Origin of the sequence: Nonlabens dokdonensis DSW-6, from assembly GCF_000332115.1 — a bacterium.
Classification (GTDB): domain Bacteria; phylum Bacteroidota; class Bacteroidia; order Flavobacteriales; family Flavobacteriaceae; genus Nonlabens; species Nonlabens dokdonensis.
The window spans coordinates 2,912,573-2,970,243 of sequence record NC_020156.1; the positions used below are offsets into that span (position 1 = coordinate 2,912,573).

A 57,671-nucleotide genomic window follows, 5' to 3' on the forward strand; every position below is an offset into this window, starting at 1 on the left:
GGCGTAGATTATGATCCTACTTCAGGGATTTTTAATCCTGCAACGATCAATCCTAAAATGGACAATCAGTTGCAAGTAAATTATGTCAATTATTTAGGCGACGTAAATTATGGTACAGCAAGTTATGCTTACACTTGGGATAGACATGTGCAAACTTTTCACGCTGGTGTGACCTACCTCAATTATGGAACTTTTGATGGGTTTGATGAGCAAGGAAATTCTACAGGAGAATTTGGTGGTAATGAGGTTGCCGTTTCTATGGGTTATGCCTACAATATACCATGGTCAGATTTTTATGTAGGAGCAAACTTGAAATTGATATCTTCTAAGCTGGATATTTATACTTCTTTTGGTGGTGCGGTAGATTTAGGAGTTTTGTATTACAATGAAGATAAAGCAATACGAGCAGCATTGGTGGTGCGTAATTTAGGAACTCAATTCACGCCTTATAATGAGATTTATGAAGATTTGCCTTTAGAAATTTCGGCAGGATTTTCTAATACTATGAAAAACTTACCTTTAAGACTTCATGTGACTTTAGAAAACCTGCAGCAATGGGATCTGGCTTTTACAAATGAAGCTAATGCGCAAACTGATCTGGACGGAAATGTGATCGAGGACAAGCCTAGCTTTTTTAATAATGCTTTGAGACACACGGTTTTTGGACTGGAAATTTTCCCAGAGCAAGTTTTTGAAGTGCGATTGGGTTATAGTTTTAGAAGAGCTGAGGAATTGCGCATCGATAATACCAGAGCTTTTTCTGGAGTAAGCGCAGGATTCTCTCTTAAGATGAATAAATTAAGATTTAGTTATACGCATGCTCGATATACGCTAGCATCGCACACAAGTCTTTTTGGCGTAAATATAAATTTACAGTAAATGAGTAAAAAAATTACTATTGCAATAGACGGTCATTCCAGCACCGGTAAAAGTACCGCTGCTAAGCAACTTGCGGTAAAATTACATTATGTATATGTAGATACTGGAGCGATGTATCGTGCTGTTTCTTTTTTCGCTTTAAGCGAAAATCTAATAGAATCAGGCCAATTAGATCGTGAAAAGCTGGTAGAACGTTTGCCAGAAATTAAGATCAGTTTTGTTTACAACAAAGAAACAGACCGAGCAGATGTTTACCTCAACGGTAAGAACATAGAAAAGGAAATACGCACGCTGGAAGTAAGTAGCATTGTTAGTAAGGTTGCTGAAATTTCTGAAGTACGTGCCAAACTTGTCGAGCAACAACAAGCCATGGGAACAGAAAAAGGCATCGTTATGGATGGTCGTGATATAGGGAGCGTTGTTTTTCCAGATGCAGAATTAAAAGTTTTCATGACCGCAGCTCCAGAAGTACGTGCAGAAAGACGTTATGTAGAACTCGTAGAACGTGGCGATGATGTCACTCTTGATGAGGTGCTTAAAAACGTTATAGAAAGAGATCATATAGATTCCAATCGAGAAGACAGTCCTTTGATTCAATTACCAGAAGCAAAATTACTGGACACTTCAAATATGACAAGAGAAGAGCAATTTGAATTGTTAGTGTCTTGGGCTGAGGCGGCGATTGAGAATAGTTAATATTTTGTCATTCCGCACTTGATGCGGAATCTGCTGGAAGCTATTCTAGATATTTATTCAAATTCCCGATCCTCAACCAAACATGCCAAGAGAAAAACTTTACATGTTGAGTGTAAAAATCGGTACTGATCATAGTTGAACTGCTTAATAGATTTCAGCACAAGTTTCGTAGAAAACGATTATGTATCGAGATATTTCAAATAGGTCTCGACTCTCGCTCGACCAAGCATCAGGAAGAAATCAAGCTATTGAGATTTGACATGCCAACTATTCTTGTTGGCATTGTCTAAATCAGATCGGGATATTAACTACTCTTTATTATAAACATGTATCCTTCCAGAATCAAGATGTAGTAAACTAATCGTACCATTCTCTCCATCATTAAGAATTTCATAGGAAAGCGTGTCTTCATCAATAGAACGAGTCAAATTCAAGAATTTTCCAGGATTCACATCTGTATCCGCCTTTTTATGTTGATCCATTATTTTATAAGAATACCAATCATGGTCATATGATCCTTCTGTATTTTTTGTGAACATAGAAATCCTATACAAGGTGATTTGTAACCCTGCAGAAGCATCTTTCTCATGAATCCAGGTGCCAATAGGCAACTTTAATTCTTTAAGATTAGAATTTGGTTTTCCGTATAGCTCGTCGGCTTCCTCCTTTGTAATTATTTGTTCCGTAGTTTCACCAGCACCATCCCGAACTATCAGTTTATATTCTTTTTTTGATTCCTTATCTCTTTCAAGGTTTTGATTGATTTCAATGCAAGAAGTTAAAATTAGTAACAACAGTAGAGTGATTAGCATTTTCATATTTAATTTCTTTATTTCATTTTCACAAAAAATCCAGTCAGGTTAATTTTATTACGATTCTCCCCATTTTTAAACCATAAAGTATCTTCATTACATTTGACTATTTCATAATACTTATACTTGAAATAATCTGTTCTATAATTTTTTAAGGGAGATAGAGAATCAGTTTTAACATCTGTGTTGGTAACTATAAAGGAATTATTTGGTAAACGTTCAATTTTTGAACTATGATAAAAACCGTACTTATTGAAAAGTGAATCATTATCAATTTGGAACATAAAAAACGGCTCGTTTTTAAATTCTTCATCATAGATCGTAGTGTACATTCCATCGGAGATAATACAGTCCACTGAAACTATATTTTTAGGTTCTACGTGACTTAAGCCTGAGAAAATGTACAATAGTAAAAATAGTACTAAATATTTCATGGATTACTTCTTTATATTCGCCTCATAAATCTCAATCCATTCTTGAGCTGTCATTTTACCGCACAATTCACCGATTAATTCTAATGGAATCGCATCTACTTTTTTAAATCGCACACAGCTTTTTCCCATGTCTAGTTTGTATTTAGAATGTTTAGGAAATTCTTGCTGAAACCATTCTAGCATTTTTGGATCGGCATAAATACCTGAATGGTACAATGCGATAAAATTCTTTTGCGATGCGATATTTATAAATGGCAACGGCGTCCATTCTTTCCCAACGTGGTAACCAGGCTTGTAATTTTTTTTAGGAACGTAAAAACCTATCATTCCATATAACATTCCTTCTTCAAAACCATCAGGTAAATTTTGCAGAATCACTTTTCTTAAGTCTTCCATAGGCTGTTTACGGTCTTCAGGAATGCTCTTTAGGTATTTTTCTACGGTAGTTGCGTTGGATGTCATGGTCAAATTTTATTATTTAAAAATAACACTTTTGTTAGACAAAGTTGAGAAAGGTTGAGGTCTAAATAACTCGAGGACTTTATGACTTCTTGTATTTGGGTATTAATACTCATGTATACTAATTATTTAAATCATAAATTTGATTAAAGTGATGACTGATTAATTTATTCGTCATTTGATACTAACCAATCAATTTATGGAAACTACCTCAACTCCAGCAAGCGCGGTACCTAAGGAAAAAGACGCTCAACCAAAAACGCCTCCTAAGACGAGTGAATCATCTAAATCTTTGGAGACTGTAAATGCAGAAAATGCCTTTAAAAGTGTTTCTCCACAATTAAAAGAATCGCTTACTCACGAGGTGAATCAAATGATGGCTTTTGCAGTTTATAACGGAAAAACCGTCAATACCGATGTCATACCATTAATCCAAAATGATAGTGTAGACGATTTGATTCACGCACACAATTTACTGTGTGCGAATGTAGCTCCAGCCACGCCAAAATCTATTGCTTATACTTTTCAATTGCGAGAGAAAAATAAAGATAAATCGCTACTTACTAAATTACCTTTAGTACGTAATTTGATTATAATGGCGATTATTTTCTTAATCACTTTTATCCTAACAGGACAATCGCCGTTAGTAAATGATGCTTCTCTTGATCTTGGAGTCATGAATAATCACGGTATTGATTTATTATTTAACCTAGGTTATCTGGTATCTATTTCTGGAATAGGAGTCATCTTTTATCTCTTGAAAAATGTAACAACAGCAGTTAAAAACAGCACTTTAATACCAGAAGATTCTATTTATTATGTTGCCTTAGTTGTTCTAGGTCTCATATCTGGATTAGTGATATCAGAAATTTTAGGTTTTTACGTCAAAGACCCAAATAATATTAATCTTTTTAATAAAAGTGTATTAGCCTTAATAGGAGGCTTTTCAACAGATGCTATTTTTTCTGTTCTTCAAGGAATTATAGATAAATTAAAAGCACTTTTTACAACTTCTAAATAACATATTATGAGAAATGTATACCAAAAAATTAGCGTTTTAAGTATAGTGCTCGTGCTACTAGTTTCCTGTGCATCCATTCCAGCTTCCACGTCAACATTAAGCAAAGAAGTGATTAAAGAAGCAAACGGAATGCACGAATTGAACCTAGCGCTTATCGATCAGTTATATGCAGAGCGTAGCCAGCGCATCAATGATTTTATTACCTACCGTTACACGCCAGCTTTGCTTTCCAATTATGAAAAGCTTCTACCTGATTCTGTAGACTATAAAGAAGAGTTACCTAACATTTTACAAAGTATCATTCCGGTAATCAATAAGAAAAGAGACTCCATGCAGAGCGTTTTAAATGTAGAAAAGCAAGGCCTAGTCAAGCAGCTCAACGCAAATTTTTCTACCTATACTAATTCTACCGCTGCTTTACAAGGCTTGATTGATAGTGCGGTTAAATTAAAAGAATCTGAGAGCAACGCCCTTACCGCTTTGGAAAGTCTTACAGGAGTATCGCCAGGTACAGTGACTAACATAGACGCCAGACTAGAAAAATTATTATCGCAATCGGGCAATACCATTGATCAACTTCTTCAACTCACTAACAGGTTAAAAAATTAATATCATGAGCATAGATTGGGACGCAATAGCACAACAGGCAGGACAGCAAACAGATCAACAATTTCACGAAGAAATCGCAAAATTGACCAGCATGAACATGACTGAGATCGATAAGTTTATTACTGCAAGCGAAATAAGCAATGAAAACGCAGTAAAAGTCATCAAAGAAATCAACGATGCCACTCGGTCTAACAACGATAAAGCAAATGCAATTGCAAATATCGATAAAGGAGTAGGTTTTCTTGTGAGCTTAGTAAGTAAAGTGGTGTAGTAGAATTGTTTTTAAATTGATCTCGCTTTCGCGAAAGCGGAAACCAAATCCAATATCTTATCTACTAGATTTTCCTGTTTCTTAAGGCAATTAAACCAAGAACAGGTCCTATAGCCAGTATAGCGTAAACGTAATATGATGGAGTGACATTTAATAGTATACCAATGATTTGAATGCTTATAATGGTAATACTAAAACCTATACCGTTGACTATTGTTAATGCTGTTCCTTTAATTTCTGAAGGTGCATTTTGAGCTACTAGAGTAGAAAGTAAAGGTGAGTCTGCGATGACCATCATGCCCCAAAAAAGCATGAACATTACAAATAGAATAGGAAGGTTCATTTGAATTAAAAAGGGTAATGCAACGCAACATAAACCAGATAATGCTAGTGCAATAAAAGCAGTTTTCTTAACTCCTTTATGTTGCGAAATATAACCACCTAAAACGCAGGCAAGTCCTCCTATTGCTATAACTAGAAACGATAGGCTTGGAATATCAAAGTTGGCTTGAGGATGCAATTGATCATAGCTTTTAAGAATAAAAGGTACAAATGCCCAGAAGGTGTACAATTCCCACATATGCCCGAAGTACCCAAAAGCCGCTGCACGAAAATTCTTTTTCTTAAATACTTTTAAAAATGCGTTGAATTGAATGCCTTGACTCGCTTTACGATAAGGACCATCTTTTACAACTAGGTTCATGAGCAAACCACCTAAAAAGGCAAGTATGGAAGTAGCTATAATAACTAATTCCCATTGATCTCGTGAAATGATATCTTTTAATAAATGCGGGAAAGCAGTTCCCAATACTAGTGCACCGACTAGAAAACCTAAGGATTTACCTAAACCTTTGTCAAAATAGTCTGCAGCGATTTTCATTCCTACAGGATAAATACCAGCGAGAAAAAAGCCCGTTAAAAATCGAAATGATAGTATACTCGTAAAATTATTGCCCGTATATAAAACCGCAAGGTTAAAAATGGCGGCAAACATTGCGCTGATAAAAAAGACTTTAGATGGAGAAAAACGGTCAACTATGGAGAGCAGGGCAAAAACAAAAGTTCCTATAATAAAACCAAATTGTACAGCTGCGGTCACATGTGGTAGAGCGTCTTCACTTAATTGGAATGCAATAATTAAATCATCGATCACACCATTTCCTGCAAACCATAAGGATGTACAACAAAATTGGGCTACTACAATTATAAGAAGAATGAATTGGTTAGATTTCAATTGATGAGTATTTAATCTATTTATAGGTATAACAAAGACTTAAGAAATCATCTTAATACCATTTTTTTCTAATGCCTATAAATATAAATACCATTAAGGTGTACCCAAGAAAGAATGGTAAAATATATTCTTTCCATCCTAAAATGAGCATCACTGCAATAATTAATAACTGGAACCCTAAACCAAAAGTCGAAATACTGGTCATTAACCATTTCGGAAAAATTTTACCTATTCCTGCTTTTGTGTCGAGATAATAAATGGTTTTATCAAATGTACCGTAGAGTAAACTATACAGCTTGAAAAGGATATTTACATTTTTTTGATTTTCGCCTTTCAGCGCAACTGGAGTATCTGTTTCAAAAACTCTACTCGTGGTATCTCCATCAAATTTATTGCGCAGTATTACATAATAGTAATTATAAAGAGTTCCTTGCAATTGTAAACCCAAGAAAGCCGCGGCACAAATCCATAAACTAGTATCTGTAATAAACCAGATGGCTAGAAAGAACAGCGCATTTAAAATGATATCTGCTACAGAATCTAAAAAGCGTCCAGTGTATGATGGTGTATTTTTAATACGAGCCAGTTCACCATCTGCAGCATCGAGAATGGATTTAAAAATCAGGAAAAAAGCTGCTAGCCAGAAATGACCTTCTAGAATACAATAAATAGCAGCGCATCCAGAAATGATAAAACCTATAGTAACATGAATAGGAGTAAAGGATGTAGTTGATAAGGATTGGGCAATAACTTTGGCAACAGGCCTACCATAATCAGATAGGTCAATAAATTTATGCTCTGGTGGAAGTTTGGACATGTAATCTCATAGAAGTCGTCTTGCAGGAATATACCAAAAATAAAAATGCAAAGATAGGTAACTATACTATGATGAATTAGTTATTTTATTGTTTACACTTTTATGAAAGGAAATAGATAAACCTCAATTTTTTGGTCGTTATTAAAATTCCATCCTTGTAATCAAACTTTTGAGATGTTTTCTACTTCTCCACAGCTTTCACATCTTCTGCAGTAACCATTTCTCCTTTATTCCACGCTTGAATTGTGTAATTCATAACATCTGCCACTTCTTGATCGTCAAGACCTAATGGTAACATGACATTATTATAAGTTTGCCCGTTTACTACTATTTCTCCTTTAAGACCATATTTCACCGCGTGAATACTTTCTGTAGGTTTTTCGGTCAACCAGTCCGATGGATTTAATGGAGGAAAAGCTCCTGGTACTCCTTTACCGTTGGGCATATGACAAGTCACACAAAGCTCGCCATAGATTTCTTTACCACGAGCAACACTTTGCTCTAATGGTGTTTTTTGTACTGCATTTGCTGCATAATTTCCAGTTACAGATTCTTTTTTATCGTCTCCGCAGCTTATTAACAAAAGAGCTGCGGTAAAAATTAGGACGTATTTCATAGGACAATTATTGAGAATCTAAAAATACAAAGCAATAACCAAAGCCTTATTAAAAATCCCTTATAAATGTATTTAATTATTTATAGCTCATCTCTCCATACTACAAGGCCAAAACTTTAAATCAAGAGACACCTAAAGTTTTTTTTCATACCCTTGTAACAATTAAAAAGCAGTGTCGTCATAAGTGTATAACCAGCAAAATGAACCAAAAAACATTTATCAAAACCTTTAAAGACGTACAGCAAAAAATGTACTTTCTTTCAAAGCGATTGCTCACCTCGCATGAGGAGGCTGCAGACGCGGTTCAGGAAGTGATGGTGCGTTTATGGGAAAAGAGATTTCAGCTTGAAGAAATAAGAAATAAGGAAGCCTATGCCATGCAAATGGTTAAAAACTATTCTCTGGATCGTTTAAAAAGCAAACAAGCGAGTCATTTAAAAATAGTTCATACTAATTATGATAGCGAGGAGCGAAACATTGAGGACGAGTTAGAAAGACAAGGAAAAGTAAAACTGGTACAGAACATGATTAATGAGTTACCAGAGAAGTATAGAATGATTATCCAGCTTAGAGATATACAGCGTTATGATTTTGAAGCCATCGAGAAAATTCTAGATATGAAGGCTACAGCCGTAAGAGTAGGGTTGAGCAGAGCAAGAAAATTGCTAAAGGAAAAAATAGAAGAACAGTATAAAACAGAAATCGCATGAACGATTTATTAGAAAAATATTGGAACGGTAACACCACATTGTCAGACGAGCAAGTGCTCAGAGACTATTTCAGTTCTGAGAATGTTACACCAGAGCATGAAGTTTACCGCAGTTTGTTTCAGACTTTTGAGCTGGAACAATTGGAAGAAGAAGGTAGTTTTGACGCTTTCGCGAAAGTGAAACACAAAGAAACTTTAGAAAACCGAGCTAACAGAAGAACCTGGAAAGGTCTTGCCATAGCAGCTGGTTTTGCATTACTAATGACAGTAGGAGGCAACTACTACAATCAGCAAACGCAACCAGATTTAGGTACGTATGAAACTCCTGAAGAAGCTCGTGCAGCTGCCATGGATATGCTAGAATTAGTAAGCTCAAAATTTAACAAAGGACGCCAGAACATGGCTCCTATAAATACCCTAGATAATAAAACTGCAGCAGTTTTTAATCTTAAATAATAATAAATCTCAATCACAATTAAATAAAAGTCAACATGAAAAAGTTAATCCTCACCCTAGTACTTGCAGTAATGGCAACGCCCTTATTTGCTCAAGATGCCTTTGAAAAGATGGGCAACCTTAAAAACACCTCAGAAACAGTAGTTACCAAAGATGCCTTTGAACTTCTTGCCGAAATAGACATGGACTTTGAAGACGACGGCGTGAAAGCTGGAAAAGGTCTTCTAGATAGTCTTAAAGATGCAAGATTCTATTCTACATCAAATTCTGATAGTGCAAAGAAAATGATCGCAATGGCTAACGCTTATATTAAAAGCAATGGACTAGTAAAGTTAATGCACGTTAAAGAAGATGATCAAGCCTTTTCTTTTCACGTAGAGCGCGGTTCTAATTCTAAGAAAGTACGTACGCTAGTTATGATCATAGACGAAACGATGAATAAAGAAAATCCTGAGGCACTGGTTATGAAAATCTCTGGAGATATAGACTTAGGTCAAATCTCAAAGATTACTAAAATGATCAATGTACCTGGACAAGAGCAAATAGAAAAAGCTACCAAGGAAGAAAAGTAATTCTATCTTATATCAATCACCAACACTTAAAAAACACTAACTATGAACAAGATAATTTTAAAAGCCATAGTAGTAAGCATTGCCATCGCTGCATCACTTACTTCTTGTGACACAGACCCAACATTGCAAAGTTATATCGTAGACAGCGATAATAAAGAAGGATTTACTAAGGCAACTATACCTGTTTCGATTTTAGGAATAGATGAAAGCAAACTTTCTGAAGAGTCACAAATAGCTTATAACTCGATCGATAAAGTAAGCATGCTTATGTATCCTAAGACAGCTGATAATGATGCCTCTTTTGAGACTGAAAAACAACAACTGTCTGATATTCTTAAAAACGATAAATACACAGCTTTAATGACCCATAATCAAGATGGCATGACTGCAAAGTTCTTATATCAAGGTGATAAAGATTCTATAGACGAGATTATAGTATTTGGTACGATGGATAAATCAGGAATGGGTGTTGCTCGCATTCTAGGAGACGATATGAACATTTCTAGCATCATGAAAATGATGAATGAATTAAAAAATTCGGATATTGATACTAATGGAATAAAAGACATGTTAAAAGGATTGAGCATGGACTTAGGGATGGATAACGATAAAGATGGAAAAATAGATCAACAAACTACTGATGCTATTCATGAAGCCATAGGACTTGAAGATGTAGAATAATCATTAATTTTCTGTTTTAACAAGTAAAAAACCTGCAACAAATCGGTGCAGGTTTTTTATGTTTCCTGTTCATAAAATATTATAAATTGTTTAGGGATAACTTATCTTTGCACGCTTTCGCACTGAACTAAATTCAGTATAAACTTCTATTTTCCTATAGAAAATAGAAAGCGTAACTATTTAAATAAACATCACATGAAAGCTGGAATCGTAGGACTACCTAACGTAGGTAAATCAACACTTTTTAACTGTTTGTCAAATGCAAAAGCACAAAGCGCCAACTTTCCGTTTTGTACTATAGAACCTAATGTAGGCGTGGTAAATGTACCAGATCCTAGACTTGAAAAATTAGAAGAGCTGGTAAATCCAGAGAAGGTGATTCCTGCAACCGTGGAGATAGTAGATATTGCTGGTCTTGTTAAAGGTGCAAGTAAAGGTGAAGGGTTAGGAAATCAGTTTTTAGGAAACATACGCGAGACAGACGCGATTATTCACGTATTGCGTTGTTTTAATAATGATAATATCGTCCACGTAGATGGTAGTGTAGATCCTATCCGTGATAAAGAAACAATCGATATTGAATTACAGCTTAAAGATCTAGAAACAGTCGATAAAAAGCTAGAGAAAGTAAAACGTGCAGCGAGAACTGGTAATAAAGAAGCGGTCAAAGAAGAAGAGGCTTTGTTGAAAGTCAAGGACGCGCTAGAATCTGGAGTTTCAGTACGAGCAGTAGAATTAAGCGATGAAGTACGAGCAGATTTTATCAAACCATTACAATTTATTACAGATAAACCAGTATTATATCTTTGTAACGTAGATGACGATGCAGCAGTAACTGGTAATGCTTATGTAGATCAAGTTAAAGAGGCTGTAAAAGATGAAAATGCAGAAGTTCTTGTTCTTGCGGTAGGAACTGAGGCAGATATCACGGAGCTTGATGATTATGAAGAGCGTAAAGAATTCTTATCGGACATGGGTCTTGAAGAACCAGGAAGTGCTAAGTTGATACGTAGTGCTTATAAATTACTGAATCAGCAAACCTACTTTACCGCTGGTGTTAAAGAAGTACGAGCATGGACTATAAACATAGGCTCTACAGCGCCACAGGCAGCTGGAGTAATCCATACTGATTTTGAAAAAGGATTTATACGTGCTGAGGTAATTAAATATGATACCTACGTAGAATATGGCTCTGAAGCAAAAGTAAAAGAAGCTGGAAAACTAAAAGTTGAAGGAAAGGAATACATCGTTCAAGATGGTGATGTGATGCATTTCTTGTTTAACGTATAGATTTTTGGGTATAAGATATTAGGTATTAGGTGCTGGGCATGTGGGATGAGGTTTTTGGCTCACTCGTTTTGCTCAATTGAGGTTGAAAAAAGCTCCTTTTTCATTTTGAAAAAGGAGCTTTTATGTTTCCTAAAAGGTAGAATTAATTCTACCTTTTGGGAAACGAAGTTATTTAAAAAAGATGTTAAACCAAATCAATCAATTTCAAATGAGTATTTTGTTTCAGTTTTTTAAAATATTAAAAATTAACTTCTACTATTTTTTATCTGGATTCCTAGAGGTATTAAATACTGCGTAAATAATTATTTTAGTCTCTTCTATTGTATAAATAACTAAAAATGGAAAACGTTTTAAGTAGGCTTCTCTATAAGGTTTTCTTTTTTCAGGAAAATGTTCTGGATTTTCTATTATTCTTTTAAAATAGTTCTCAAGATGATTTAAAAATAAGTCTCCTAAACCTAAACGTTTACTTTCATAATAATGAAAAACATCGGTAATTTGTAATCGAGCCTCTTCCTTTATTTCTAAAGAATACATGATTAGCTACTAGAGTTATTTATAGAAGTTTTTATTTCTTGCCAGCTGTAGGATTTACTTTTTCCACTTTCATGTAATGTTCTTCTTTGATCTAGTATTTCATATTGCTTTTTTGACAAAGTAAAATCCTCTTCACTCTGGTATGTCTCCGCTATTGCTTTTATCATTTTTAAAAGACGATCATCAGCATTATTGACATATTCTAATACAGAGTTTTTTAAATCTAGAGTTGTCATAAAGAAATAATTTAAAGTAAAAGTAAGGTTTTAAATCTTAAAGTTAATAATAATATGCCTTTAGTTTAGCGCTTGATTATCTTTTAGTGTTTGTAAATCAGTGGATTGAGATTGTAATTTTGGTATTAATTATTTTAGTAAGTAGCGGTTCTTTTCTGTAGTTACGAGAGCTGTTTTCATTTTTTTTAATTATGTATGTCTAAAACATATACTTTTAGTTATCATATCTCTGTCATTTTATAATTATCATTTGTAGCTTGAAGTCTTTTTAATTCAATTACATTTTCTTTTTTATTTACAATAATAAAAGGTACAAAATCTTCGATAAATAGTATTTGAAATCCATTATGCTGTATTAAATCCCACCCATGATTAAAAGTCTTATTTCCGTAGTCAAGGTTTACTCCAACATTTTTGAAATGTAAGGTGTCTGTGACTTTGTTGTTACTGAATAAAAACTTTTTACCAGCTAGATTAATTTTTTGATTATTTTTTAATGAGTCATCTATTCTACGAAAAGTTTCATAATTGTTTTCATTAAAAACATTACTTTTTACTTGTAATGAATCTCCGTTGATACTTATCACTTGGTACTTATTATAATTGTTAGATTTGATGACGCCGAACATGTTCAAAACGAATCCTATTCTTTTTGAACTCATGATATTTGGATTGTCTAAACTTGAAGTACCATAATAAGAAGGAAATTCTTCGAAACAAGAAAAATAGCCTAAAGTCATTACACTTTCATGTGCTAGATACAAATCCATGTCTGGGTGGACTTCATATTCACCTATCCACGTACCTTTTAATTCTTGATTAGTAAAACCTATTGATAGAATAAATATCAATAAAATACTTACAACTGTGATGAAAAGGTATTTGATATACTTTAAAAATTTTTTCAAATTGTTTTAACTTTAAATTGATAATATAAAAATACCAGCGTTCAAAACCGAGTAATTATTGTTCGAATATAACTTCCTCTTCCTCAAAAACATTATATTTTTTGCTATCACTTAAGGGTACTATTAATTCTACCCTTAAGGAAATAAAGAAAATTACAACTAATAATATACTTGAAGAGATTTTTTTAAAAGGTAATTTTAACAAATGAATTACTCACTAGCTTAAATAAAAATTCATATTGTAATCTTTCCGAATCATCATCAAGAGGTTGATTTTCCTTAAAACGAGATTTGTAAGGAATCATTTTCTCTGATGTAATTTTTTGATCGTCTGAACAATTGAAATTATAATAAAAAATTGGAGATTCTTTACTCGTTTCTATACAGGTAAGTGAACTAAAATCTTGCATCGATTCGACATTTATAGAGTCATTAAAGAGCCACAATAATTTTCTATTGTCGTAATCAGTTTCGATCCAAGTTTCTGAGCTTATGCCAATATAAGTTTCTTCATTAATTGAAAACCTAGATATAGCGATAGCTCTTTTTCCAATGGTTTGATTTAAAGCAGTAACAATTTTATTTATCTCTTTATTAGATTTAATATCAGAAATACTACTCTGTGAAAAAGACACCTGAAAAGCAATCAAAATTATAACTAGAGTAGTCGATTTCATATAGTTAAGCTTGATACTTCCTCTTTCTCAACCACATAAAAACAAAACCAAATCCTGCAACTATCAAAAGCGGTAATACGGTATTGATAAACTGCCATTTAAACTTTTCATCAATCACCTTTTTAGAATCTAAAAAAGGAACTTGAATGTCCTTATTTCGTAATTTGATCAAACCAGTATCGTCTAGAAGATAGTTGATCGTATTCATGAGAAACTCTTTGTTACCGTAGAGTTGTCCTGTCCTGATGTCAAAACCTAATTCTTGTGGTTCACCTCTCAGTACCTGGTTTTTCAACACATCACCATCGGCTATAAGGACAATTGCAGCTTCTTTTCCTTCATCAGTAGGATTATTTAAATCAACTGGTTTTACACGATTTTTGTAGGCGCTGGTAAAAGAACCTTCTGCAAGTACCGCAAGTGGTAAGTTGGATTTGTTATAAGACTCTATCACAACTTCTTTCCCTATCTCATTAAGAGAAACAACAGTAGGTAAAGTCAATTCTTTTGCTTTATCAGATGTGCTCAGTAATATCGTTTTACGGATTCCATTTTTCAATGTATCGATGCTACCAGTATATTCAAATTTTACATCTTCTAAGTTCTTTGTTATAAATTGAGCTGTAGCGCTGGTATCTTTTGAAGTTTTAGAAATAGGGTAGTAAGGCCATGCGTAAGCCTCGTATTGGGTGTTTCTTCCTTGTCCAGTGGCAAGAGCTAGTGGTGCATGTTTCAAATCTTTTACCAGACCATTGTTCAACCTCAAACCATATCTGAAAAGCATATCGTCCAGATTCAATTTTCTAGGCAGCGGATAAGCTTTTCGTTGTTCATTTGAAAGACTATCATTTTCCATCACAATAGGGTCAACAGCTAGCAACATTTTACCACCTTGCATAAGGTATTGATCCAGCAAATATTTTTTAGTTTCCGAATAAGGTGCTGTTGGTTTAGGGTCAATGATGAGGTCAAATTTATTCATCACCTCAAGAACCTGTTGCGGTGCTATCGTATCGTTAGTTGTCAAAAACTCGATTCCAAAAGGTCGCGTGTTGTAGTATTCGTTCACGCTACCTATAAAATCACCGATGCGCACATCTGATAATTCATCGCTATCTCTTAAGAAAGCAACCGTTTTATCTTTTTCTAGTGAAGCTTTACGTAGTCCATCGGCAAATTGATATTCTAATTGCTGGATGCTGGAATTAACGCGTTCTTCTGCTGTGGCGCGTGCTACGGTTTTCAATAATGGTACGGCAGTTGTTTTACCGTCATAAAGGATCAGTGCATATGGAAAAACAGTGACATTGGTGCTTTTTCCTCCTTCTTGAATAGTGGCAACAGCACCTTTCACTCCATTACTTAAAAGCTGAGCGGTAATTTGTTCTGTTTCGGCTGGAGTTGCATCCTCGATAGGGTTGAGAAAATCGTATTTTAAATTAGGATGCAAGGCAGCAAGTTCTTCAAGAAATTGTCCTGTTTCCAATTTTAATTTTCTGAATTCGCTAGGTAACTCACCATCTAGAAATACATCAATTACGATAGGTTTGTAGGCTTGTTTTAGAATCTTTTCAGTGTCTGCGCTTACAGTATATCGATTATCTTTAGTAAGGTCAAAACGTTTGTAAATAGATCGCGCGGCAATATTTACGATTATGAGAACGATGAGTACTAAGATAAAACTGGTATATGTTTTTTTCATAGTTATCGTTTTGATAAGATGGTTTTTAGTGAAATTTCGCTTAAAGCGAAAAATAAAACAGCAACACTTAAGAAGTAGATCACGTCACGAGTATCAAGAACTCCTCTGGCCATACTTTCATAGTGGTATTTGAGACCGAGAGAGGCCAGAAAATCATTGTCGGCTAGGTAATTGTTTAAGCCATCAAAGCCAAAATAAAATATAAAGCATAGGACAGCTGCAAGTAAAAACGCCACAATCTGATTAGAAGTTACCGTAGAGCTAAAAACTCCTATGGATGTGTAACTCATAGCCAGTAAAATAGCACCTAGATAACTACCGAATGTGCTGCCGTAGTCTAGATTATTTGGCGTTTCTCCTAGCTGACCTAAACTGTACACATAAATCAACGTAGGAATCAAAGCAATGATAATAAGTACTAACGCCGCCAGATACTTACCTCCGATCAATTTCTTAGTTGATATAGGTCTTGTGCTTAACATTTCTAGTGTTCCTAGATTACGTTCTACGGTAAAACTGCGCATAGTTACTGCTGGAATTAAAAACATAAACAACCATGGAATAATTAAAAAGAAGGGAGCAAGATCTGCAAAACCATAATCCAGAATGTTATACTCACCTTTAAAAATAAAAATAAAGAGACTGGTGATGATGAGAAATATTCCTATCACTAGATAACCAGTAAGACTGGAAAAGAAACCGTTTAGTTCTTTGATAAAAATGGCTTTCATAAAAGGCTGTGGATTTTTACTACAGAATTTGCTTGTGGTTTTTCATCAAACATAGCTTTAGTTTGTGGCCATACTTCTTGAAATAACGCACTTTTTCTATAATTATTTAATGCTTCTTCATCTTTCCAGTAGCTATAAGTATAGAATCGCTGTTCATCTTCCATATCTTGATACAATTCTAGAAAACTACATCCAGGTTGATTTCTTATTTGTTCTTTATAAGCATCAAACATATTTTGAAATTTACCGACAGCGGTTTCTTTAAAATGCATATTTACTATACGTACAATCATGATTCTACAAAAGTTATTATTACAGGAGCATTTATTTGAAGACCAAACAAGGTGCTCGCACTACCCACCGTAAGCGGATTTGATTTATATGTGGCCAGTTCTAAATGATCTGAACTATTGAATAAAACAAGACCTTTTCCATCTACATCTCGTTTATTTTCTTTATCGTTAAAATTAATTAAGTCACTGTAACGATGAAATATTTTATTAAACCTTTCATTACGCGCCGAAATCTCAAATTTGCGTCCTTTTCCTATTTCGTCAAAGATTTCCTTAGTAATATTAGTAACCGAATTACCGTAATTATCAATGTAAATCACTTGACCGTGAATAACGTTTTTACTGTCTGCTATTTTTGGAATGACGCCGTGAATGGCTCTTATGCGATTAATAGGTTTGCCTACTACTTCAAGAGTACCTCCACGAGCTATGTGGCAGGCAGTTTGTACAAAGGCATCTAGAGTGGTAAAGTTAGAAGAAATCCTATCGTGAATATTGATTTCGACTAATTTTTCAGGTCTTAATTTACTCATTATCAATGCAAGAACGCCATTGTCAGCACATATAAAATAATGCGAATTCAGAAGTACTGCGACATGTTTATTTTCTGGAGTATGCTCTGCATCTACACCTATAATGTGAATCGTGCCATCAGGAAAAGAATGATAGGCATTTTTAATAATATAAGCAGCTTCAGCAATATTAAAAGGCGCTACCTCGTGAGAGATGTCCACAATAGTAATTCCCTCTAATTCTTTATAAATAGCACCTTTAACCGCTCCCACGTATGGATCTTTCCATCCAAAATCAGTAGTAAGAGTAATTATAGGCATAAGGAAATTTAAATTGTTAATTAAATGATCGTTAAATTATAGCTATCGCCTTTTATTCAATAATCATTTTTCACTACTTTCAAGCAGTTAAAATACTAGAAACAAAATTATAAAATTAAACCTTCAATCACTTACTTAATTTACCGCTTTTGAACGAACTTATCATTGACCTATCAGAAACTAATCCAAGGGAATTTTTTGGAGTAAAGAATACAAATCTTGCTTTTCTAAAATCTCATTTTCCTAAACTCAAAATTGTTGCTCGAGGCAGCAAAATAAAAGTCTACGGTGATGAAGAGCAACTAGGTGAATTTGATAAACGCATCCAGTTGATGTTAAACCATTTTGGTAAATACAATAAGATCGACGTAAACGTCATGGAGCGACTGCTCACTACAGATAGTGATCATCATGAAATAGTTAAAGGAAATGATGACGTGCTGGTTCACGGTAATTCCGGAATGTTGATACGTCCTAAAACACCTAACCAGCGCAAGTTGATCGAGCTTACTAAGAAAAACGATATGGTTTTTGCGGTAGGTCCTGCTGGAACTGGTAAAACCTATATAGGCGTGGCGCTTGCAGTAAAAGCCTTAAAAGAGAAACGCATCAAAAGAATAATCATCACGCGACCTGCGGTTGAAGCTGGTGAGAATTTAGGATTTTTACCTGGCGATCTTAAAGAAAAGCTAGATCCTTATATGCAGCCTATTTATGATGCATTGCGTGATATGATTCCTGCAGAGCGACTTGCTACTTACATAGAAAAAGGAATTATTCAAATTGCACCATTAGCATTTATGCGCGGTAGAACTCTAGATCAGGCTTATGTCATACTTGATGAGTCTCAAAATACCACTCATGCACAAATGAAAATGTTTTTAACTCGTATGGGAAAAGACGCTAAGTTTTTTATCACCGGCGATCCAGGACAGATCGATTTACCTCGACGCGTTATTTCTGGATTAAAGGAAGCATTGTTAATTCTTAAAAATGTAGACGGAGTAGGAATGATGTACCTCGATGATAGCGATGTAGTACGACATAGACTCGTCAAAAAAGTAGTTGCCGCTTACAAAGAAATAGAGAATAGGAATTAAGAAATTCATTTCATTTGAACTTAATAAAATCCTCATTTAATTATTTTAAATGAGGATTGTTTTTGTTCCGCTTTCGCGAAAGCGGAATAATTACCAGCCATTTTAAATTTACCAGATTCATTTTCATAGACTTGCTACTACTTTCTTGTGTTAATGTTAATACAAATAGGAATCGCATGTTTAATGTTTTGATATTTTTGTTAAACAAACTATCAATCCAATATTATGAAAACCATCTTTTTTGTACTTAGTGTAGTAGCTTCATTTTTAATCCTTCCTGTCGACGAGGCATCTGCTGATTTTAAAGGTCAAGCCGTTTATATTTCAAAAACCAAAATGGATTTAGGATCTTGGGGAGCTAGAATGAGTGAGGCGCAAAAAAAGCAAGCAGCTGCAAGATTGAAAAATCGTTTAGAAAAAACTTACACGCTCAATTTTACAAAAACAGAATCTACTTTTGAAGAAGAAGACAAGCTAGACGCTATGTCTGGAGCAACAGACTCTTGGGGAAATAACTTTACACCTGGCGATCAGTATAAAAACATTAAAGAAAAGTCTTTATTACAAAGTCAAGAATTTTACGGTAAAAAATTCTTAGTTAAAGATGAGTTGTTGAACATAGACTGGAAAATGGGTTCTGAAACAAAACAGATAGGAAAGTACAATTGCTTTAAAGCTATGGCAACTATTCCTACAGCAGACTTGTCATGGTATGATTTTTCTTGGGCAGAATTGAGAAAAAAAGAAAGTGAAGATGGAGAAGAAGCAGCAGAAGACATGACTCTAGTAGAAGCCTGGTACACATTAGAAGTTCCAGTAAGTCATGGACCAGCTGAGTATTGGGGACTTCCGGGATTAATCCTAGAAGTTAGTTCTGGTAATACTACTATGTTATGTACAAAAATCGTGATCAACCCTAAGGAGGAAATTAGTATAGAAGCTCCAGATAACGGAAAAGAAATTACTAAGAAAGATTACAAGGCAACAATCGTAAGAAAGATGACAGAAATGATGAATAATAGAGGAAGAAGACGCGGTTAATTCATTCTTCATTTAAACTCTTCAATTCATTTCAATTCTACATCCTGAAAAATACAATATGCTTTATCCTACTTCTTGTAGGTAGTTATTCCCTTGCTCAAATCAAATTTCAAGGTGTAGTACGAGATAGTTCAAAGCAAGTTTTAGAACTTGCTACAGTAGTAGCTTTTGATAAAGCTACTAACGCTTTGGAATCCTACAAATCTACAGACGAGTTAGGAAAATTCCTCTTAACTCTTAAAAAGAACACAGCTTATAAAATCCAAATAAGCTACGTAGGAATGCAAACCTTAGAAGACTCCATTTTTACTAAAGAAGCTGATATTGTTAAGGATTATGTACTTCAATCAGAAAGTACTCTGGATGCCGTAGAAATAGTTTATGAAATGCCAGTAACCATAAAAGGAGATACGGTTACCTATAACGCCGATTCCTTTAAAAACGGTTCTGAAAGAAAACTAGAAGATGTTTTAGAAAATTTACCAGGAGTAGAAATCAATGAAGACGGACAGATTGAAGTAGAAGGTAAGGTAGTCAATAAACTCATGGTAAACGGAAAGGATTTCTTTGATGGAGATACTAAACTTGCCTCAAAAAACATTCCTTCTAAAGCGGTAGATAAAATCCAAGTATTACGCAACTATTCTGAAGTTGGTCAATTGCGCGGAGTTACTAATAATCAAGATAATATTGCATTAAACATTAAATTAAAAGAAGGGAAAGAAAATTTTTGGTTTGGAGACGTTACCGTAGGTGGAGGAAGTTCGCCTGATGAAGGACTTTATCTCATACAACCCAAGCTTTTTTACTACAACCCAAAGTACAGTGTTAATTTTATTGGAGATTTAAACAATATAGGAGAGGTAGCCCTAAACAGAAGAGATATTAGAAATCTATCCGGAGGTTTCAGAGCACCTAGTCGCAGCAGTGGAACTGATATCAATCTAGGCGATAACAGCTTAAATTTCTTAACAAATCAAAATAACGCCATCGAGATTGACACTAGACTTGCGACGGCAAACTTTAGTTATGCTCCTAATCCAGCACTAGATTTAAGCGGTTTTGCCATTTTTAATAGTAGTAAAATACGTTCAAGAGAGACCAGTTTTGTGCAATACACAAATCTTACTTTAGGTATTCCAGATGAAGCAACTGAGCAAACCAGTGAAGAACGATCTAATCAAGGTATTGTTAAATTAAGTGCTTCCTATCAGCCAAATTTTAGTAATCAAATGGATTACGATATCATCGGTCGTATTTCTAATGATGAGCAAAATCGGCGCTTATTTTCATCGGTCTTAGGCGATACAAGACAAAGAGAAGAAGTATCTCCTTACAGCATTAATCAAAACTTAAATTATTACTACACTCTAGATGAGAATAATATCTTCTCATTAGAGGCGCAACATGTTTTGAAAAATGAAGATCCTTTTTACAATGCGATTTTAGAAAACGATCCCGATCCAGATGCAGATCCCAATTTTCCAGACGATGATGAATATGATGCCACAGCAGCAGGATTAGGTCTCGATCAATCTTTAGATAATTATAATCTAGGTCAAAATAGGCGCATAGAATCAAATCAACTAGACGCTAAAATCGACTGGTTTAACATCTTAAATACAAAAAGTAATATCAACGTTACTTTAGGAACTATTATTAGTCGTCAACAGTTCAACTCTTCTTTATTTCAATTTCTTGATGATGGTTCTCAATTTGATCCTACACCTACAATTAACGATGGACTTGACGTTAACGATACCGAGTATAATTTTAGTGATATTTATTTAGGAGCTCGTTACCGAGTTAAAACCGGAAAATTTACCATCACACCAGGAGTTTCGGTACACGCGTACGGGAATAAGAATACGCAACAAGGTCAGACGTTTGAAGAAAACTTCTTTAGAGTTTTACCGGAGTTTGAAACAAGAATTCAATTCAAAAAAAGTGAAGCACTTACTTTAAGATATGATATGCGCAATCAGTTTACTGATGTAACACGACTGGCAAGAGGAATCGTTTTAAATAATTTCAATAATATCCAATTTGGAGAGCCAGATTTACAAAATGCCTTATCACACAATGTAAATCTTATTTATACGAGTTTTAACCTCTTCAACTATACTAACGTTTTTGCAAGAGCTTCTTATTCAAGTAATATCGATCAAATTAGAAATCTAACCGATTTTGAAAGTGTTATTCGTACCAATACATTTTTCAACTCTAACTTTGCAGATGAGAGCGTAAATGTATCAGGTCGTGTGCAACGTACTTTTGGGAAAATTAGAGCAAGTTTAAGAGCTGGATTTAATTATAGTAAAATCAACCAATTCATTCAAGGGCAGCGATCGCTTAATGAAGGTTTTACACAATCTTATACACCTAGTATAAGAACAAATTTTAAAGTAGCACCTAATGTTACTTTAAGTTATCGTTACAGTGTTGTCGATAACAATCAAGGTGGTAGAGAGACTCAATTTATAACTCAATCTCCATCCATAGATGTAGATGCCTACATTTGGAAAGCAGTTACCTTTAGAACTAATTATTCTTATACAAATCAAAACTTAGGAAATGGGCAGTCTCAATCATTTCAAAATTGGGATGCAAGTCTTGCATATAGGAAAGATCGCGACGCAAAATTTGAATATGAAGTTAAAGCTACTAACTTACTCGATATAGATTCACAGGTAAGAAACAGCGCAAATAACTTTTCTGTTTTTACTTCTGAGACTTTTATCCTTCCTCGTTTTGTGACCTTTAGAGTGGTTTATAGTTTATAATTTCATTTAAAACGTATAATTGAAATAATCAATATCCTTTTTACATTTTTGTGCAATTAACTGTTGAGATTTTGCAGTATAAAAAAGTCTTTTATCCTTTACTGCAGTGGTGTTAAGCACAGGAATCTCATGTAACTCTAGATTAAATTGATCAAAAACTTTTTTAAGGCTGGACTCTATCTCTTCATATTTAAAAATATGAAAAGGTACATTTTCTCCATCCTGAGAAGAAAAATAATCTAAAGCGTTGTAATGAAAATAGTTGGTTCGGTCTTTTAAAATTAGGTCTTTTTCTATAAAATTTTCAAATCTCAACTGCTCTTTTGATAACTCTAAAGGATTATTTTGATGTAACAACAAATACCATGATAGCAATCGATCCCACGGATTTCTTGTAAAACCAAAAACATAATATCCTGAAAGTTTTTTAAAATAATCCACTCCTAAATCACATACATTAGAATGTTGGTCAATTTCTTCATTGTTCTTTCCAAACTGATCTCTCAGGAGATTAGAAATAGAACTTCCTCCAGTTCTATGGACATGTATAAAAATCAATTTGTACTGATGCGATATGATCATAGAAACATAGGATTGGCGCCCTGACTTTTATAATTAATGAAGATCTAAATGAGGCCAGTTACCATTAGTATATATTAGAACTATGAGCTTAAGTTCATCTAATGAAATAATTCTTCGACTTTTTTAATATCGGCTTCTTGAACATATAAATCTACGCTTCCGCCGGAAGTGCCAAATCCGGCAAGCCTACCAGATTCATGAGCGTTTTTTATGAGATTAGGAATCTTATTTTCTTCCAGAATTGCAATCCATCTATTGATTTCAATAGAACTACCAGATTTTACTTTTACGTATGTAGACATTACATGTTAATTAGACTTGAAATATAATAAATTTAATTAGCTATGCAACTCATCACCACCAGGCCATATTTCCCTTTTTGGATTGGTATGTTTGGAGATAATACGACGAGATTCCTTTTTATTTTTAAGGTCTTTTTGAATTCCATAAAGAATGTCTTGAGCCCGCTTTCGCGAAAGCGAGTTCTCTACCAGCCGCTCTGGATAATCTTCACCTAATTTAAAATCTAAGAATTGCTCATCTAGAGCTGTCATTTTCCAAGGCTCATGGATAAATCGCAAGGGTAAATGTGCTAACTCAGGAACCCATTTTTTAATAAATAAGCCTTCGGGATCATGTTCTAAGCTGTTCTTTAATGGATTATAAACACGTACAATATTGATTCCTGTCTCGCCAGCCTGCATTTGCAATTGCGGATAATGAATTCCAGGTTCAAAGTCTAAAAATTGTTGCGCTAGATGATTGCTCGCATCCTGCCACGGTTGCCACAAATGATGCGTAAAAAAACCGGTCAACATCGCACGCAATCTAAAATTTATAAAGCCAGTAGTATTGAGACATCGCATGGCAGCATCTACTAGAGGATAACCAGTTTTACCTTCACGCCACGCCTGCTGAAATTTAAGATTCACAGGTTTATCGAGAGTTCTATATGCTTTATGAACACTGCGCCATTCAAGTTCATGTTCCATCTCAAATTTTTCAATGAAATGCGCTTGCCATCGCAAACGAGACATAAAGCTGTGAAGATGACGCTTGTTTTTGAAATCGTTTTTACAACTAGCCGCTTTTTTTGCCACCATACGCATGCTCACATTTCCCCAAGCAATGTAGGGTGATAGCCTACTGCTGTGCTTTCTGCTGGTAAGAGGTTTTGAGTAATAGGTGTTGTAACCGTTAATACGGTCAGTTAAAAAGCTTTCAAAATAGCGTAAAGCCGTGGTCGTACCACCTTTTTGAAAAATAGAATTCTTAGGCGTTTCTAGAGAAACCGTTTTAAATTCAGAAGCAATTAGATTAATACGAGTACTACTGAACAAGGTACTATTATCAAAATCCGGATGATCAAAATCTTGATTCATGAACTCGATCCAGTGCTCTTTCCATTGCGTACGGTTTTTTAATCCTCTTACAACACCGTTAGAAATACTTTCAGTCCACGGAATAGCATTTTTTTTAAACCATTTAGCTAGTTCTATATCTCTTTTGTAGGTGATGTACAATCCAGTTTCCTGATAGGAATAGATATTTACAATTTTAAAAAGACTCTGCAATTTTTGAAAAGCTTTTAAGGCATTACTTTCTACAACAAGAAGTGAACTGCCTACCGCATTCAGCTTCTCGTTCATATTCTCTAACGACTGCTTTATAAAATTAAAATGACGCTTACTGTAATGAGCATCATTTAAAATCATAGGTTCAAAAATGTAGAGTAGGATGGTTGGGATTTCTGAGTCAAGAGAACGCATAAGTGGTTCGTGATCTAATAATCTAAGATCTCTTTTGAACCATACGATATGAACTTTTTGCATAAATCCTAACTTAATTCAGAACGTGGATTTCCTACTATAAAACTTCTAGGAAACTGCTTCTTTATAGGTTTTTAAACAACGTTCTCTTGCTTCTTTATGGTCTACCATCATCTCAGGATAATCATCTGTTCCAAATTCTGGTACAAATTCTTTAATGTACTTTCTATCCTTATCAAATTTATCCTTTTGTGTGATAGGATTAAAAATTCTGAAGTATGGAGCCGCATCAACACCGCTACCAGCAGCCCATTGCCAGTTACCTACATTACTAGACATCTCGTAATCCAGCAATTTTTCTGCAAAATAAGTTTCTCCCCATCGCCAGTCTATTAGTAAATGCTTTACTAAAAAGCTTGCTACTAGCATACGTACTCTATTGTGCATGTAACCTGTGGAGTTTAATTCTCGCATTCCTGCGTCCACTAGAGCATAACCTGTAGTTCCAGTTTTCCATTTTTCAAACTGATCCTCGTCATTGCGCCATTCTATACGATCGTATTTTGATTTGAAAGCTTTGTCCTTAGTATGTGGAAAATGATAGAGAATTTGCATAAAAAACTCTCGCCAGATCAGCTCGCTTAAAAATGTTTTATTAGAAGCATGATCTGCTTTGCGCACCATTTTACGTACACTTACTACACCAAATCTTAAGTAAACTCCTAATCTTGAAGTTCCGTCTTCTATAGCTGGAAAGTTTCTGGTATTTTCATACTCTTCAATAAGTGTAGGCGTTACTTTATATTCAGGTATTTCAATAGAAGACTTTTTAAATCCCATATCGCTCAAAGTCAAGTTGGGTAGTCTACTATTTTTAATGCAGTTATCTATAACGTCATTTGTGTAATAAAACTTTTGATCTTCTCCTGCACCGAAATCTTTTCTAAAGTGCTCTAACCATTTGTTCTTGTAAGGCGTGTAAACTACATATGGATCTCCATCATTTTTTACTACTTCATCCTTTTCATAGATAACTTGGTCTTTAAAAGTTTTAAAATCTATGTTATGTTCGGCGAGAAGTTGATCGATTTCTTCATCACGTTCTTTTGCATAAGGCTCATAATCACGATTTGTAAAAACCGTATCAACATCATAAGAACTGATTATTTCTTTCCAAATTTCTTGAGGCTTACCGTAATACATGGCTAGCGAACTGTCTTGATCTTGTTGCAACTGAGAACGCATGCGCTGCAATTCTTCATAGATAAAGGAAACTCGAGCATCATCTTCAGGAAGCTTGTCTAGAATCTCTTTGTCAAATATAAAGATGGGCAATACAGGAAGGTCGCTTTTAAGCGCTTCATAAAATCCTACATTATCATCCAGTCGCAAATCCCTACGAAACCAAAATACATTTACCTTTTTACTCATAAATTATCCTAAGCTTAAACTTCCTTTTCCTCCATTGACACCTATCACTTGACCAGTAATCCAGCCTTGGTTTTGATCTAATAAAAAGGCAGCAACGCCAGCAATATCTTCAGGAGTACCAACACGCTTTAACGGATGCATTTCTCCCATTTTCTCTTTTTTAGAATCGTTATTTAATAAACGACCAGCAAGCGGCGTATCCACTAGTGATGGAGCAATAACATTCACTCTTACTGTAGGAGCATATTCGGCAGCGAGTGCTCTGGCATAGCCTTCTATAGCGCCTTTTGCAGCGGCAACGCTCGTGTGAAATGGCATTCCTGTCCCTACAGCAACAGTTGAGAAATACACGACGCTGCTGGTTCCTTCTTTAGTAAGTAAAGGTAAAACGGTTCTTGTAGCTTTTATTAAAGAGAAAAAATTAATCTCCATGTCTTCCTCGAAATGCGATTGCTTCAACATTTTGAAAGGTTTTAAATTAATGCTTCCAGGACAATAAACAAAACCGTCTAATGATTCTGGTAAAGCGCTTGTGTCTAATTCTTCAGTGAGTGCATCAAATTTGATGTGTGTAACGCCTTCTGGTAAATTTTCATTTTCTCGAGACGCAACAAACACATTGTTTCCTTCATGAATGTGGTGTACGATTGCATTTCCTATTCCGTGGCTTCCGCCTATTAATAATATATTCTTTGACATTTTAGTTAAGTATTTCGTGTTTTTGTGTTGCGTTTTTTTCTTGATTTGTTTTATTTACTTCTTCAAAAGCACCGAAGTGTTTGATGAGTGCGCTTTCGCGAAAGCGGAATATTTCTTCCAACTTTTTCTTCACAAATGGCGCTCCCAATTTACCTAATGCGCCAAATGGCAAACGATAGTGAATTAAATCTTCCATTAAAGTACCACCTTCAATTTCTGAAATAAAATGCTTGTGGTGCCATGTTGCATAAGGTCCATACATCTGTTCATCTACAAAAAATTTCTTTTCCTCTACTTGTGTGATATGAGTTACCCAATTGGTCTTGTAAAAGGGTAATGGTGTAACGCTGTACTCAATAAGCTGACCAGGATACATGCCTCGCTCTGTACCATATTGAACTGTCATGTCTAGTTCTGGCGGTGTGAGTAGCTTTAAATTATTAGCATCTGTAAGGAATTCCCATGCTTGATCTAAGGCAATAGGAAGCTTTTGCTGTGATGAAAATTGATATAGTTTCAAATCATTTTGTTTAAAGTATAAAGGTAACTGTTCAACAAAACTAAAAGAATAAAGACTTGTTAAATCTTGTACGGAGAAACCAAAAAAACATCCATAACTTTACAAAAAAGTAAGTTATGCCAGTACAAATTGAACCTAGTTGGAGAGAAGTTTTGCGAGAAGAATTTAGCACATCCTATTTTGAAAACCTGATAGAATTTGTAAAACACGAGTATAAGGAACATACATGTTATCCACCTGGTAATAAAATATTTGCGGCCTTTGATCGTACACCATTTGAACAGGTAAAAGTTGTGATTATAGGTCAAGATCCTTATCACGGCGCAGGACAAGCAAATGGACTTTGTTTCTCCGTTGCAGATGGTGTGAAACATCCTCCTAGTTTGATCAATATTTTTAAAGAAATATCTAAAGATTTACAACAACCTTATCCAGAATCTGGTAATCTAGAACGTTGGGCAGATCAAGGTGTCTTGCTTCTTAATACCGTTCTTACTGTAAGAGAAGGAGCTGCTGGAAGTCACCAAAAGAAAGGCTGGGAACAGTTTACAGACGCTGTAATTAAAAAGATATCTGAAGAGCGTAAAAATATAGTCTTTTTACTTTGGGGTGGTTATGCAAAGGGTAAAGCAAAGTTTATTGATAAAAAAGCGCATTTCATTTTAGAAAGTGGACATCCATCACCACTAAGCGCAAACCGTGGTTACTGGTTTGGGAATCAACATTTTTCTAGAGCAAATCGATATATGCAAGAAAGAGGAATGACTCCGGTGGAGTGGTAGGTTATCTCTTCCTTTGTTCTTCTTCTGTTCTTGTAGCATACCAATATATGACATAGAAAATATTTAGAAATCCAGCAAGTATTGCCCAGATTATACTTCTATTTCTGGTCCATGAGCAGACGACTGCAATCGAGGAAAACACCGCAGTTCCTGCAGATATTCCTGTGCTATAATTTACTGTTTGATTTATTAAAATTATTAATTGCATTATGCTTTAAGATTTGAATTAGATCTAGCCAAAATATATATTTTAATAAAATCAATCAATTTTGAACGGGATTAATCTTGAATTACAATTTCCATATCTATATAAATGATTTTGTACAAATCATTTACATCACTATTAGTCATAGAAATACAGCCCCAAGTCCAGTTAATTTTATTCTCGATTAATGATTCCTTATTGGGCGGCGTACCATGAATACCTATTTCTCCACCGATGGTAGCGTCAGCTGGAATCGATCCGTTTTGTTTGGCATTTTCATGATTTTTATATGATTCTTCCGTTGGGTAATCGATCCAGATAAATTTAGACCAGTTTTTATGCGGATAGAAGTCACGTACTTTGAAATGACCTTCTGGTGTACGACGATCTCCTTCCATAAGTTTATCATCTACCGGATTAGTACCTAAAACAACTGGATAGGTTTTAATAATTTGATCATTATGCAAGACCGACAGTTCATAATCTGATTTATCTATTAAAATATGAAGGTCTTTACTTTTATATTCTAGGTTATTGAGTACTTCCATCAAAGAAATATCAGGTGCTTTTTTCTCTAGATTATGATCATTTTTGCAACTGAGAATGAGAAGTAGACTAAAAATAAAAAGCAAGTACAAATTGTAACGCATGGAGTAATCTTTCTTTTTTACTTCCATAAATATACTCTATTGTGGAGTGTCTATTTGAAATTCGCTTTCGCGAAAGCGAAATAATAATATCTTTAATCTTAAAACTAATTCAAAAAAAAGAGCGGCAACAGCCGCTCTTTTACTAATTCAATTCATTGCTATTATTCCTTAATAACTTTACGATTTGTAATGCCACCATCAACATCAATTATTTTCATAATGTAAATTCCATCTGTAAGCGAGCTAATTTCAAAAGTACTACGATCTGTAGTGAAAACGGTTTTACCTAAAACGTCAATCATTAGTATTTGCTCAATTTTTGTATTCGTAGCTTCTATAGTAATTCGATTTTGAGTAGGATTAGGGTAAACTTTAAAAGATGCCTTTTCAATTAAATCCTCATCTACACTTAGAGTACTGTTATAGTTGTAAGTCGTTCTACTGGATAAATTGTAAGCCATCGTATTAGAATCGTAATCTGAGTAGGTTTGGGTTAATACTTTGTTGATATGAGGCTCGTTACTAAAAGTGAAATCTATACCTGTTTTATCTTTAAAAGGATGACCCAGTGTGGACATTAATATAGATGTATCATAGGTATAATCGTATTTTTCATTAGGTGTGGTGGCAGGGTTATATGAAGATATTTCTGTAACGACATTATTGTTAGAATCAAAAGAATAATCAGATCTTTCATCTACCACAAAATTTGTCCCGTCAAATAGTTCAAAGTCTGATCTGGTGATCAATCCTGCTGTCGTTAAGTTGTTAACTTCACGACCATAAACCTCAAACATTCCATTGACGATCTCCTCATAGGTAAAAATGCTTAAGAAACCGTTTGAATTATAAGTGGCGTCACCTCTTTCTTCTTGCACCCATTGAGAACCATTCCATTCTTCTGCTAGATAGGAGTCAACTCTACCATTTGCATATGAAAAAGTAAGCCTGTAGTCATTTACATATTGTCCATTTACATAATCTTCATCAAAAAATACAAGTATATCACCGACAGAGTTATAAATGTAGTTGGTGCGATAACCTATACCGAATATACCGTTATTAGTAAATTCGTAAACTTCGGTTGCTACTTTATTATTTGCATTATAGGTATAAGTAGTACGATCACCTAGAACCCAGCTGTTATTAACAGAATCCCATAAATAATAAGTTTCAGAAGTTAGGTTGTTATTTGCGTCATATGTATAATCATAGCCAAAACTGTTTTCATAACTACCAGTAGAAGAGTCAAAACTTTCTGTAAGTGCAGACAGCAACTGATTTTGAGCTAGTAAGATGGTACTAGAGAATAAAAATAAGATAATAGTAATTTTTTTCATGATTTGAAATATTTGGTTCTTTCAAATCTATAAGTAATTCTCTTGCAATAACATACCCTTTAGTGGGTAGTTTTATACTATAATTTACTGTAATCGGTTATCAATTTTTTATACCATTTGCCTAAATCTTTGGGAATCACTTTATAATTTTTAACGAGTTCTGTGGCTAGTCTAGTGAGAGATCGTTCTTTAAGCGATGTGTTTGCGGTGAGATACCCTAGAAATTTACCTTTATCATCTAAAATTTTAGGAGGAGTATTTGTTATCTCATTCCATGGAGATAGTTTTTTATTAGGATCTCCGTAGTTGTTATAGTCATTCCATATAGAAGTATTGCTAAAGCTACTCCCATAATCTCCAAAGGCATTCCAAATCGATTTACTATCAAATCGAGAACAATCTAGGCAGCCTAAATATTCGGTATAATCTGCACCACCGTATAAATGTAAGTTTTGAGCTGTCGCATTATAAGCGGTGGATAATAGAAGTATGAGAAGGATTTTTTTCATTAAAAAGGTTTTATACAAATATCTGTTATTCATTTTTAACAGAGGTAAAGGATTTATTGATAACCTGCTGCTTGTAGATTAAACAACTTCTCGTACAATTGAGGTTTAGCCATTAACTCTTCGTGTGTTCCTATTTCAGCAATAGTGCCATTTTCTAGAACAAGAATACGATCTGCCATGCGTACGGTAGAGAATCTATGAGAAATAATGATACTTGTTTTGCCTTTGGTTAGTCCTATAAATCTTTCAAATACATCATACTCTGCTTGTGCATCTAGTGCGCTGGTAGGTTCATCAAGTACGATAACATCTGCATCTTTCATGTAGGCACGAGCAAGAGCTACTTTTTGCCATTGTCCACCACTTAATTCTTGTCCTTGAGCAAATCTTCTACCTAGTTGTTGATCAAGTCCACCTTTCATGACTTCGATAACCTGGTCTGCAAGACTGCGCTGTGCGGCATCTTCAATTTTAGGATCGTTGCTTATTTCTTCAATATTACCAACAGCAATATTTTCTCTTAATTTGAATTCATATTTAAAGAAATCTTGAAATATCACACCAAATCGCTTGCGGTATTCTTGCTTATTGAATTTTGATATATTGATTCCGTCTAGAAGGATTTCTCCTTGAGTAGGTTCATAAAATCTTAAGATCAATTTGATAAGCGTTGTTTTTCCAGCGCCATTTTGCCCCACAAAAGCTATTTTCTCGCCAGCTTTAATGGTAAAATTGACGCCTTTAAGAACTTCTACATCGCTTCCAGCATAACCGAAGTGTACATTCTTCAATTCAAATCCGGTTTTAATGACTTCTGGAATAGGAGTGTAGTGCGCAGCGTTTTCTTTAATCTCGATATCTAGAAAATCAAAATAATCTCTCAAGTACAAAGAGCTTTCTGAAATGGCTGTAAACCTAGAAAAGAAACCTTGTAAACTATTGCGCAGCCTATTAAATGATCCAGAAAGAAAAGTTAGCTCACCGATGGATAATGTTCCAGAGATCACTTTAAAAATGATAAATATATAAGCTCCGTAGTAAGATAGTATCCCTAGAATATTAAAAAGAGATCCAAAAAGACTTTGCTTTAAAGAAAGCTTTTTATTGATCTCGTAATAGTCTCCAGATAACTTTTTAAAGCGACCAGCGATGTAATCTGTCAGGCCAAAAAGTTTCACCTCTTTTGCTGTTTGATTATTAGCTCCTATAAATCGCAAATAATCCAGTTCTCGACGCTCTGCTGTCCAACTTCTCGCAACCGAGTAGCGATGTGAGCTGTATTTTGCCTCGTTAATAAAAGATGGTATGATACTTAAAACCAATAAAATGATCAATAAGGGCTCAAAGTAAATCAATCCAGCGATGAGAGAACCTATAGAAATAATGCTTTGTATTTGGCTTAAAGACGCACTCATTAATCCTACACGACCACTAGTTTGCTGTCTTGCTCTTTCTAGTTTATCATAAAAATCTGGATCTTCCAGTTGTTCTAAAGTGAGCTCATTTGTTTTTCTAATAATTTTCTCAGACGAGGCGTTAGAATATAGATCGCCTATTAACCCATCAGTGAGGTTAATTAATCTATTGAGCAAGTCTGCAAGAACCGCGACGCTTAATTCTATGGCTACATAAGTCCATAATTGAGATAAATCTTGCACGTCTAGCGAGATTTGAAAAATCACTTCGTCTATAATTAATTTTCCTACCCAAAGTAAAACTACTGGACTTACTGCTGTTAGTAGTCTAGCTAAGAAATTTGTCAGAAATAATTTAGGACTTACACGCCATATTTCTTTGAAAAATCTAGGCAACGTTTTCAATGCGCTAAAGGAGAACGTTTTGCCTTTTTTACTTTGTTCTTTTATAGATGCTGGAACTCTTCTTGCCACGTTTCTTGATTAAAAGACAAAGGTACGATCTAAGGATTTAGTTTGCTGGGTTCTCGCTTTCGCGAAAGCGGAATTATAATTAGTTATTGAATTCGGTATCAGTAAAATATACCTAGTAATGGGTATTTCATATATCATACTTTTTTTTAAATTTGTATATTAACATGTTGATATTAAGACAGTAGGAATTTTAATATCAGTAAAACCAAACTAATACCTAAACCAATTTAATTATGTTTAAAGTTACCCAAATGCTTTTTAAAAGAGGAGCACTTTTACTTCTAGTCGTCATGTCGCTAGTTGCTTGTAGTAAAAAAATCATGGATCCTTTGTACGAGCGATTGCCAGCTATTCCTGCGGTTCCAGATTATGAATTGCTAGATCCATTAAATGTTCCAAGTGATAAACAACTGCAGCTTAATATTAATTTGTACGAAGAGAGTTTACCAGATGAAGGGAATTATGTGAATAGTCCTGGAGCTACCTCAATCAACGGTGCACGACCATCGGTAATTATTGCTGTTCCTGCTGAGGAGTCTGGTAAGCAAAGAAAATTTGAAGAAGGTGATGATGAAGAAAGCATCTTCGGTACTTCTGGATATTATAATGAAGCCGAGCAATATGTTGAGAAGGATCTTTTGAGAAAAGGTTTTTCTGTTCTGGACCGTTCTAAATTTGAAGCAAAATTAAGAGACTTGAGAGATAAAGCAGCTTACGGAGAACGTAGCTGGTTGAGTAGAGGTTATGAAAAGTATCTTGAGAATGGTGAATATGATGTCGTTAAAGAAGACTTGAAAAATCAATATGATAATGGAAATTTATCCTTGACTGAATATCAGACCAAAGTAGCTGAAGTAGATAAATACAGTCAGAGAGCTTTACCAGGAAAAAAACGTGACGAAAACGAAATGAATGACATTGCTGAAGTAATTAGAGCTGCACAAACAGGCGCAGATCAAGCAGATTATTTATTGCAAATCAATGAGGTAAAAATGGGTAACGCTGGAGATCGCAAGTTATCCATTCAAAACCTACCAGAGGTTCAGAATTTTATGATTGAAAATACCGGACTGAGTTTTGGCAGGTTGCCTTATTCCTTGCCTGCTCAAATTAGTGCTAACTGGTTCCAATCAAGTCTCAATGCAAAACTTATAGAAATAAAAAGTGGTAGCATCGTATGGTTAGGAAGTCATGAAATTGAATCTTGGGCGGCAGATGAAGTTAAAGTAACTATTAACGTTACCAAGAAAGTTGCAAATGAAGATGAGGTAAATGGAGTGATTTCTGACTATAATAGAAGGTTGAAAGCTAAAGAACAACGTCTTAAAAAGGTGCAAGATCAACTGCGTAATAACTATACCAAAGGCATGTCGCCTAGCAAAACTTATGAAAGTACAGAGGCTATGGAGAAGGCAGAAAGGGACATGAAAAGTAAAATACGACAGTTAGAAGATGAGCAGTATGCACTAATTAAGGATATTGAAAGGTTAACTTATGACACGCCACGTTTTTCTGAAGATCCATGGGATTACAAGTATGTAGTTCAAGATCCTATTATAGAACCAGATCTTTCTAAACCTAAAAATAAACTAGAAGAGCGAGAACTTAAAAAGCACAAAGCACAATTAATAAAGAGTGTTTCTAGATTGCTAATTAATACTATTGAGATTAACTAAGAAAACATAACACAAGTAAAAAGCCTCTCAACTATCAAAAAGTTGAGAGGCTTTTTTAATTATGGCAATTCTTTTCCTGCCGCAGCAATATAAATTTCAAACCATTGCTCTAATGTGAGCTTGACTTGCATCGCATCTACTGCCGATTTGATACGGTCTATTTTACCAGTTCCTAGCACTGGAATAATGCGCGATGGATGCATCAATAACCATTGTAGGATGATCTTATCGAGAGAGAGATTGCCTAACTTACTTGCCATATTTTCAAGCACTTTTTGTACTCGTTTACCTTTGGTAGTTTTAGGATCAAACAACTCGCCACCAGCAAGTGGTGACCACGCCATAGGTGGAATCTTTTTGCTAATTAAATAGTCCAAATTTTGATTTTCAAAATGCTCAAGGCAATAAGGAGATATCTCAATCTGATTTGTAACTAATGGTACATCTAAATGATTTTGAAGCGACTGTAATTGTTCTGGTAAGAAGTTAGAAACTCCAAAGTGAAGTACTTTTCCGCTAGTTTTAAGATGGTCAAATGCACTTGCTACTTCTTCAGGATTAAAAAATGGTGATGGTCTATGAAGTAATAGAACATCGAGACGATCAGTTTGAAGGTTTTTAAGGGACTCTTCGGCCTGTTGTACGATATAGGAAGCGCTATAATCGTAGTATTTGACCTTGCGATCAGGAAATTTATTGGTATTTAATTTGATTCCGCATTTTGTGATCAACTGCATTTGATCTCTTAATGACGGCTCTAACTGCATTGCTTTTCCAAAAGCGCTCTCGCATTCATGGTTCCCATAAATATCTGCATGATCCAAGGTAGTTACTCCATTTTCCATACATTCCTTTATAAAAGAATGTAGTTCTTGATCTGTCATATTCCAATCTAGCAATCGCCATAACCCCAAAACTAGTCTGGAGATTTCTAGATTTTCTTGTAAGTTTATTTTCATCTTAATTTTTTCTCAAAGTTAGAAGGTTATGATTTAAAAGAAAAGAATTATCCTATTGAGATACTTACACAAGTTAGGTTAATTAAAGACTGTTTTTCAAAAAAACCATCCTTACTGTAGATGAAAAGAATCATCATCAGATATTCATTTAAAGGGTATTTCCCTAAATGTTTTCTTTCTAATTATTGTTCGCCATGCTTTCTGCTAGCTCAGAATTTACTTAAATTGAAAGCTTTCTGTTCTGTTTTTTAAATTTAAAAACAAGTAAAATTGAAATCTTTAAAATGGAATAGGATCATATTTACCATTCATAAAGCAATATATAAAACAGTTACAAAGCTTTATAAAACATTTGAAATCTCATATAACATTACACATAGTGGTGTTATAGAGAAATTTCGCTAACGTATGATGCAATTGCTAATTATATTCATATGTTCGGTCTACTATATTTACTATAACACCATTGTTGTCTTTTAACTCCTTATGAATAATATTACCTTTATCATCTTTTAACACGTTAACTACCTCTAAAGTATTTCCTTCTGGATCAGTTCTTTTATTACGCACAGTCATCTTAATAATCATATCATTTTCAAAGGTCATTTCTGTGGTATAATTTGCTATTTCTTTATCCATTTTTGTATTAAACATAGTTGCTTCAATTAGTTTGATTCTTTGTTTTTCATCTAGATGGTAGATCATTTTTGTAATATTATTTTGTTGATTTAAGTGAACCGCCATGGAATCTATAGCAATCATTGTATAACTACTACTACCTATATTTTTTTTACTTTTTACATTTTTGGTAATACCGGTTTTGATTCCGACTGCTGGATATTTGTAAGTGGTGCGTTCTGTTAGATGTAATGAATCCTCTTCTACGTGATAATAATTATAGTTTTCTCTAGAGATAAGATAACCATCTTTATTGTAATAAAATACCATTTTAAACCTGGCGTTTTGAGTCGTTAAGACAGTGTTTTCTGTGTATGAAACAGGAGATCCTTTCAGCCTTTCGAGGTGCCAATCATTCGGTAATTTGTATTGTGAAAATCCTTCAAAGCATGATAAAAGGATTATGAGCATCAATATATTTTTCTTCATTTTTTAAAATTAAGTGTTTTAGGTCTCGCTTTCGCGAAAGCGGAAACAAAAAAGCCCCAAATGAAACATTCAGAGCTTTTCTTAGTGATATACTTGTTGGATTAAGCTTTTTCTAGCAAAACCTTAGCTTGATTAAATTCAAAAGCTGCGTCTAGCCATGGTAACATTTGAGACCATTCTGCTGCTTTTAAATAATTCTTTTTATAGGTTTTTACTGTAGTTAATTTTAAGAGATTGCCTTCTACCACAGCTTTAGTAGTAAAACCACCAGTAGCGTTATCTATAGACTGATTTAATTTGTCAATTCCTTTTACTGTATAACCATCTGGTATAACTAGATCAATATTGTAGATATATTTTGTGGCATGATCAAGGTAGATATCTACTTTGCGATCACGTTCTTTAGATTCAATTTCTACCTGTCCACCTATAAATTTACCTATTTCAATAATGTAATTAGGGCCAGCTTTTTTGATATAATTGTCTTGAATGGTAAAGCTGTCTTTAATTATCAATGGATTTTTACTTCCGTATCTTCCAGATTGTACAATTTCAGAGGTGTAGTTTTCTACTTCGGCACTCCATTCTTTTTCGGCTGCTTCTTCTCGATTTTTGAGATAGGTCTCTTTAGTTTTATCTCTTAATGATTGAAAGCTCGCAGTGTTATTCTTAACCGTTTTCTTTCTACCACAGTCATAAAAATGATCTTCTTCTGGAAACTGCTCATAATCTTCTCCTAGAAAATCTACCCAAGAGATCCATGAATAAATATGGTCTTCAATATGATGGCCGTTTGCCTCAGAGGTACGACTTAGTTTTAAATTCTTTTTATCATCTGTTAAGCTTAAGGTGATGTCTTCTTTGTAGATATTTTCATCTGCTGTGCTTACTGGTAATGTTTCGGTTTTAAGAGAAGTAATTCTTTTATTCTTTTCTACCGTACCTACGAAAACTTCGGCACCTTCTAAAACATCTGGAAAGCGATCCATGGTCATGTTTTCACTATAGGTAAAGAAGTACAATGGAGTAGGAGTGTTGATTCTTATTCCTGTGCGTGCATTTGCTTTTATCAGTAGATCTTTCATTTTACCATCAAATCTAGGTTGAGCCATCAGTATATCGTAATCTACATCTAATTTGAGGCAAAGAGCTCTTAATAAATTAATGACTTGAGTGCTGTTTTCAAAACGGCCAAAATAATATTCGTAACATCTAGGACTAGGCTGCGGCCCTATAAGCTCTGCTTGATAAGCAAAAACTCCTTCAAAATACTTTGTGTTTTTATGAAAACGAATCCATTCTAGTGCGGCACGGAATTTTTCTTCTTTAGTTTTTAAGTTCAACTCATCTACGTAGTCATATACGTCATTTGCCATTTTCTTAGAAACCTTATAAAATTTACGATCGTAAAAATCAAGAACGTCTTCTTCTGTAACGGTTGCTTTACGTTCTCCATCTTCACCTTTAAAAATAGGAGCATATTTTTCATTTCTATTCATACGTGCAAAAGCAACTTGTATTTTTACTGAAGGTTCTTCTGCTAGAGGAAAGTACCACCTTTTAGTTTCTAATTTATCTACATTTTTTGCTTCTACAACATACATTTTTGTAGCACCACGATCTGTAGGTTCTTCCTTAACTGCTGGCGCACCGTTGTAGGTATTCATATTTAGGAAGAAGTCATTTTCTACTTCCATGGCAATACGATAATCTACAATAGGATAATCGTCTTTTATAGGGGTTTCAATCGCAGGATATACTTCAAGTCCATCGCTTTCCTTCTCTTTATTTTTGGTATAAATGAAAAAATCTATGATGTCACCTATTTCTAAATTAGGAATAGCAATTTTACGAATGTCATCTTCTACTATTTCTTCCTTTTCGATATCTATTACCACTACCGACGCATCTGGCTTGATGAGCCTGATTCCTATTACAGTTTCATTCTTTGAATACGTACTCCAAAAGAATGATACTTTTGAATCTTTATTTAATTTGATTTCAGAAAAACCTTCTAGTGATGATTGATCTTGAATCTTGATTAATTCATGTTTACTAGAAGTAAAATAAACGGTAGAACCATTATTGATATATTGATAATAGCGGTCGTCTGTTAAGATTACTGCGCTTTCCTTTTCCCATTCGGCAGGTATGGATTTTTTAATAATTGTTTCTCCAGAGTCTTTCCAAAATCTCTCTTCTAGTTCTTCTCTGTCTTGTGCATAGCTAAAAGCGCAAAGAAATAACGCAGCAATTGCAGGTAGTAATGTTTTCATATAATTAAAATAGGTGATAGGTTGTTGTGTTATTATTGTTTTAAAACAATTTGCTCGTCATAAAAAGATTTCAATTGATCGATGCTGTCATTCCATAAAGTGAAATCCTTTTTTTCTATCAATCGTTTCTTTACTGTAATGTCTGACGTGTAAACGATCTTTTGATTTTCTTGAGCATATTTCATTTTTATAGAAAGATATTCGTTTTCTATATTCAAAGCTTCTGGCAGCGTTCCTACCTTAAAGTTTGCTGGAATGTTAAGTATAAATGTTTTTTGCTCTTTCCTTTTTGAGGATAATTGAAAAGAAGTCTTGCGTTCGTCATCCATTTTATAATTACTCATGTAGCGCACTGGATCCAGTTCTAAGTAATACGTATTATCAAAATTGCTTACCGCATTTGCCACCTTAAAATCATATTCTAGAAGGATATCCTTATCTCGAGCCATGTTATCAAACGGAGTGGTACTTTCTACCTTCATATTTTGATTACCATCTGCGAGCACTTTTAAAAGGACTTCTTCCCGTTTATCTTGCGGTAGCCCAGTAAAATTATATAAGAAACTAGAAACTTGCTCACCTTTCATTTCACGTTTCATTTTTCCATTTAAATCGTCTCCTACTATATCAAATGTTGCTGTATAACTTTCTAGATTAGAAGCAGCACTCAATTGTGGTACTTTAACAAGCTCATAATTATTGCCATTTTCAATAAGCGCTTGCTTACCTTGTATACGAGTAGCAAAAGTTCCGTATCTATTGAATTTCTCTGTTCCATCTAAGAATACAGGTTTTCCATCGATCATTATTGCTGTAATCATGTGGTTATCTACACTCAAGGATGGCGTAGAGTAGTCATAAGCAATGGCGTCAGTTCCTATCCACACCAGTCTTGCGTCAAAACCTGCTTCCACCAGCATCGTTTTTAAAAGAATTGCCATTCCCTTACAATCACCATAACGTTTATCAAATACATTTTGTGGAGCATCTGGCTGGAAACCAGCGATTCCTTCCTCAAAAGCGATGTACTTGATGTTATCCTGTACCCAATAATAAATGGCTTTTACTTGTTCATCCTTATCAGTAATTCCAGCGGTAATTTCTGCTACTTTTTCTTTTATTGGAGCATTGTCTATTTCTACCTCGCTTACTAGTTTTGCATACCAATTATATAAGTCTTTAGTTTCTTTAAATAAAGTTTGAGAAACTCCATCTTTATCTTCAAAAGACTTTGATAGCAACAACACATGCGGATAAATAAAGGAGTTTCCTTGCATGCGACTTTCACGAGCACCAGGCTCTATTTTGGAGATTTTAAAAGTTACTATAGTGTCTCCATCATCTTTCTTTTCAGAACGTTTGATGTCATATCCATCAAAGTGATATTCTTTGAGTTCAAGCTCTAACCACGACGGAATTACAAACGTGACATCACCTTTCATAATTCGATAACTGTCTGTAAAGTAATGACTAGTAAAATATTTAATGTCTAGGTATTCTTTTTCCTCTTTTACAGTTAACGTATATCCTTGCAAAGGAAAAGTAAGCTTCCCATATTTTACTCGGTAGTCATTATGAAAAATAGATTCTGTAGAGTACGCCTCATCTTGTAATTCCCAGTAAACTCTCTTATTTCTTCTAGATAGCAATCGCAATTCTTCAACACTAGACTCGTTGTCATAACCTGTAGAATAACCTATATCTGCTCGAGAAGCTATGGAAAAATAGGTGGTAGATTTAGTCTCTTGCACCTCTACTTTTCCTGTAGAGTTGTTTCTATCAAAAGAGATGTGAATGCTCTGATTTTCGATAACGACGTCGTCATCTTCAAATTCTTTTTTCAGTTTTTTAGCACGTTGGGTGTCTTGTGGTGTAGGATTATTCTTTTGCGCTAGTCCTGCAAGAGAGCAAAATAGAAGCGATAGTAAGAAGCATCGCTTGAGTAATAAAATCATAATAAAAACTTAAGTCTCAAATATAAAACCTATATCTAGAAAAAGATTGATTTTTTATCAATAGTTAATGATTTATTAAAATAATGTAAGAAATTCCGCTTTCGCGAAAGCGGAACAATTAAAAATAGCATCAATATAAACAGTAATCTTGATTCATACGAGACATTATTCTACACCGCATTTGAGTTCGATTTCTGGATCAATGAAGTAATCAAAATTGATGAATTCAAAATTAAAGGGCTGTTCTAATGGAATTTCAAAGGGAATGGTAAGCGAGGATGAACCTCTTTCCAACCAAATATCATTTAAAACATGTACTCTGGTATCAATTAAAATACGTTCAAAGCGCGACATATCGTAAGGTGCTAGTGGCACTTTTTTATTCATTACGTGAGACGGCAGGAGCTGCTCGAGAGCGTTATCTTTTAAAACTTCTCTCACATTCATAATAGAACCGTATTTCTCTTCCTGATTATTTTCTTCATTGATGGAGCTCGTCAAAAAGGAAAGATCGATCTGCACATTTTGAGGTATAACTGTAATCTCTTCATGAAACTGCGGCAGTAAATTTGCCAAAATAGGAACATAACACTCTCTAAACAACATACAATCTAGAGTCTCACTTATCAAAATGTCAAATTCTCGTGGTTCTTCTATTTGAAAAGTAATAGCATCTGCTTCATGGATATTTCTAAGGTATGCCTTAAGATTTAAATGTTCTATTAATTTTTGGGCTGCAGTCACCGAACTTGAGTTGATCTCTAGCAATTCAAATTGAACTTCCTCTGGTTTAAAATGTGGTGCTACAAGTGTAAATAATGGTGCATAAGGACCACAGCCTGCATAAAATATAGAAACTGTTTTGTCAGGATTAGCCTCTCGCTTATTGCGTATAGCTATTAGGATTGCTTTTACAAATTTCTCCGTTCTATGATAATCTAACAAGCATTGAGCTGCGTGGTTGAGACCTAATGCTTTTCCTTTAGAAGCTGGAATGGCAGCAAGATGCTCCATTTTTGAGTCATAACCAGAAATATCGGTGGCTTTTTGAAATTGTTGATGAATGGCGTCGATGCTGATTTTGAGATTTTCTTGATTCAGATGTTCATTTATAATGGAAGAGCCTAGCCCTTTGATGAGGTCTAGCGTATTAGTTTTTGACATGTATGAGGTTTTGGTGGTTGTCTGAATATTTTAGTCTCAATAATGAAATGAGGCCAATTAAATTAAAAGAATTTATTTTGTCAATCTTTAATTTTATAAAAAAGATTGATAAATAGTTAGGCTAGTGCTGTCCGTCTCAATTACTTCGTGGTCTAAGGCTCCATATTTCGTGAATAGGATCTCCTTTACTAGAAAAACCAGTATGATGCCATTCACCATCTTTTAAGTCATAGTTAAATTTCAAGTTCAATCCGACTTTTGAATTATTCTTTGAAAAGAATTCAATATTTTCAGAATACGCACCGTTTTCTGTGCTGTAAGTTCCGCCACCAGTTCCTTTAAATTCTTTAGTTTCTGTATTATATGCGATCCATTGAAATCTAGTTCCAGATAAAATTTTCATGGTCTTTCTTGGGCGGTTTGTATCTCTGGATTGAGTTTTTCCATCTTTAACTCTTCCTGACATTAACCATGCTCCTTGCAGTTGACCTGGAGTGCCATTATCAAGTCTTTTGAATTTCTCGCCATTTTCTTCAATTATAAATTCATTTTCATCAGTCATAGAAATTTCAAAACTAATTTCATTACCTACCATTTCAGGGTTGGAAGAATGAAATTCAACTGTTTCAGTTAAGGTATTATTATTTAAGTCCCACGTGCCTCCATTAGTCTCGATAAATTTACCGGTAGCAGAGTTATAAATTGTTGAAACTTGATAAGCTTCGGAAAATATAACTACTCGCTTTAAAGAATCTCCATCTTTTGATAAGGAGAAGTATTCCCAAGCACCTTTTAAGCCTTGGGCTTGAAGGCCTAGTGCAAAGCATATACTAAATAGAAGTAACAGGTTGATTTTCATAGTTTAATATTTAGATAAATAGGATATGGAAATGCCATCCTTTCCTCGTCTAAAGTTACTATAATCTCATCAAAGATGAATTGTCAATTATAGGATAGTGTTGTTCAAATGAAGGGAAATTTTATTTCCTCATTATTAAATTGCTTCTCACAAGTATAAAAGTTACTTTTTGATGAACTTAATTGGGTCACTGTTTTCAAACTTCAAGAAATAGAGACCTGTTTTAAGGTTTTGAATATCGATTTTATTTTCAGTATTCTTTCCTTTACTTATTTGAGTTCCTAGCTGGTTGTAAATGATATATTCTTTTGGTTCTTTCCAATTAGAGACTCTTAAGACCTCAGATGCTGGATTGGGATATACCTCAATATTAGTTATTGGTTGATTGTCATCGATACTTAAAACCGTAGCTTCTACAACGAGATCATCAATTACCATTTCTTCTTGAACTCCAGAAAAAGCTCTAATCCTTATTTTCATGAGGCTTCCAGAAATTTGAGTACCAAATATCACATCTAAATCATAATTTAATTGTTTCATGGCATTTGTGATTTGCGCTGTATAAGTACCATTAAGATCATCGTCTTCATAAAAATTAAAGGTATTTCCATTAATAACACCTCTAAAATCTCCAAAGGTCACCCATAAACCACCATCTATTTGATATTCTAAGGTTAGAAAGTCTGAAGCTTCATATCGATCTGCGACGTCGTTTGTTACTCCGATTTTCATCTGAACCGAAATACCAGAAGCTCCGCTTATATTAATGTCGTTAGTTGTTAAATACAATTGCCCGCCATCAGCTAAATAACCATCAAAGTCTTCCCACATGATTAGATTGGAGCCACTGAAGCCTGTAGGTTGTACGTCAATTGATGAATTTGCAGCAGGATTACCTCTTAATATGTAGTCGGAAGCAGTGAAATTTACGAAGTCAACATTTGATCCGCTTGCTGTAGTTAGGTTATAGGTATCCTCATCTGTGCCCTCGAATCCATTTGCGTACAGTTGTACTTGAGAGTAACCAATATTAAAGGTCAAAATAAAAGTCAAAGAGAATAGCGCCAGAGTTGTGATGTGTTTTTTCATTGTACTGAGTTTTACATAATTTCATTATCTCAAAACATGGTCTATTCTCCTATCTCTAGAAAATTTTATAAGACCAGATTAAAGCCATTATTTTTCATATTCTAATGGCGTTCTTGTTACTGTTACTTTCCATATTTTATTGGACGCTCCAGATTTTCCTTTTCCAAAAGTAGAGGGAGAATCTTCATAGGCTTCGATACCACCATATATATAGCCTATTTGTACTGTATTTGATGCGTTAAAAGTACTTTCACTATCAATAACATCTGTTTCTTCACCATTAATAATCAAGTACTTTATATTACTACTGGGCATAAACTCTGCTTCGGCGCCATAAAAATATTTAGACGGAAATGCATTTGAAATAGTATCATAATTACTCTCAAGTGATTTAATATTGTATTTATTATAGCCCATTGTATTAGTAAAGCCAGATAAAAAATCATCAGCTTTACCATTTCCTATTCCACCAGGGAGAAAAGTATGGATTTCATTTGATGAGGCGTCATAAATAGCAAAGTCGGGACAAGAGTATACATTAGTGTCATATTGATTATGCTTTTTATCTACATAATAAGAATTTACAGCATCTGGAGTGATATAGATAGCATCATTCCATGCTGCAAGTGTTTTTTCCCCATATTTGAAAACACCACTCATTAACGCAAAATTAGGCGCGAGTTCATTGTTTTTATCTAGATATAGAGAAGATACTACTGGTAAATCACGTCTTCTAAAAACAGAGGTTCTATCGGCTATATCACCGGCAGTTTTGGTTTTTAACTCGGCACTTGTCATATCACTTATCGTATCTAGGATATTTGCAGTAAGTGCAAGTGTTGTAGTATCATCATTAAATTCAAATTTAAAAACTGCATTTGAATATACTTGTAAGCTATCAAATTTATGCCCGCCAGCAAGGTAGAATTGATCTCCTGCTTTTTTTAACTCACCACCGGTAACCTGTAATGTGGAATTAGTTCCAAAACGAAATAACTTCATCCATTCTGCTGCTGTAAGACTCCAGTCAGCATTAGTAATTCTAATTAAAAGGGGTATGTTGATACGAGCAATAGCATCAAAGGTTTGGTAATTGCCTTTAGTAGGGACAACTCCTACAGGAGAGCCGTAACCACCGGTAACATATAAATAATCGCCAGATTGTAACGCCTGCGGATTTGAACATTGAAAGATGTTACCGTAATTTTTTAGTATTGCGGCTACTTTAGTGCACGCTGCTTGGACATCTTCAGGTTCATTTTGTGTTCCATTACCCATATCTGTAATGGTTTGTAACATATCGTCATAGGTTAAAACAGATTCAGTTCCAGTAATAGGATTAAATGTGTAAATCGCTTTATTAAATGATTTAGGAGGAAAAGACTTCAAAGAATAATCTGCGTTAAGATTGTGAAGTCCTCCTATAGGATCTTCGCCATTAGTTCTACCAGCAAAAAGTACCCAATTATCATCAATTCTCCCATGAACAAAAGATTGTAAAGCAGGAGCGAGGTAATCGGCTGTAACGGGCTCTATAGCCACGTCATAGGTATAAGTGGCAGGATAATCAGTGGGAACTTCGTTGTTAGTTTCTTTTTTCTTGCAAGAAACTGTGAGGAAAATCAGTAAAGCTGGGATTAAAATTTTTGACACGGTAATTTTCATGAGGTTGGTTATTAAGGGTTTTATAATGGTTAAAATTAAGCAGGATTCAAGTACCAGTCAATATGTATAAATACCCAAATTAAAATGTCTTCAAACAATGTTTGTGAAATGCGCTTTCGCGAAAGCGGAATACAATCCCACTAAAAAATGATCAACCACCTATCATTACATTCATTGCTCCTAGAAGGATTTTACCACCGTGAGCAGTTGTATCTCCAAGCCTTGCAGCAGGTCTACCACCGATAGTAACTGTGGAAGATCCTTTTACAATTACATCTGGAGGTCCTACACAAATAAGTGTATCACCTACACAAGCGGCAGGTAATTGCCCTATCAAAACCGTAGGTTCACCTGGTCCGATTATAGGACCACCTACATGTGGTATAGGAGGAGTTCCAGGTGTTTGCATTGGACATTCATGAAAATCGGTAATTCTTGCTGCTGGTGGCATATTATATATCTTTTTTTGATTAGTTGATCATTACCATAGCTCCTTTGAGAGTCAATTCTGCATCTCCTTCAATTCTGGCTTGAGTCGCATTTGCAGTGTAACTCATATCTGCTCTTTGATTGATATTTATTCCAGAGGTTTTTACATCACCACCGTTTGCCATCATCTCAACTCCTTGATCGCCTTTAAGAGATAATTTTCCATTTGCTTCAATAGAAATATCTTTAGGACTTGTCATGCTAATACCTTTATCGGATAAGGTAAATTTGTTATCGTTTTGATCTTTTATGGAAATGTTTTTCTCTTTATCGCTTAAAACGATACTGTTTTCATTCGGTGTTGCAATTAGGATTTCATTATCATTTTCATGAAATTCTAAACGCAATCCTGACTTAGTAACCAGTGCCTTGACAGTGTTGTTATTATCAAGCGTAAGATTTTTATCAGGACTATTCTTAGGATTACTGTATAAACTACCTAAAATGACAATAGACCTAGGATCTTCATTTAAACATCCCAAAACGACTTCATCTCCTATTTCTGGAAGAAATAACGCTCCTGCATTATTTGATGCATAAAAATTAGAATATCGTGCCCATAATCCATTTCCTGTGTTATCCATCAATGGAACGTCTACTAAAATTCTATATTGATGATCTGGATCACCATCTATTTGTTTCACTATACCGTTAAATAAACCTTTCATCGCAGGAATTAAGCCAGATGCATGGGTATCATTAATTATTGTTTTGTAAAGGTACTTTTCTAAGAGTCCTATGGAAACTTTTGTTACCCATACACCTGATTCTATATAATGCGTTACATTGGAGACAAGGTGATCACCACTAAAACGATCGCCTATACCGTTTAATGTTATATAATTTAGCGGCTCGATAGAAGAGGTGCCTTGAATTTTTACTTCTCCTTGGATTTTGGAATAATTACTTTTAAGCAGTTGTGCTTGCGTCCAGTTGGTTAGTTCTTTTTGATCTAATACTGCAGTAGTTTGTAAATTATAATCTTCAAGGTCTATCACGTTAGATAATTGAGTGGACGACAAATTGCCAGGACCAGAATATGTATTCTTAGTTGTTGATGATAGTTGCGCTTGGTCTTTGTAATCCCAGCTGCTTGCTTTTACAGAACTTAATTGATCACTTGCATTTAAGTTGATATCAATTTCAAATATGCTTTCACCATAAGCAGCGGTAAGTACAGAACTGGTATTCTTATCTGGTTTTTGTGCGGTAACCCTTCCGTTGCTATTAGTTATTAGTAAACTATTTGCAGCAGCTCTAGATAACAAATAATCCCAATCAGTTGCGTTATGTTGCACTTGCTGTTGCCACTTTACTTCGGTAGAAGACACAGATGCTGTAAGACCGTTATTATTAATTAGAGTAGTAAGAATATCACTATCGGTTTGATTAAAAAAAGACCTGCTGTTTTGTCCTACCGTCATTTTTATTGCTTTATCATAACATTCTACTATCAATAAAGAGCCTTGTTCTTGATCAATTTGAAGCCTTTGACCTATTACGATACCTTCAAATATGGACTTATTGCTATCATTATAACCTGCTTCTATAATTATTTCAGTACCAGGAACAAATGTGCTGGAATCGCTTGCAGGAAATTGTTCTGTTTCTGCACTTCCATCTAATAATGTAATCTCAGCTTTTGAAATACGGTTCAATTCTTTTTTGACGACTACAGAACTTACTTGAAATTCATCAGGAATAGAACTTCCATTTGATTTAATCGCTAGTGTTGTTAAATCGATATTTGGTGTATTCATAATTTTAATTTTAGATATCGTACATAATAAAATTTAGGTTTACTGCTTTTAAATTTTTTCCGCTTTCGCGAAAGCGGAACACCAATAACTCCATAACGATAAGTGTTTTTTATATGTGCAGCTATTTTTTAATTCTTTTTGCTTTGTGTAAGTGAATAATATTTAGAAGGATTTTCTTCCCAAGTCAATACAATACTATCACGCGAAGTCGTAGGATTATTAGGAACCGAAGCTGTGTAAGGCATTCCTTTATCAAAACCAACTGAGTTTAAAACGAGATTACCACTTTTCATTACCGTTATAGTACTATAACCAAAAAAAGCTGCTTCTCCCGAGCTACCTCCATTTCCAGCGATAACTTGATAGGTTCCACCACCTAGTTTTTCATTGATAGGCTGCACGCGCTGGTAGTCGTGTTTATGAGCGGAAAGCAAAGCAACAACCTTATTTTCCTCAAAAGTAGGCCACACATCAGGTCCTTGTGGTAAACCACCATGTGAAGTGTCGGGATTTCCATCCACATAATACGGTCGATGGGTGACAACAAAAATGTGTTCTATCGAAGGATTGTTTTTGAAGCTTGTTACTTGATCGTTAACCCATTTTACCGGTATTTGTCCTTCTTTTCCATATATATCTGTTTTGCTAGGCGGATTATAAGTATCTGAATTTAGAACTACAAAGCCTACATTATGTCTTGTAAAACTAAAACTAAGACGGTTGTCTAGCCCTAAAGTGTCTGGAGCTGTAACTCGACCATCTGGCAGGTAATCTTTCATATGTTGAAGCCAGATATCTGTGCTTCCTTTTAAGGGAAATTCATGCCAGTCGTTTTCACTAACCTCAACAGAGTAGAGCATCTCATGATTACCAGGTATGGCTACCATTTCTATTCCTGAGTTACTTATTTCTTGTTCTTTATAAATAGCATCCCAAGCGCTTAACTGACTATTGAGTTTTGCGTTCGTACTTTCGGCAAGAACTAGATCTCCTAAAAAAAAGAATAGTTCTGGTTGTTCTTCTTTTTGAGCAATTTCAAATAAAACACGTTTTAAAACATAGGTATTTGCGGTGGAAGGATTGGCGGTAGATTGATCGCCTCTGTCTATTCTATTGCATCCTGTAAAAGAAAAACTGAAAATAGGAGTATCTACTACGATTTCCTCCTCTGTTTCTATAATGGGTTTTTCTTTTATTTCTTTTTTACAACTCGTAAGAAGAATAATAAATACGAAACTGATTAATAGGTTGGTAGATTTCATGAGTAACGGTTTTTTATTTTAGTATTAAAAATAAAATGGGTGATACATTACGTAACACCCATCTTTTAATTATTAGAATTCATAGTTTTTAATAAGATCCAGATGCAATTGCTTCCGCCTTTGCCTGCATAAATTCGGCTTGTTTTTCTGGTGTCATTTGAATTTGAACAAGTCTCCATGTTAAATTATAGGTGCTTAATTGAAATGAATCGGGAAAGCGACCAAAGAAAGGATCATTCATATTTAATGGTGTATTTGCAAAGGATGGCTGTCCTTGAGAAAATAATTTTAATTCACAAACAGCACCATTTACAGATCCCGTTGCAGATCGATAATACTGCCATACCAATGATGTAGAAGATAAGGAACCTGTTAGATCTCTAACGCCATCATCTGGCCTTCCAGAAGTATTGTAAGGTAATTGAGAGGAAGCAGAAAAATCATAAGTGATTTCATCTACGATTTCTTTTTCATCTGGCTGTCCTTTTCTTAGGATCATAGATTTGTAACTAAAAGCCGGATTCTTTCTTTGAATAGAATCCATGACTTCCTTTACCGTAGAGTTTTCAGTAACATCTGTCAACTGGAGATTTTCCATGTAACAGTACAAACCGACTACTCTAAAACTTACTTGAAGTGGTGAGGTCATAATTTGAGATTTATAGGGTTAATATGATGTAAAACTAACTGTAAATCAGTTTATTTACATCAGTATAAATACCCAAATTAAGACTGAACATGAAAAATAATTTGAACAAAAACTATCAGATTTTACGTTCATTTCATATTTATAAAAACAAAAAAATCCCCAAACCAAAGGTTCAGGGATTTTTAAAAATAACTGTTTACTGTCACTGGCACTGTAAACTTAATTAAGATTATAAAAAAAAAGACTCTGAAATTAATCAGAGTCTTTCGTTTTATAAAAGCAGATCCCAAATCTGCGCTACCGCTTGTTTGGGATAAGCGATACGTAGAGTTTTGCTCACGCAAAACTAACGTTCTGCTTATTTCACTTCTTCGAAGTCTACGTCTTCTACATCGCTAGTGTCATCTCCAGACGCTTCTTGAGCTCCTGCATCAGGTCCAGGCTGTCCACCTTGAGCTTGCGCTGCTTGTGCCATATCTGCACTTGCTGCGGTCCATACATTATTTAACTTCTCTAAAGCAGGATCAATTAATGCAATATCTTTAGTTTCATAAGCTTTCTTCAACTCTTCTAGCGCCTCAGTAATAGGAGCTTTCTTGTCTTCAGGAAGTTTATCGCCAAATTCTTCTAACTGTTGTTCCGTTTGGAAAATCAATTGGTCTGCACTATTTAATTTATCAGCTGTTTCTTTTGCTTTTTTATCAGCATCAGCATTTGCAGCTGCATCTTGCTTCATTTTCTCGATTTCTTCTTCAGAAAGTCCAGAAGATGCCTCGATACGTATGTCTTGCTTCTTACCAGTCGCTTTATCTTCTGCACTTACTTTGATGATACCATTTGCATCAATGTCAAAGGTTACTTCAATTTGTGGTGTACCTCTTCTTGCTGGTGCAATACCATCTAAGTGAAATCTACCTATGGTTTTATTATCAGTCGCCATAGATCGTTCTCCTTGGATTACGTGAATCTCAACACTTGGTTGATTATCTGCAGCCGTAGAAAATACTTGAGATTTCTTAGTTGGGATCGTTGTGTTAGACTCGATTAACTTAGTCATAACTCCACCCATAGTTTCAATTCCTAAAGAAAGAGGTGTTACATCAAGTAAAAGAACGTCTTTTACATCTCCTGTAAGAACTCCACCTTGGATCGCAGCACCTATTGCTACAACCTCATCAGGATTCACACCTTTAGATGGTGCTTTACCGAAGAATTTCTCTACAGCTTCCTGTACTGCAGGAATACGAGTTGATCCACCTACAAGGATAATCTCATCGATATCTCCAGTAGAAAGTCCGGCGCTTTTTAAAGCTGTTTGACACGGCTCAATAGTTCTTTTTACTAAGTCAGAAATTAATTTCTCAAAACTAGATTTAGTAAGTGTTTTTACTAAGTGTTTAGGTCCGCTTGCTGTTGCAGTAACATATGGCAAGTTGATCTCAGTTTGCGCGCTTGAAGAAAGTTCAATCTTTGCTTTTTCAGCAGCTTCCTTAAGACGTTGTAACGCCATAGGATCTTTTCTTAGATCGATATCTTCAGCAGCTTTAAACTCATCTGCTAGCCAATCAATGATTTTTTGATCTACATCATCACCACCTAAGTGTGTGTCTCCATCAGTAGAAAGTACTTCAAAGACTCCATCACCTAATTCAAGGATTGAAACGTCATGCGTTCCACCTCCAAAGTCAAATACTACAACCTTCTGGTCTGTATCTTTTTTATCTAATCCATAAGCTAGTGCTGCAGCAGTAGGCTCATTAATAATACGCTCTACTTTAAGACCTGCGATTTCACCAGCTTCTTTAGTCGCTTGACGTTGAGAATCGTTAAAGTAAGCAGGTACAGTAATTACTGCTCCAGTTACTTCAGTTCCTAAATAATCTTCAGCCGTTTTCTTCATTTTTTGAAGAATCATAGCACTTAATTCTTGTGGTGTGTAAAGACGTCCATCGATATCAACACGTGGTGTATCGTTATCACCTTTTACTACTTTATAAGGTACGCGACCAGCTTCATTTGAAGATTCACTGAATTTGTTCCCCATGAAACGCTTTACAGAAGCAACCGTTTTAGTTGGGTTAGTTACTGCCTGTCTTTTTGCAGGATCACCTACCTTAATTTCACCACCTTCTACAAAGGCAATTACAGAAGGAGTTGTTCTTTTACCTTCAGAATTAGGGATTACTACAGGCTCGCTACCTTCCATTACAGAAACACAACTGTTAGTCGTACCTAAGTCTATTCCTATTATTTTACTCATTATAAATTTATTTTAATTTTTATTTTCTATTTATTTACGTCTTCCATAAGTCAATGTTTATGCCATGCCATTTGTAATGACATGATGTCATTTTTACTGTCATAATCGTCATTGTCATCCTAGAAAATTTGAATAGAAATATTAAACCATAGAAAAGAGCGATTTCCAAATTTATCATTGATCGGCTGGTGCTTAAGTTATCTTTATTGATTTCAGTTTATTTTTCGTTTCCGCTTTCGCGAAAGCGAGATAAACACAACAATTACCTCAATATTTCCAATTATCTTTGTTCTATAATTAAACAGCAGATTTTACAACCATCTATGTCTCAAAATCCTCCTAAAATTGAAGCCATAAGCGTTTTTGACATGCTTAAAATAGGCGTTGGACCTTCTAGTTCGCATACGCTTGGACCGTGGCAAGCGGCGAGAGATTTTTTAAAAAAGCTACGTGATAAAAACAGATTGTCACAAGTTGAGTCTATAGAAGTAGATCTTTATGGATCTCTTTCTTTAACTGGAAAAGGGCACGCCACAGATCTTGCTTGTATTCTAGGATTAACAAATGCAGATCCTGTTACCTGCAGCATTGAAGAGATTCCAGAAATAATAGATTATATCAACCAGCAGAAAATACTTCAGTTAGACGGCGTGTATTTCATACCGTTTGATCCTAAAACGCAAATTCATTTTAATCGAAACTTTTTACCATATCATCCTAATGGTATGCGATTCAAGGCTGTTTTAAAAGATGGTAAAACCGTTTTTGAAACGTACTTTAGTATTGGTGGCGGTTTTTTTATTCAAAAGGAACGTAAGCGATCTGCAAGAAAAGTTGCTCTATTTGAATGTTTCCCACGACCGATTTCTAAAGCGACCGAATTATTAGCCTATTGTGAAAGAGAAAATAAATCGGTTTCTCAAATCGTACTGGAAAATGAAGAGTACTTGAACACGCCAGAGGTTATTGATGAGAAATTAAAAGCTATCTGGGATGTAATGTTAGATTCTGTTTACACAGGTTGTCATACAGAAGGTATTCTTCCTGGTGGACTTAAAGTACGCAGACGTGCTTTTGATACACATGAGAGGTTGCAAAAAGGAAAGCCTTATTCTAACAAAGAAGAATGGGTAGAAGCCATACGCAATACTGAAGTGAAATTCAGAGAAATATTAAAATGGGTTTCTTGTTATGCGCTGGCAGTAAATGAAGTTAACGCTTCTTTAGGGAGAGTAGTAACTGCTCCTACTAACGGAAGTGCTGGTGTTATTCCTGCGGTAATGTTGTATTACATGACTATTGAGAACCATGATGCCAACTTTGACGATGTAAAAAAATTCTTGTTAGTCGCTGGTGAAATAGGAGCTTTGTTCAAAAAAGGAGCAACAATAAGTGCAGCAATGGGCGGTTGCCAGGCAGAAATAGGAGTGAGCAGCGCCATGGCAGCAGGTGCGTTAACAGAGCTTATGGGAGGAACACCTGCCCAAGTCTTAATGGCTAGCGAGATCGCAATGGAACACCATTTAGGACTTACTTGCGATCCTATAGGAGGTTTAGTACAAATACCATGCATCGAACGCAATGCCATGGGAGCGATAAAAGCAATCAATGCTTGCGAAATGGCACTAGACAACGACGCCAAAAACGCAAAAGTACCTCTAGATAAGGTTATTGAAACTATGTGGCAAACGGCACAAGACATGAATACTAAATATAAAGAAACCAGTGAAGGTGGACTTGCAGTAAATGTTGCGTTATCAGATTGCTGATTTTTCCTTATTTTATCTTTTTAAATAAATGACCAAGAATCAATTATAGTTCGATTTGTAAAGCGTTTTTTAATCTTTATAAAAGTTCTTTTGTTAAATAAAAGTCTGTTCAAAATTTGATTTATTTATTATTTAAAAACATTATAAATATCTGATATATAGTAATCTATATAATTTTATTGTAACAATTGTTTAGATATAGTGTTTTCAGTATTTCTTTTAAGACAATACTAGCATTTTTCAGAAATGAATCTTGATACATTTGTTTGTTATAGAATAATATGAATAATAAACTTCCTTTAAATATTGTAATCACCTTATCATTGATTTTCTTTACCTCATGTGCGGTAAAGTCACTACAAATAGATCAAGATAGACATCAATTAACTGAAAATACTACTTCAGAATACCGCAGCTTTTACTTATTAGGTAACCTTAATTCTAGTGACGCACCAGATGCAAATTTTAAAGCCATTATCCAACACATCAAGTCTAGAAGTAAAAAAGAAGATTTTACTCTTATCCTAGGAGATAACGTAGATTCAGAAAACTTCAATCGTAAAGACAAAGACGAAAAAGATAAGAAGGCTTTTAAAATGAAGCTGGAAATGATCAAAGAACTCCATAGCAACATTTACGTTCTTGCAGGTAATGAAGACTGGAATGATGAAGGTTTAAAAGGCCTTAAGAATATAGAAGAAATGGTGGAAGATGTCCTAGATAACGACGAGGCATTTCAACCAGAAAATGGTTGTCCCATGGAAGAGATTGAGATTTCAGATACCATGCATCTTTTTATCGTAGATTCTCAATGGTACATAGAAGACTGGAATAAGAATCCCGATTTTAACGATAAATGCGAGATCAATACAAGAGAAAAATTCATTACTGTTCTGGCAGACGAGATGCGCAAGCAACGACATAAAACTGTAATCGTTGCCATGCACCATCCATTGTATTCTAATGGCGTTTACGGTGGACAAATGGGTGTAGAGAATATCTATCAGCCTAGTATAGAGAATTTTTATGTACCAATATTGGGTAGTGCCTGGAGTTTTATAAGAGCTCAAGGTGGCGTTTCTCGTCAGGATCGATATAACCCATTAATGAATGAGTTAATGGAAGAAATAAAAGCTGCAAGTACTGATCTTGAACGTGTCTTTTTTGTAAGTGCTCATGAAAAAACGCTTCAATTTATTGATCATGATCATATCAAACAAATTGTTTCTGGAACTTCCGTAGAAGAAGGTTATGCCAGTTTAGGAAAAAAAGGCGTTTTGAGTAGCGGCGAGCGTGGTTATGCAGAGCTTAGAATTTATAAAGACAAATCTTCTAAGGTGTTTTTCTATCAAGTAGCAAATGGAACAGTGGAGGAGATTTATGCTGGTGACGCTTTCGCGAAAGCGAGAACCTACAACACAGACTCACTTCCTACAATTACCGAGAAATTTAAAAAAGCTTCCGTTTATACTAAGGAAGAAACGACCAAAGACAAGGAGTACGAGCAGTTTTACGGTAAACACTACCGCAATTTATACGGTATTGATGTCAAAGCACCTGTAGTGATGCTAGATACTTTGTACGGCGGTCTAAAAGTAGAACGCGCTGGCGGCGGTAATCAGACTCAGGGATTGCGACTTGTGGATAGTCTGGACAGGGAATTTAATATGAGAGCTCTTGAAAAAGATGCTATACAGTTTTTAAAAAGTGCCGGCTTTGGAGCTGTTGATGTGGATAAATATTTTGGCGGTACATTCCCGCAGGAGTTGATAAGAGATTTTTATACCGCAGCACATCCTTATGGTGCGTTTGCTGTCCCTAGACTGGCAGGAGCCATAGATTTGAAACACACACATCCCAAATTATTTTATGTGCCTAAACAGGAGACTTTAGGAGATTTTAATGCCACTCATGGAGATCGATTATACATGATCGTAGAAAAACCAGACGATTCTTTTAATAGTACTCACATGTTTGGAAATAATCAAGATGTGGAAAGCACGCAAGATCTTTTTGATAAAATAAGAGAAGACGAAAAAAACAGAGTTGATGAACGCATGTTTATACGCGCTCGTATTTTTGACATGCTTTTAGGCGATTGGGACAGGCATGAAGACCAGTGGCGATGGGCTGAGATCGTCGATCCAAAAGATGACGAGAAAGTAGATTTTATTGCGATTCCTAGAGATCGCGATCAAGTTTTTGCAAGATTTGATGGGGATTTGCTGGACTTTATGAGAAAATGGATGAAGGGCGCGAGGCAATTTGGCGTTTATGGGCCTAATATAAAGCACATAGAACAATTCAGTCAGAGTGCTATAAAACTAGACCGAGCTATTTTACAAAGCAGTGACTTAGAACTGTGGAAGGAAGAAGTGGCATATATTCAGAAACACATCACGCCAGATGTAGTATCCAAAGCATTTAACGAAATGCCAGATGAGGTAAAAGATGATTTATGGCAACAAACTCAGGAAGACTTTTTGGCACGTAAAGAGAATCTGCCAGATATTGTAGATCGATATTACCATCATTTTTTAAAATTTCAAACTCTTAAAGGAACCGATAAAGACGACTACTTTACGATTACAAGATTACCTAACGGTATAACAACGATAGAAGCCCATCGTATTAAGGATGGAGAAAAAGGAACCTTATTGTTTTCTAGAACTTTTGTTCAAAAACTCACAAAAGAAATCTGGATTTATGGATTAGACGATGACGATGTTTTTGAGGTTAAAGGAGAAGGCGATGATTTGATTAAGATCGTAATATCTGGAGGGAAAGGTGACGATGTTTATAAAATTGAAAACGGCGCAGCTATTTCTTTATTTGATTATAAATCTGAAGATAATGGGCTGGATAGAAAAAATGGTGCTAAAGTAGTTTTTAGAGATGACTACGAGATCAATCACTATGATACGGAGAAAGTGCCCTCGACTTCTAGTCAACCACATCTGGAGTTACCCTATAATCCAGATCATGGTTTTGCACCATCTATAGGATTCACTAAATCTAAATTGGGTTATGAACGCAACCCATATTCTTCTATGTATGGTTTTAAAGCACAATATTTTTCTCTTACTCAAGCTGCAAAATTTGATGTTTTTTCTGGACTTGGAAACGCTTTAGGACATTGGAATCTGGAATTTAAAGGACTTATTACTACTAACAATTATACAGAGAACTTTTTTGGGTATGGAAATGATTCAGAATTTGATCGTGATACTAATTATGATGCAAATCGCATACAATTGCAACGTCAGGAAGCAGGATTTCATCTCATTAAAATAGGTCATTATGGGAGTACATTTGATCTAGGAATAGGACACCAAGCAGTAGAAACAGATGGCAATATACCAGCAGCAACGAGAATAACACAGTTGCGAGATGACTATCTTAATCTCCATGTTAATTATCAATATAAGAGTACAGATAACGATAGATTCCCGACGCGTGGTATGCTTTTCACCGCAAAAACTGGCTTTACAGATGATCTATCTAACAGAAGGTATTTCTTTCATATCGATCCTGATGTGACTTTCTGGAATGCCATGAATGACAACCGCACGATAGTGCTTAAAACAAATCTCGCCGCCCAAACTAGAATAGGGGACGACCCTTATTTTTATCAAGCAGCCGTTTTAGGAGCAGATAATGGATTGCGTAGTTTTAGAACAGAGCGCTTTGCTGCAAATTATGCCATGAACGCTAGCGGAGATTTGATTTTTGACTTAAAACCGATGAAAACTAAATTATTGCCTCTACGCATGACTCCTTATATAGGTTATGACATCGGTAAAGTATGGTTAAATAATACAAGTAGTGCACGATTTCACAATAGTTATGGTGCAGGTTTTCAGCTGAGTATGACAGGATTATTCAGTTCTAGTTTCTCCTATTTCCATGGTGATGAAGGCGGTAGATTGCAATTCGGGCTTACTATTTCACAGTAGAAT

The 57,671-nt window shown here is 34.9% G+C and carries 56 protein-coding genes (1 of these 56 cut by a window edge); 17 read left to right on the top strand and 39 right to left on the bottom strand.

The genetic code is table 11. The features are described 5' to 3' along the window. Both porQ and cmk read left to right on the top strand, forming a co-directional pair. On the top strand, positions 1-879 hold the 3' portion of the coding sequence (gene porQ / locus DDD_RS12695; RefSeq protein ID WP_015363301.1) for a type IX secretion system protein PorQ. 135 nt of this gene lie to the left of the window's left edge; the window shows 879 of its 1,014 coding nt (coding positions 136-1,014); its start codon lies off the left edge, out of view; its stop codon occupies positions 877-879. Next, a complete protein-coding gene (cmk, locus tag DDD_RS12700; protein WP_015363302.1) occupies positions 880-1,575 on the top strand; it encodes a (d)CMP kinase in 696 nt (231 codons plus the stop codon). 308 nt (positions 1,576-1,883) lie between these two features. Here the strand turns inward: cmk and DDD_RS12705 are convergent, their stop codons facing one another. From DDD_RS12705 to DDD_RS12715, 3 genes are read right to left on the bottom strand one after another with little or no spacing between them, the layout of a single operon-like run. Continuing rightward, positions 1,884-2,393: a hypothetical protein gene (locus DDD_RS12705; protein WP_015363303.1), complete on the bottom strand. Its 510-nt coding sequence runs from the start codon at positions 2,391-2,393 to the stop codon at positions 1,884-1,886. A gap of 11 nt (positions 2,394-2,404) precedes the next feature. After that, the gene (locus DDD_RS12710) at positions 2,405-2,821 is read right to left on the bottom strand and encodes a hypothetical protein (protein ID WP_015363304.1); all 417 of its coding nucleotides are present in this window, start codon (positions 2,819-2,821) and stop codon (positions 2,405-2,407) included. Between the two features lie 3 nt (positions 2,822-2,824). Continuing rightward, positions 2,825-3,283, bottom strand: a complete 459-nt coding sequence (locus DDD_RS12715) for a DUF1801 domain-containing protein (RefSeq protein ID WP_015363305.1) — start codon at positions 3,281-3,283, stop codon at positions 2,825-2,827. A 196-nt stretch (positions 3,284-3,479) separates the two neighbouring features. Between DDD_RS12715 and DDD_RS12720 the strand changes: the two genes are divergently transcribed. The 3 genes from DDD_RS12720 to DDD_RS12730 are packed head-to-tail and all read left to right on the top strand — an operon-like array spanning position 3,480 to position 5,181. Continuing rightward, positions 3,480-4,301, top strand: coding sequence for a hypothetical protein (locus DDD_RS12720; RefSeq protein ID WP_015363306.1), 822 nt, complete (start codon positions 3,480-3,482; stop codon positions 4,299-4,301). Between the two features lie 6 nt (positions 4,302-4,307). Then, complete coding sequence (locus DDD_RS12725) at positions 4,308-4,910, top strand: hypothetical protein (protein ID WP_041567153.1); 603 nt, start codon at positions 4,308-4,310, stop codon at positions 4,908-4,910. Between the two features lie 4 nt (positions 4,911-4,914). Next, entirely contained in the window at positions 4,915-5,181 is a 267-nt protein-coding gene (locus DDD_RS12730; RefSeq protein WP_015363308.1) for a hypothetical protein, read from the top strand. A gap of 64 nt (positions 5,182-5,245) precedes the next feature. Here the strand turns inward: DDD_RS12730 and DDD_RS12735 are convergent, their stop codons facing one another. The 3 genes from DDD_RS12735 to DDD_RS12745 all read right to left on the bottom strand — a co-directional run bounded on the left by DDD_RS12735 (position 5,246) and on the right by DDD_RS12745 (position 7,848). Then, complete coding sequence (locus DDD_RS12735) at positions 5,246-6,415, bottom strand: MFS transporter (RefSeq protein WP_015363309.1); 1,170 nt, start codon at positions 6,413-6,415, stop codon at positions 5,246-5,248. Positions 6,416-6,467: 52 nt separating this feature from the next. Further along, the gene (locus DDD_RS12740) at positions 6,468-7,232 is read right to left on the bottom strand and encodes a CDP-alcohol phosphatidyltransferase family protein (protein ID WP_015363310.1); all 765 of its coding nucleotides are present in this window, start codon (positions 7,230-7,232) and stop codon (positions 6,468-6,470) included. A 181-nt stretch (positions 7,233-7,413) separates the two neighbouring features. Beyond that, positions 7,414-7,848 (bottom strand): c-type cytochrome, encoded by a 435-nt coding sequence (locus tag DDD_RS12745; protein ID WP_015363311.1) that lies wholly within the window; start codon positions 7,846-7,848, stop codon positions 7,414-7,416. A gap of 200 nt (positions 7,849-8,048) precedes the next feature. Here DDD_RS12745 and DDD_RS12750 point away from each other — a divergent pair, with 200 nt between their 5' ends. The 5 genes from DDD_RS12750 to ychF all read left to right on the top strand — a co-directional run bounded on the left by DDD_RS12750 (position 8,049) and on the right by ychF (position 11,556). Beyond that, complete coding sequence (locus DDD_RS12750; RefSeq protein ID WP_015363312.1) at positions 8,049-8,558, top strand: RNA polymerase sigma factor; 510 nt, start codon at positions 8,049-8,051, stop codon at positions 8,556-8,558. After that, the gene (locus tag DDD_RS12755; protein ID WP_015363313.1) at positions 8,555-9,013 is read left to right on the top strand and encodes a DUF4102 domain-containing protein; all 459 of its coding nucleotides are present in this window, start codon (positions 8,555-8,557) and stop codon (positions 9,011-9,013) included. Before DDD_RS12750 ends, DDD_RS12755 begins: the two co-directional genes overlap by 4 nt. A 35-nt stretch (positions 9,014-9,048) precedes the next feature. Continuing rightward, complete coding sequence (locus DDD_RS12760; RefSeq protein ID WP_015363314.1) at positions 9,049-9,585, top strand: DUF4252 domain-containing protein; 537 nt, start codon at positions 9,049-9,051, stop codon at positions 9,583-9,585. 42 nt (positions 9,586-9,627) lie between these two features. Next, on the top strand, positions 9,628-10,266 hold the full coding sequence (locus DDD_RS12765; RefSeq protein ID WP_015363315.1) for a DUF4252 domain-containing protein: 639 nt from the start codon (positions 9,628-9,630) through the stop codon (positions 10,264-10,266). Between the two features lie 195 nt (positions 10,267-10,461). Next, a complete protein-coding gene (gene ychF / locus DDD_RS12770; RefSeq protein ID WP_015363316.1) occupies positions 10,462-11,556 on the top strand; it encodes a redox-regulated ATPase YchF in 1,095 nt (364 codons plus the stop codon). A 255-nt stretch (positions 11,557-11,811) separates the two neighbouring features. Here ychF and DDD_RS12775 read toward each other — a convergent pair whose 3' ends face one another. From DDD_RS12775 to DDD_RS12810, 8 genes are all read right to left on the bottom strand, one after another. Further along, positions 11,812-12,093 carry a type II toxin-antitoxin system RelE/ParE family toxin gene (locus DDD_RS12775; protein WP_015363318.1) on the bottom strand — a complete coding sequence of 94 codons (282 nt, stop codon included), beginning with the start codon at positions 12,091-12,093 and terminating at the stop codon, positions 11,812-11,814. A gap of 2 nt (positions 12,094-12,095) precedes the next feature. Beyond that, the gene (locus DDD_RS12780; protein ID WP_015363319.1) at positions 12,096-12,329 is read right to left on the bottom strand and encodes an addiction module protein; all 234 of its coding nucleotides are present in this window, start codon (positions 12,327-12,329) and stop codon (positions 12,096-12,098) included. Positions 12,330-12,550: 221 nt separating this feature from the next. Further along, on the bottom strand, positions 12,551-13,237 hold the full coding sequence (locus DDD_RS12785) for a hypothetical protein (RefSeq protein WP_015363320.1): 687 nt from the start codon (positions 13,235-13,237) through the stop codon (positions 12,551-12,553). Between the two features lie 185 nt (positions 13,238-13,422). Continuing rightward, positions 13,423-13,914, bottom strand: a complete 492-nt coding sequence (locus DDD_RS12790; protein ID WP_015363321.1) for a hypothetical protein — start codon at positions 13,912-13,914, stop codon at positions 13,423-13,425. A gap of 4 nt (positions 13,915-13,918) precedes the next feature. After that, positions 13,919-15,616, bottom strand: a complete 1,698-nt coding sequence (gene gldG / locus DDD_RS12795) for a gliding motility-associated ABC transporter substrate-binding protein GldG (RefSeq protein ID WP_015363322.1) — start codon at positions 15,614-15,616, stop codon at positions 13,919-13,921. Positions 15,617-15,618: 2 nt separating this feature from the next. Then, positions 15,619-16,347: a gliding motility-associated ABC transporter permease subunit GldF gene (gene gldF, locus DDD_RS12800; protein ID WP_015363323.1), complete on the bottom strand. Its 729-nt coding sequence runs from the start codon at positions 16,345-16,347 to the stop codon at positions 15,619-15,621. Continuing rightward, positions 16,344-16,640 (bottom strand): putative quinol monooxygenase, encoded by a 297-nt coding sequence (locus DDD_RS12805; protein WP_015363324.1) that lies wholly within the window; start codon positions 16,638-16,640, stop codon positions 16,344-16,346. Before DDD_RS12805 ends, gldF begins: the two co-directional genes overlap by 4 nt. Beyond that, on the bottom strand, positions 16,637-17,473 hold the full coding sequence (locus tag DDD_RS12810; protein WP_015363325.1) for an SAM hydrolase/SAM-dependent halogenase family protein: 837 nt from the start codon (positions 17,471-17,473) through the stop codon (positions 16,637-16,639). The genes DDD_RS12805 and DDD_RS12810 overlap by 4 nt, the downstream gene beginning before the upstream one ends. Positions 17,474-17,622: 149 nt before the next feature. On the opposite strand from DDD_RS12810, the gene DDD_RS12815 reads away from it, so the two are divergent. Next, positions 17,623-18,573: a PhoH family protein gene (locus tag DDD_RS12815; protein ID WP_015363326.1), complete on the top strand. Its 951-nt coding sequence runs from the start codon at positions 17,623-17,625 to the stop codon at positions 18,571-18,573. Between the two features lie 40 nt (positions 18,574-18,613). Here DDD_RS12815 and DDD_RS18025 read toward each other — a convergent pair whose 3' ends face one another. After that, entirely contained in the window at positions 18,614-18,751 is a 138-nt protein-coding gene (locus tag DDD_RS18025) for a hypothetical protein (protein WP_015363327.1), read from the bottom strand. Positions 18,752-18,798: 47 nt separating this feature from the next. Here DDD_RS18025 and DDD_RS12820 point away from each other — a divergent pair, with 47 nt between their 5' ends. Beyond that, entirely contained in the window at positions 18,799-19,614 is an 816-nt protein-coding gene (locus DDD_RS12820; RefSeq protein ID WP_015363328.1) for a GLPGLI family protein, read from the top strand. 44 nt (positions 19,615-19,658) lie between these two features. Further along, positions 19,659-22,397, top strand: coding sequence for a TonB-dependent receptor (locus DDD_RS12825; RefSeq protein WP_041567156.1), 2,739 nt, complete (start codon positions 19,659-19,661; stop codon positions 22,395-22,397). A gap of 6 nt (positions 22,398-22,403) precedes the next feature. On the opposite strand, the gene DDD_RS12830 is transcribed toward DDD_RS12825, so the two are convergent. The 6 genes from DDD_RS12830 to DDD_RS12855 form a co-directional block, all read right to left on the bottom strand. Further along, a complete protein-coding gene (locus tag DDD_RS12830) occupies positions 22,404-22,979 on the bottom strand; it encodes a sulfotransferase family 2 domain-containing protein (protein WP_015363330.1) in 576 nt (191 codons plus the stop codon). A 98-nt stretch (positions 22,980-23,077) separates the two neighbouring features. Then, positions 23,078-23,281 carry a putative signal transducing protein gene (locus DDD_RS12835; RefSeq protein WP_015363331.1) on the bottom strand — a complete coding sequence of 68 codons (204 nt, stop codon included), beginning with the start codon at positions 23,279-23,281 and terminating at the stop codon, positions 23,078-23,080. Positions 23,282-23,317: 36 nt separating this feature from the next. Then, a complete protein-coding gene (locus DDD_RS12840) occupies positions 23,318-24,811 on the bottom strand; it encodes a cryptochrome/deoxyribodipyrimidine photo-lyase family protein (protein WP_015363332.1) in 1,494 nt (497 codons plus the stop codon). 45 nt (positions 24,812-24,856) lie between these two features. Further along, a complete protein-coding gene (locus DDD_RS12845; protein ID WP_015363333.1) occupies positions 24,857-26,179 on the bottom strand; it encodes a cryptochrome/photolyase family protein in 1,323 nt (440 codons plus the stop codon). Between the two features lie 3 nt (positions 26,180-26,182). Next, positions 26,183-26,878 carry an SDR family NAD(P)-dependent oxidoreductase gene (locus DDD_RS12850; RefSeq protein WP_015363334.1) on the bottom strand — a complete coding sequence of 232 codons (696 nt, stop codon included), beginning with the start codon at positions 26,876-26,878 and terminating at the stop codon, positions 26,183-26,185. Position 26,879: 1 nt separating this feature from the next. Beyond that, positions 26,880-27,398 (bottom strand): SRPBCC family protein, encoded by a 519-nt coding sequence (locus DDD_RS12855; protein ID WP_015363335.1) that lies wholly within the window; start codon positions 27,396-27,398, stop codon positions 26,880-26,882. A 116-nt stretch (positions 27,399-27,514) separates the two neighbouring features. On the opposite strand from DDD_RS12855, the gene ung reads away from it, so the two are divergent. Next, the gene (gene ung / locus DDD_RS12860; RefSeq protein ID WP_015363336.1) at positions 27,515-28,180 is read left to right on the top strand and encodes a uracil-DNA glycosylase; all 666 of its coding nucleotides are present in this window, start codon (positions 27,515-27,517) and stop codon (positions 28,178-28,180) included. A 1-nt stretch (position 28,181) separates the two neighbouring features. On the opposite strand, the gene DDD_RS12865 is transcribed toward ung, so the two are convergent. The 5 genes from DDD_RS12865 to DDD_RS12885 all read right to left on the bottom strand — a co-directional run bounded on the left by DDD_RS12865 (position 28,182) and on the right by DDD_RS12885 (position 32,773). Next, the gene (locus DDD_RS12865; protein ID WP_041567157.1) at positions 28,182-28,388 is read right to left on the bottom strand and encodes a hypothetical protein; all 207 of its coding nucleotides are present in this window, start codon (positions 28,386-28,388) and stop codon (positions 28,182-28,184) included. A 71-nt stretch (positions 28,389-28,459) separates the two neighbouring features. Then, positions 28,460-29,062, bottom strand: a complete 603-nt coding sequence (locus DDD_RS12870) for a L,D-transpeptidase family protein (RefSeq protein WP_015363337.1) — start codon at positions 29,060-29,062, stop codon at positions 28,460-28,462. 134 nt (positions 29,063-29,196) lie between these two features. After that, a complete protein-coding gene (locus tag DDD_RS12875) occupies positions 29,197-30,375 on the bottom strand; it encodes a T9SS type A sorting domain-containing protein (protein ID WP_015363338.1) in 1,179 nt (392 codons plus the stop codon). Positions 30,376-30,452: 77 nt separating this feature from the next. Next, positions 30,453-30,884: a hypothetical protein gene (locus tag DDD_RS12880; protein ID WP_015363339.1), complete on the bottom strand. Its 432-nt coding sequence runs from the start codon at positions 30,882-30,884 to the stop codon at positions 30,453-30,455. Positions 30,885-30,937: 53 nt separating this feature from the next. Then, complete coding sequence (locus DDD_RS12885) at positions 30,938-32,773, bottom strand: ABC transporter ATP-binding protein (RefSeq protein WP_015363340.1); 1,836 nt, start codon at positions 32,771-32,773, stop codon at positions 30,938-30,940. A gap of 233 nt (positions 32,774-33,006) precedes the next feature. Here DDD_RS12885 and DDD_RS12890 point away from each other — a divergent pair, with 233 nt between their 5' ends. Then, the gene (locus tag DDD_RS12890) at positions 33,007-34,449 is read left to right on the top strand and encodes a hypothetical protein (protein WP_041567158.1); all 1,443 of its coding nucleotides are present in this window, start codon (positions 33,007-33,009) and stop codon (positions 34,447-34,449) included. A gap of 59 nt (positions 34,450-34,508) precedes the next feature. On the opposite strand, the gene DDD_RS12895 is transcribed toward DDD_RS12890, so the two are convergent. The 13 genes from DDD_RS12895 to dnaK form a co-directional block, all read right to left on the bottom strand. Next, positions 34,509-35,408, bottom strand: coding sequence for an aldo/keto reductase (locus DDD_RS12895; protein ID WP_015363343.1), 900 nt, complete (start codon positions 35,406-35,408; stop codon positions 34,509-34,511). Between the two features lie 420 nt (positions 35,409-35,828). After that, a complete protein-coding gene (locus tag DDD_RS12900; RefSeq protein WP_015363345.1) occupies positions 35,829-36,356 on the bottom strand; it encodes a hypothetical protein in 528 nt (175 codons plus the stop codon). Between the two features lie 260 nt (positions 36,357-36,616). Then, on the bottom strand, positions 36,617-38,791 hold the full coding sequence (locus DDD_RS12905; RefSeq protein ID WP_015363346.1) for a DUF3857 domain-containing protein: 2,175 nt from the start codon (positions 38,789-38,791) through the stop codon (positions 36,617-36,619). Between the two features lie 32 nt (positions 38,792-38,823). Then, complete coding sequence (locus DDD_RS12910) at positions 38,824-40,746, bottom strand: transglutaminase domain-containing protein (RefSeq protein WP_015363347.1); 1,923 nt, start codon at positions 40,744-40,746, stop codon at positions 38,824-38,826. Between the two features lie 165 nt (positions 40,747-40,911). Further along, positions 40,912-41,910 (bottom strand): SAM-dependent methyltransferase, encoded by a 999-nt coding sequence (locus tag DDD_RS12915; protein WP_015363348.1) that lies wholly within the window; start codon positions 41,908-41,910, stop codon positions 40,912-40,914. A gap of 136 nt (positions 41,911-42,046) precedes the next feature. Further along, positions 42,047-42,769 carry a hypothetical protein gene (locus tag DDD_RS12920; RefSeq protein WP_015363349.1) on the bottom strand — a complete coding sequence of 241 codons (723 nt, stop codon included), beginning with the start codon at positions 42,767-42,769 and terminating at the stop codon, positions 42,047-42,049. A gap of 162 nt (positions 42,770-42,931) precedes the next feature. Beyond that, positions 42,932-43,858 carry a T9SS type A sorting domain-containing protein gene (locus tag DDD_RS12925; protein WP_015363350.1) on the bottom strand — a complete coding sequence of 309 codons (927 nt, stop codon included), beginning with the start codon at positions 43,856-43,858 and terminating at the stop codon, positions 42,932-42,934. An 87-nt stretch (positions 43,859-43,945) separates the two neighbouring features. After that, positions 43,946-45,523, bottom strand: coding sequence for a hypothetical protein (locus DDD_RS12930; protein ID WP_015363351.1), 1,578 nt, complete (start codon positions 45,521-45,523; stop codon positions 43,946-43,948). Between the two features lie 151 nt (positions 45,524-45,674). Continuing rightward, the gene (locus DDD_RS12935; protein ID WP_015363352.1) at positions 45,675-45,974 is read right to left on the bottom strand and encodes a PAAR domain-containing protein; all 300 of its coding nucleotides are present in this window, start codon (positions 45,972-45,974) and stop codon (positions 45,675-45,677) included. Positions 45,975-45,993: 19 nt separating this feature from the next. Continuing rightward, positions 45,994-47,772 carry a type VI secretion system tip protein VgrG gene (gene vgrG / locus DDD_RS12940; RefSeq protein WP_015363353.1) on the bottom strand — a complete coding sequence of 593 codons (1,779 nt, stop codon included), beginning with the start codon at positions 47,770-47,772 and terminating at the stop codon, positions 45,994-45,996. 128 nt (positions 47,773-47,900) lie between these two features. Beyond that, positions 47,901-49,034, bottom strand: a complete 1,134-nt coding sequence (locus tag DDD_RS12945) for a metallophosphoesterase family protein (RefSeq protein ID WP_015363354.1) — start codon at positions 49,032-49,034, stop codon at positions 47,901-47,903. An 88-nt stretch (positions 49,035-49,122) separates the two neighbouring features. Beyond that, entirely contained in the window at positions 49,123-49,683 is a 561-nt protein-coding gene (locus tag DDD_RS12950; RefSeq protein WP_015363355.1) for a hypothetical protein, read from the bottom strand. 358 nt (positions 49,684-50,041) lie between these two features. Beyond that, complete coding sequence (gene dnaK, locus DDD_RS12955) at positions 50,042-51,943, bottom strand: molecular chaperone DnaK (protein WP_015363356.1); 1,902 nt, start codon at positions 51,941-51,943, stop codon at positions 50,042-50,044. Between the two features lie 323 nt (positions 51,944-52,266). On the opposite strand from dnaK, the gene DDD_RS12960 reads away from it, so the two are divergent. Both DDD_RS12960 and DDD_RS12965 read left to right on the top strand, forming a co-directional pair. After that, positions 52,267-53,712, top strand: a complete 1,446-nt coding sequence (locus tag DDD_RS12960; RefSeq protein WP_041567161.1) for an L-serine ammonia-lyase — start codon at positions 52,267-52,269, stop codon at positions 53,710-53,712. 281 nt (positions 53,713-53,993) lie between these two features. Then, complete coding sequence (locus tag DDD_RS12965) at positions 53,994-57,668, top strand: metallophosphoesterase (protein ID WP_015363358.1); 3,675 nt, start codon at positions 53,994-53,996, stop codon at positions 57,666-57,668. The last annotated feature ends 3 nt before the right edge of the window (positions 57,669-57,671 follow it).

Bases quoted from the DNA above. Each gene is read 5' to 3' on its own strand.
- cmk (WP_015363302.1), top strand. From the start codon at position 880: ATGAGTAAAAAAATTACTATTGCAATAGACGGTCATTCCAGCACCGGT.
- DDD_RS12705 (WP_015363303.1), bottom strand. From the start codon at position 2,393: ATGAAAATGCTAATCACTCTACTGTTGTTACTAATTTTAACTTCTTGC.
- DDD_RS12710 (WP_015363304.1), bottom strand. From the start codon at position 2,821: ATGAAATATTTAGTACTATTTTTACTATTGTACATTTTCTCAGGCTTA.
- DDD_RS12715 (WP_015363305.1), bottom strand. From the start codon at position 3,283: ATGACATCCAACGCAACTACCGTAGAAAAATACCTAAAGAGCATTCCT.
- DDD_RS12720 (WP_015363306.1), top strand. From the start codon at position 3,480: ATGGAAACTACCTCAACTCCAGCAAGCGCGGTACCTAAGGAAAAAGAC.
- DDD_RS12725 (WP_041567153.1), top strand. From the start codon at position 4,308: ATGAGAAATGTATACCAAAAAATTAGCGTTTTAAGTATAGTGCTCGTG.
- DDD_RS12730 (WP_015363308.1), top strand. From the start codon at position 4,915: ATGAGCATAGATTGGGACGCAATAGCACAACAGGCAGGACAGCAAACA.
- DDD_RS12740 (WP_015363310.1), bottom strand. From the start codon at position 7,232: ATGTCCAAACTTCCACCAGAGCATAAATTTATTGACCTATCTGATTAT.
- DDD_RS12745 (WP_015363311.1), bottom strand. From the start codon at position 7,848: ATGAAATACGTCCTAATTTTTACCGCAGCTCTTTTGTTAATAAGCTGC.
- DDD_RS12750 (WP_015363312.1), top strand. From the start codon at position 8,049: ATGAACCAAAAAACATTTATCAAAACCTTTAAAGACGTACAGCAAAAA.
- DDD_RS12755 (WP_015363313.1), top strand. From the start codon at position 8,555: ATGAACGATTTATTAGAAAAATATTGGAACGGTAACACCACATTGTCA.
- DDD_RS12760 (WP_015363314.1), top strand. From the start codon at position 9,049: ATGAAAAAGTTAATCCTCACCCTAGTACTTGCAGTAATGGCAACGCCC.
- DDD_RS12765 (WP_015363315.1), top strand. From the start codon at position 9,628: ATGAACAAGATAATTTTAAAAGCCATAGTAGTAAGCATTGCCATCGCT.
- ychF (WP_015363316.1), top strand. From the start codon at position 10,462: ATGAAAGCTGGAATCGTAGGACTACCTAACGTAGGTAAATCAACACTT.
- DDD_RS12775 (WP_015363318.1), bottom strand. From the start codon at position 12,093: ATGTATTCTTTAGAAATAAAGGAAGAGGCTCGATTACAAATTACCGAT.
- DDD_RS12780 (WP_015363319.1), bottom strand. From the start codon at position 12,329: ATGACAACTCTAGATTTAAAAAACTCTGTATTAGAATATGTCAATAAT.
- DDD_RS12790 (WP_015363321.1), bottom strand. From the start codon at position 13,914: ATGAAATCGACTACTCTAGTTATAATTTTGATTGCTTTTCAGGTGTCT.
- gldG (WP_015363322.1), bottom strand. From the start codon at position 15,616: ATGAAAAAAACATATACCAGTTTTATCTTAGTACTCATCGTTCTCATA.
- gldF (WP_015363323.1), bottom strand. From the start codon at position 16,347: ATGAAAGCCATTTTTATCAAAGAACTAAACGGTTTCTTTTCCAGTCTT.
- DDD_RS12805 (WP_015363324.1), bottom strand. From the start codon at position 16,640: ATGATTGTACGTATAGTAAATATGCATTTTAAAGAAACCGCTGTCGGT.
- DDD_RS12810 (WP_015363325.1), bottom strand. From the start codon at position 17,473: ATGCCTATAATTACTCTTACTACTGATTTTGGATGGAAAGATCCATAC.
- DDD_RS18025 (WP_015363327.1), bottom strand. From the start codon at position 18,751: ATGCGATTCCTATTTGTATTAACATTAACACAAGAAAGTAGTAGCAAG.
- DDD_RS12820 (WP_015363328.1), top strand. From the start codon at position 18,799: ATGAAAACCATCTTTTTTGTACTTAGTGTAGTAGCTTCATTTTTAATC.
- DDD_RS12830 (WP_015363330.1), bottom strand. From the start codon at position 22,979: ATGATCATATCGCATCAGTACAAATTGATTTTTATACATGTCCATAGA.
- DDD_RS12835 (WP_015363331.1), bottom strand. From the start codon at position 23,281: ATGTCTACATACGTAAAAGTAAAATCTGGTAGTTCTATTGAAATCAAT.
- DDD_RS12840 (WP_015363332.1), bottom strand. From the start codon at position 24,811: ATGCAAAAAGTTCATATCGTATGGTTCAAAAGAGATCTTAGATTATTA.
- DDD_RS12845 (WP_015363333.1), bottom strand. From the start codon at position 26,179: ATGAGTAAAAAGGTAAATGTATTTTGGTTTCGTAGGGATTTGCGACTG.
- DDD_RS12850 (WP_015363334.1), bottom strand. From the start codon at position 26,878: ATGTCAAAGAATATATTATTAATAGGCGGAAGCCACGGAATAGGAAAT.
- ung (WP_015363336.1), top strand. From the start codon at position 27,515: ATGCCAGTACAAATTGAACCTAGTTGGAGAGAAGTTTTGCGAGAAGAA.
- DDD_RS12865 (WP_041567157.1), bottom strand. From the start codon at position 28,388: ATGCAATTAATAATTTTAATAAATCAAACAGTAAATTATAGCACAGGA.
- DDD_RS12870 (WP_015363337.1), bottom strand. From the start codon at position 29,062: ATGGAAGTAAAAAAGAAAGATTACTCCATGCGTTACAATTTGTACTTG.
- DDD_RS12875 (WP_015363338.1), bottom strand. From the start codon at position 30,375: ATGAAAAAAATTACTATTATCTTATTTTTATTCTCTAGTACCATCTTA.
- DDD_RS12880 (WP_015363339.1), bottom strand. From the start codon at position 30,884: ATGAAAAAAATCCTTCTCATACTTCTATTATCCACCGCTTATAATGCG.
- DDD_RS12890 (WP_041567158.1), top strand. From the start codon at position 33,007: ATGTTTAAAGTTACCCAAATGCTTTTTAAAAGAGGAGCACTTTTACTT.
- DDD_RS12895 (WP_015363343.1), bottom strand. From the start codon at position 35,408: ATGAAAATAAACTTACAAGAAAATCTAGAAATCTCCAGACTAGTTTTG.
- DDD_RS12900 (WP_015363345.1), bottom strand. From the start codon at position 36,356: ATGGTATTTTATTACAATAAAGATGGTTATCTTATCTCTAGAGAAAAC.
- DDD_RS12905 (WP_015363346.1), bottom strand. From the start codon at position 38,791: ATGAAAACATTACTACCTGCAATTGCTGCGTTATTTCTTTGCGCTTTT.
- DDD_RS12910 (WP_015363347.1), bottom strand. From the start codon at position 40,746: ATGATTTTATTACTCAAGCGATGCTTCTTACTATCGCTTCTATTTTGC.
- DDD_RS12915 (WP_015363348.1), bottom strand. From the start codon at position 41,910: ATGTCAAAAACTAATACGCTAGACCTCATCAAAGGGCTAGGCTCTTCC.
- DDD_RS12920 (WP_015363349.1), bottom strand. From the start codon at position 42,769: ATGAAAATCAACCTGTTACTTCTATTTAGTATATGCTTTGCACTAGGC.
- DDD_RS12925 (WP_015363350.1), bottom strand. From the start codon at position 43,858: ATGAAAAAACACATCACAACTCTGGCGCTATTCTCTTTGACTTTTATT.
- DDD_RS12930 (WP_015363351.1), bottom strand. From the start codon at position 45,523: ATGAAAATTACCGTGTCAAAAATTTTAATCCCAGCTTTACTGATTTTC.
- DDD_RS12935 (WP_015363352.1), bottom strand. From the start codon at position 45,974: ATGCCACCAGCAGCAAGAATTACCGATTTTCATGAATGTCCAATGCAA.
- vgrG (WP_015363353.1), bottom strand. From the start codon at position 47,772: ATGAATACACCAAATATCGATTTAACAACACTAGCGATTAAATCAAAT.
- DDD_RS12945 (WP_015363354.1), bottom strand. From the start codon at position 49,034: ATGAAATCTACCAACCTATTAATCAGTTTCGTATTTATTATTCTTCTT.
- DDD_RS12950 (WP_015363355.1), bottom strand. From the start codon at position 49,683: ATGACCTCACCACTTCAAGTAAGTTTTAGAGTAGTCGGTTTGTACTGT.
- dnaK (WP_015363356.1), bottom strand. From the start codon at position 51,943: ATGAGTAAAATAATAGGAATAGACTTAGGTACGACTAACAGTTGTGTT.
- DDD_RS12960 (WP_041567161.1), top strand. From the start codon at position 52,267: ATGTCTCAAAATCCTCCTAAAATTGAAGCCATAAGCGTTTTTGACATG.
- DDD_RS12965 (WP_015363358.1), top strand. From the start codon at position 53,994: ATGAATAATAAACTTCCTTTAAATATTGTAATCACCTTATCATTGATT.